General features: G+C 72.3%; 48 protein-coding genes and 1 pseudogene (2 of these 49 only partly in view). 26 read left to right on the top strand and 23 right to left on the bottom strand.

Annotated features, from left to right (window positions below; all coding sequences use genetic code 11):
* Positions 1–264, bottom strand: partial view of a YkvA family protein gene (locus tag AQJ54_RS21360; RefSeq protein ID WP_062020173.1) — the 5' portion only. Its footprint begins 54 nt before the window's first position; only the first 264 of its 318 coding nucleotides appear in the window; the start codon lies at positions 262–264; its stop codon lies off the left edge, out of view.
* 208 nt (positions 265–472) lie between these two features.
* Here AQJ54_RS21360 and AQJ54_RS21355 point away from each other — a divergent pair, with 208 nt between their 5' ends.
* Positions 473–1,501: a hypothetical protein gene (locus tag AQJ54_RS21355; protein WP_062239736.1), complete on the top strand. Its 1,029-nt coding sequence runs from the start codon at positions 473–475 to the stop codon at positions 1,499–1,501.
* Between the two features lie 277 nt (positions 1,502–1,778).
* Here the strand turns inward: AQJ54_RS21355 and AQJ54_RS21350 are convergent, their stop codons facing one another.
* Genes AQJ54_RS21350 through AQJ54_RS21340 form a run of 3 tightly spaced genes read right to left on the bottom strand, consistent with a single transcriptional unit; the run spans position 1,779 to position 5,479 of the window.
* Complete coding sequence (locus AQJ54_RS21350; RefSeq protein ID WP_062239731.1) at positions 1,779–3,938, bottom strand: xanthine dehydrogenase family protein molybdopterin-binding subunit; 2,160 nt, start codon at positions 3,936–3,938, stop codon at positions 1,779–1,781.
* A gap of 12 nt (positions 3,939–3,950) precedes the next feature.
* Entirely contained in the window at positions 3,951–4,943 is a 993-nt protein-coding gene (locus tag AQJ54_RS21345) for an FAD binding domain-containing protein (RefSeq protein ID WP_062239729.1), read from the bottom strand.
* Positions 4,940–5,479, bottom strand: a complete 540-nt coding sequence (locus tag AQJ54_RS21340) for a (2Fe-2S)-binding protein (RefSeq protein WP_062240497.1) — start codon at positions 5,477–5,479, stop codon at positions 4,940–4,942. Before AQJ54_RS21340 ends, AQJ54_RS21345 begins: the two co-directional genes overlap by 4 nt.
* A 111-nt stretch (positions 5,480–5,590) precedes the next feature.
* Between AQJ54_RS21340 and AQJ54_RS21335 the strand changes: the two genes are divergently transcribed.
* Entirely contained in the window at positions 5,591–6,250 is a 660-nt protein-coding gene (locus AQJ54_RS21335; RefSeq protein ID WP_062239725.1) for a maleylpyruvate isomerase N-terminal domain-containing protein, read from the top strand.
* 44 nt (positions 6,251–6,294) lie between these two features.
* On the opposite strand, the gene AQJ54_RS21330 is transcribed toward AQJ54_RS21335, so the two are convergent.
* Complete coding sequence (locus AQJ54_RS21330; protein WP_062239721.1) at positions 6,295–7,410, bottom strand: hypothetical protein; 1,116 nt, start codon at positions 7,408–7,410, stop codon at positions 6,295–6,297.
* 317 nt (positions 7,411–7,727) lie between these two features.
* Between AQJ54_RS21330 and AQJ54_RS21325 the strand changes: the two genes are divergently transcribed.
* Both AQJ54_RS21325 and AQJ54_RS21320 read left to right on the top strand, forming a co-directional pair.
* Positions 7,728–8,120, top strand: a complete 393-nt coding sequence (locus AQJ54_RS21325) for a PadR family transcriptional regulator (protein WP_062239718.1) — start codon at positions 7,728–7,730, stop codon at positions 8,118–8,120.
* A complete protein-coding gene (locus AQJ54_RS21320) occupies positions 8,117–9,124 on the top strand; it encodes a hypothetical protein (RefSeq protein ID WP_062020158.1) in 1,008 nt (335 codons plus the stop codon). The genes AQJ54_RS21325 and AQJ54_RS21320 overlap by 4 nt, the downstream gene beginning before the upstream one ends.
* Here AQJ54_RS21320 and AQJ54_RS21315 read toward each other — a convergent pair.
* The 3 genes from AQJ54_RS21315 to AQJ54_RS21305 all read right to left on the bottom strand — a co-directional run bounded on the left by AQJ54_RS21315 (position 9,108) and on the right by AQJ54_RS21305 (position 12,602).
* Positions 9,108–9,599 carry a lamin tail domain-containing protein gene (locus AQJ54_RS21315; protein ID WP_062020156.1) on the bottom strand — a complete coding sequence of 164 codons (492 nt, stop codon included), beginning with the start codon at positions 9,597–9,599 and terminating at the stop codon, positions 9,108–9,110. The two genes, AQJ54_RS21320 and AQJ54_RS21315, sit on opposite strands and share 17 nt — an antisense overlap.
* A gap of 83 nt (positions 9,600–9,682) precedes the next feature.
* Positions 9,683–11,059, bottom strand: a complete 1,377-nt coding sequence (locus tag AQJ54_RS21310; protein ID WP_062239715.1) for a glycoside hydrolase family 43 protein — start codon at positions 11,057–11,059, stop codon at positions 9,683–9,685.
* Between the two features lie 202 nt (positions 11,060–11,261).
* A complete protein-coding gene (locus tag AQJ54_RS21305; RefSeq protein WP_062020152.1) occupies positions 11,262–12,602 on the bottom strand; it encodes a jacalin-like lectin in 1,341 nt (446 codons plus the stop codon).
* 285 nt (positions 12,603–12,887) lie between these two features.
* Here AQJ54_RS21305 and AQJ54_RS21300 point away from each other — a divergent pair, with 285 nt between their 5' ends.
* Positions 12,888–13,778 carry a peptidoglycan-binding domain-containing protein gene (locus AQJ54_RS21300; protein ID WP_062239712.1) on the top strand — a complete coding sequence of 297 codons (891 nt, stop codon included), beginning with the start codon at positions 12,888–12,890 and terminating at the stop codon, positions 13,776–13,778.
* Between the two features lie 12 nt (positions 13,779–13,790).
* Here AQJ54_RS21300 and AQJ54_RS21295 read toward each other — a convergent pair whose 3' ends face one another.
* Entirely contained in the window at positions 13,791–15,185 is a 1,395-nt protein-coding gene (locus tag AQJ54_RS21295; RefSeq protein ID WP_062239708.1) for an alpha/beta hydrolase family protein, read from the bottom strand.
* A 152-nt stretch (positions 15,186–15,337) separates the two neighbouring features.
* Between AQJ54_RS21295 and AQJ54_RS21290 the strand changes: the two genes are divergently transcribed.
* Positions 15,338–16,315 (top strand): ABC transporter substrate-binding protein, encoded by a 978-nt coding sequence (locus AQJ54_RS21290; RefSeq protein ID WP_062239702.1) that lies wholly within the window; start codon positions 15,338–15,340, stop codon positions 16,313–16,315.
* An 8-nt stretch (positions 16,316–16,323) separates the two neighbouring features.
* On the opposite strand, the gene AQJ54_RS21285 is transcribed toward AQJ54_RS21290, so the two are convergent.
* The 5 genes from AQJ54_RS21285 to AQJ54_RS21265 all read right to left on the bottom strand — a co-directional run bounded on the left by AQJ54_RS21285 (position 16,324) and on the right by AQJ54_RS21265 (position 25,703).
* Positions 16,324–16,896 carry a MarR family winged helix-turn-helix transcriptional regulator gene (locus AQJ54_RS21285; protein ID WP_062020146.1) on the bottom strand — a complete coding sequence of 191 codons (573 nt, stop codon included), beginning with the start codon at positions 16,894–16,896 and terminating at the stop codon, positions 16,324–16,326.
* A gap of 87 nt (positions 16,897–16,983) precedes the next feature.
* Positions 16,984–18,153, bottom strand: coding sequence for an FAD-dependent oxidoreductase (locus tag AQJ54_RS21280; RefSeq protein WP_062240495.1), 1,170 nt, complete (start codon positions 18,151–18,153; stop codon positions 16,984–16,986).
* Between the two features lie 304 nt (positions 18,154–18,457).
* Positions 18,458–19,822: an FAD-dependent oxidoreductase gene (locus AQJ54_RS21275; protein WP_062020144.1), complete on the bottom strand. Its 1,365-nt coding sequence runs from the start codon at positions 19,820–19,822 to the stop codon at positions 18,458–18,460.
* 133 nt (positions 19,823–19,955) lie between these two features.
* A complete protein-coding gene (locus AQJ54_RS21270; protein ID WP_079069958.1) occupies positions 19,956–22,742 on the bottom strand; it encodes a SpoIIE family protein phosphatase in 2,787 nt (928 codons plus the stop codon).
* A 177-nt stretch (positions 22,743–22,919) separates the two neighbouring features.
* Complete coding sequence (locus AQJ54_RS21265) at positions 22,920–25,703, bottom strand: SpoIIE family protein phosphatase (protein ID WP_062239696.1); 2,784 nt, start codon at positions 25,701–25,703, stop codon at positions 22,920–22,922.
* A 337-nt stretch (positions 25,704–26,040) separates the two neighbouring features.
* Between AQJ54_RS21265 and AQJ54_RS21260 the strand changes: the two genes are divergently transcribed.
* The 5 genes from AQJ54_RS21260 to AQJ54_RS21240 all read left to right on the top strand — a co-directional run bounded on the left by AQJ54_RS21260 (position 26,041) and on the right by AQJ54_RS21240 (position 29,851).
* Positions 26,041–27,219 carry a DSD1 family PLP-dependent enzyme gene (locus AQJ54_RS21260; RefSeq protein ID WP_062239693.1) on the top strand — a complete coding sequence of 393 codons (1,179 nt, stop codon included), beginning with the start codon at positions 26,041–26,043 and terminating at the stop codon, positions 27,217–27,219.
* An 84-nt stretch (positions 27,220–27,303) separates the two neighbouring features.
* Complete coding sequence (locus tag AQJ54_RS21255) at positions 27,304–27,666, top strand: ArsR/SmtB family transcription factor (protein WP_062020136.1); 363 nt, start codon at positions 27,304–27,306, stop codon at positions 27,664–27,666.
* A complete protein-coding gene (locus AQJ54_RS21250) occupies positions 27,659–28,297 on the top strand; it encodes an SRPBCC family protein (protein ID WP_062239690.1) in 639 nt (212 codons plus the stop codon). Before AQJ54_RS21255 ends, AQJ54_RS21250 begins: the two co-directional genes overlap by 8 nt.
* Before the next feature lie 28 nt (positions 28,298–28,325).
* Entirely contained in the window at positions 28,326–29,114 is a 789-nt protein-coding gene (locus tag AQJ54_RS21245; RefSeq protein ID WP_381004529.1) for a maleylpyruvate isomerase family mycothiol-dependent enzyme, read from the top strand.
* Positions 29,115–29,320: 206 nt separating this feature from the next.
* The gene (locus tag AQJ54_RS21240) at positions 29,321–29,851 is read left to right on the top strand and encodes a hypothetical protein (RefSeq protein WP_062239685.1); all 531 of its coding nucleotides are present in this window, start codon (positions 29,321–29,323) and stop codon (positions 29,849–29,851) included.
* An 84-nt stretch (positions 29,852–29,935) separates the two neighbouring features.
* Here AQJ54_RS21240 and AQJ54_RS21235 read toward each other — a convergent pair whose 3' ends face one another.
* The 3 genes from AQJ54_RS21235 to AQJ54_RS21225 form a co-directional block, all read right to left on the bottom strand.
* A complete protein-coding gene (locus AQJ54_RS21235) occupies positions 29,936–30,499 on the bottom strand; it encodes a hemerythrin domain-containing protein (RefSeq protein WP_062240493.1) in 564 nt (187 codons plus the stop codon).
* 63 nt (positions 30,500–30,562) lie between these two features.
* Entirely contained in the window at positions 30,563–31,012 is a 450-nt protein-coding gene (locus tag AQJ54_RS21230) for an ATP-binding protein (protein WP_062239682.1), read from the bottom strand.
* Between the two features lie 51 nt (positions 31,013–31,063).
* On the bottom strand, positions 31,064–33,556 hold the full coding sequence (locus tag AQJ54_RS21225) for a molybdopterin oxidoreductase family protein (protein ID WP_062239679.1): 2,493 nt from the start codon (positions 33,554–33,556) through the stop codon (positions 31,064–31,066).
* A 164-nt stretch (positions 33,557–33,720) separates the two neighbouring features.
* On the opposite strand from AQJ54_RS21225, the gene AQJ54_RS21220 reads away from it, so the two are divergent.
* A complete protein-coding gene (locus AQJ54_RS21220) occupies positions 33,721–34,911 on the top strand; it encodes an amidohydrolase (protein WP_079069957.1) in 1,191 nt (396 codons plus the stop codon).
* Positions 34,912–35,066: 155 nt separating this feature from the next.
* On the opposite strand, the gene AQJ54_RS21215 is transcribed toward AQJ54_RS21220, so the two are convergent.
* From AQJ54_RS21215 to AQJ54_RS21205, 3 genes are read right to left on the bottom strand one after another with little or no spacing between them, the layout of a single operon-like run.
* Positions 35,067–35,792 (bottom strand): metallophosphoesterase family protein, encoded by a 726-nt coding sequence (locus AQJ54_RS21215; protein WP_062239676.1) that lies wholly within the window; start codon positions 35,790–35,792, stop codon positions 35,067–35,069.
* The gene (locus tag AQJ54_RS21210; RefSeq protein ID WP_062239673.1) at positions 35,789–36,061 is read right to left on the bottom strand and encodes a BON domain-containing protein; all 273 of its coding nucleotides are present in this window, start codon (positions 36,059–36,061) and stop codon (positions 35,789–35,791) included. The genes AQJ54_RS21215 and AQJ54_RS21210 overlap by 4 nt, the downstream gene beginning before the upstream one ends.
* Positions 36,058–36,750 carry a nucleotidyltransferase domain-containing protein gene (locus AQJ54_RS21205; protein WP_062239669.1) on the bottom strand — a complete coding sequence of 231 codons (693 nt, stop codon included), beginning with the start codon at positions 36,748–36,750 and terminating at the stop codon, positions 36,058–36,060. The genes AQJ54_RS21210 and AQJ54_RS21205 overlap by 4 nt, the downstream gene beginning before the upstream one ends.
* A gap of 711 nt (positions 36,751–37,461) precedes the next feature.
* Here AQJ54_RS21205 and AQJ54_RS21200 point away from each other — a divergent pair.
* Positions 37,462–39,522: a DUF1996 domain-containing protein gene (locus AQJ54_RS21200; RefSeq protein ID WP_062240489.1), complete on the top strand. Its 2,061-nt coding sequence runs from the start codon at positions 37,462–37,464 to the stop codon at positions 39,520–39,522.
* 288 nt (positions 39,523–39,810) lie between these two features.
* Complete coding sequence (locus AQJ54_RS21195; RefSeq protein WP_062239664.1) at positions 39,811–40,974, top strand: serine hydrolase domain-containing protein; 1,164 nt, start codon at positions 39,811–39,813, stop codon at positions 40,972–40,974.
* A gap of 56 nt (positions 40,975–41,030) precedes the next feature.
* On the opposite strand, the gene AQJ54_RS21190 is transcribed toward AQJ54_RS21195, so the two are convergent.
* Positions 41,031–41,957 (bottom strand): GNAT family N-acetyltransferase, encoded by a 927-nt coding sequence (locus tag AQJ54_RS21190; protein WP_062239659.1) that lies wholly within the window; start codon positions 41,955–41,957, stop codon positions 41,031–41,033.
* 207 nt (positions 41,958–42,164) lie between these two features.
* On the opposite strand from AQJ54_RS21190, the gene AQJ54_RS21185 reads away from it, so the two are divergent.
* From AQJ54_RS21185 to AQJ54_RS21135, 11 genes and pseudogenes are all read left to right on the top strand, one after another.
* Positions 42,165–42,356: a hypothetical protein gene (locus tag AQJ54_RS21185; RefSeq protein WP_107121114.1), complete on the top strand. Its 192-nt coding sequence runs from the start codon at positions 42,165–42,167 to the stop codon at positions 42,354–42,356.
* Positions 42,353–42,797, top strand: a pseudogene (locus AQJ54_RS21180) (DUF742 domain-containing protein). Before AQJ54_RS21185 ends, AQJ54_RS21180 begins: the two are co-directional and overlap by 4 nt.
* Positions 42,769–43,377 (top strand): GTP-binding protein, encoded by a 609-nt coding sequence (locus tag AQJ54_RS21175; protein ID WP_062239653.1) that lies wholly within the window; start codon positions 42,769–42,771, stop codon positions 43,375–43,377. Before AQJ54_RS21180 ends, AQJ54_RS21175 begins: the two are co-directional and overlap by 29 nt.
* A 525-nt stretch (positions 43,378–43,902) precedes the next feature.
* Entirely contained in the window at positions 43,903–45,561 is a 1,659-nt protein-coding gene (locus AQJ54_RS21170; protein WP_062240487.1) for a hypothetical protein, read from the top strand.
* A 187-nt stretch (positions 45,562–45,748) separates the two neighbouring features.
* Positions 45,749–46,177 carry an OsmC family protein gene (locus tag AQJ54_RS21165; RefSeq protein ID WP_062239651.1) on the top strand — a complete coding sequence of 143 codons (429 nt, stop codon included), beginning with the start codon at positions 45,749–45,751 and terminating at the stop codon, positions 46,175–46,177.
* A 20-nt stretch (positions 46,178–46,197) separates the two neighbouring features.
* Positions 46,198–47,154, top strand: a complete 957-nt coding sequence (locus AQJ54_RS21160) for a GlxA family transcriptional regulator (protein WP_062020102.1) — start codon at positions 46,198–46,200, stop codon at positions 47,152–47,154.
* Positions 47,155–47,261: 107 nt separating this feature from the next.
* Positions 47,262–48,260 (top strand): type I glyceraldehyde-3-phosphate dehydrogenase, encoded by a 999-nt coding sequence (gene gap / locus AQJ54_RS21155; protein ID WP_062020101.1) that lies wholly within the window; start codon positions 47,262–47,264, stop codon positions 48,258–48,260.
* 250 nt (positions 48,261–48,510) lie between these two features.
* Positions 48,511–50,844 carry a glycosyl hydrolase family 95 catalytic domain-containing protein gene (locus tag AQJ54_RS21150; protein WP_211278569.1) on the top strand — a complete coding sequence of 778 codons (2,334 nt, stop codon included), beginning with the start codon at positions 48,511–48,513 and terminating at the stop codon, positions 50,842–50,844.
* 25 nt (positions 50,845–50,869) lie between these two features.
* Positions 50,870–52,759: a glycoside hydrolase family 97 protein gene (locus AQJ54_RS21145; protein WP_062239648.1), complete on the top strand. Its 1,890-nt coding sequence runs from the start codon at positions 50,870–50,872 to the stop codon at positions 52,757–52,759.
* A gap of 102 nt (positions 52,760–52,861) precedes the next feature.
* The gene (locus AQJ54_RS21140) at positions 52,862–54,133 is read left to right on the top strand and encodes a 4-hydroxybenzoate 3-monooxygenase (RefSeq protein WP_062239644.1); all 1,272 of its coding nucleotides are present in this window, start codon (positions 52,862–52,864) and stop codon (positions 54,131–54,133) included.
* Positions 54,134–54,258: 125 nt separating this feature from the next.
* A complete protein-coding gene (locus tag AQJ54_RS21135; protein WP_062239641.1) occupies positions 54,259–54,546 on the top strand; it encodes a hypothetical protein in 288 nt (95 codons plus the stop codon).
* Positions 54,547–54,559: 13 nt separating this feature from the next.
* Here AQJ54_RS21135 and AQJ54_RS21130 read toward each other — a convergent pair whose 3' ends face one another.
* A complete protein-coding gene (locus AQJ54_RS21130; RefSeq protein WP_062239638.1) occupies positions 54,560–56,386 on the bottom strand; it encodes a HAMP domain-containing sensor histidine kinase in 1,827 nt (608 codons plus the stop codon).
* Positions 56,376–57,077 carry a response regulator transcription factor gene (locus tag AQJ54_RS21125; protein ID WP_062239636.1) on the bottom strand — a complete coding sequence of 234 codons (702 nt, stop codon included), beginning with the start codon at positions 57,075–57,077 and terminating at the stop codon, positions 56,376–56,378. Before AQJ54_RS21125 ends, AQJ54_RS21130 begins: the two co-directional genes overlap by 11 nt.
* A 92-nt stretch (positions 57,078–57,169) precedes the next feature.
* Here AQJ54_RS21125 and AQJ54_RS21120 point away from each other — a divergent pair, with 92 nt between their 5' ends.
* Positions 57,170–57,375 carry the 5' portion of a hypothetical protein gene (locus AQJ54_RS21120; protein ID WP_062239633.1) on the top strand. It continues 343 nt past the right edge of the window, so the window shows 206 of its 549 coding nt (coding positions 1–206); it begins with the start codon at positions 57,170–57,172; its stop codon lies off the right edge, out of view.

Raw genomic sequence — 57,375 nt, 5'->3', positions numbered from 1 at the left:
GTCGGCGGCGGAACCACGCATCGTGCGCAACGCGAGCAGCAGGACCCCGATGTCGTCGAGATACACCGGGTCCGGCACCAGATCGGTGGGCAGCACGAGGTAGAGCAGCGCGCCCCAGAACACCCAGCGGGGGCCGGTGGGCAGCCCCGCCCGGCGCAGCCCGCGCCGGGTCCTGACGAGCCGTACCAGCAGTCCCACGGCCACCGCCAGCGCCAGCGCCGCGAGCACCGCGACGACGACGATCAGTGCTGTGGTCGAATCCACGGGCCGACCTCCTCCTCGGGGCGCTCGACGCAGCGCTGTCCGACGGATTCCCCCGTCCGGCCGCAATAGGCCTGCCGAGGGCGGCACTCACACCCGTGGCTCATCCGAGTGGCACGCCGTCGTGGACCCGCTTACGAATGGGAGACCTCAAGCGGTCGCACGACGGGGGCGCGTAGCAGCGACCGCACCCTGTGTCTGGAGCAGAAGCATGACCACCGGCCCGTCAGCACCCCGCCCGAACGACCCCGCCATACCGATCGAGCCGTCGTACGGCGACACCGTCGGCGACCTGGTGCGTGCCGCCGTGGCCGACCGTCCCCTGGAGGACGTCGTCCACCTCATCACCCTGCTGGAACAGTCGCCCCAGTACGCGCAGGCCACGGCCGCGGCCCTCCGTGCCGTCGGTATGGACCGGTCCGTGGAGGACGTCACCCGGCTCGTCTCCCTGCTCACCCGGCCGCCCCGCGACCCGGACAGCGCCGACGAGGCGATCCGCGCCGCCGCCGAGTCCCGCCCCGTGGCGGAGGTGACCCGCCTGGTGTCCCTGCTTAACCGCGCCGAGCTGGAACCCCACTGCGGTCAGGAGGCGGTGCGGGCGGCCGCGACCGGACGGCCCGTCGAGGAACTCGTCGAGCTGATCGGCAGACTGGCCGAGGAACGGCCCGCACGGCCGGCGCACGAGCCGTCCGAGCCGCTCCTGGCAGCGGAGTCGCCGCCGGAGTACGAGCTGCCGGTCGCGAACGTGTTCCCGGCGCCGCCGCCGCACCCCCCGGCACTCCGTCGGCCCGCGCGGACTCCGGCCTGGCCCGGCCGCCTCGCCGCCCTGGCACTGCTGGTGTGCGCCGTCCTCTGCTTCCCGGCGCACCGGGACGGGGCCTCGCTGCCGGTGTACGGGTTCGCCCTGGGCGTCTCGGCGCTCTGCGCCGCCCTGGCCCTCCTGCTGGCGATCCGGCCCGCCGTGCCGCTCCTCGCCCTCGCGGTGGTCCTGCCGGCCGGAGTGGCCGCGGGCCAGCTCCTCGACGGCCGCTTCCGCTCGGCGGGGTTGTCCCAAGCCCTGGAGCTGCCGTTCGCCCCGGCGTGGATCGCCGGTACGGCGGCGGTGTGCGCGTCCCTGGCGGCGCTGACCGCACTCGTGGTGCAACTGGCGGTGCCGGCCCGGCCGGAGCGGGTCCCGGCGGACCGGCGGCTCGTGGAGAGACCGTCCCGGGAGCGGCCGGACGCGCAGCTGACGCCGTAGCCGAGGCCCCCTGGCGGTTGCGGCCGCCGTATGCCGCGGCTGCCGGCCGCCGCTGGAAACGCGGTTGCCGATCGCCGCGAGCCGCTGGAAACGCGGTTGCCGACCGCCGCAAGCCGCTGGAAACCCGGTTCCCGACCGCCGCAAGCCGCTGGAAACGCGGTTGCCGACCGCCCCAAGCCGCTGGAAACCCGGTTCCCGACCGCCGCAAGCTGCTGGAAACCCTGTTGCTGACCGCCGTAAGCCGCTGGAAAGCGCGGTCGCTAGCCTCGGCAAGCCGCTAGAAACCGCGGGGAGCTGCCCCTCGCCCGATGCCGCCGAGCACGCGGTCCGGTGTGAGGGGCAGTTCGCGCACGCGGGTACCCGTGGCGTGGAAGACGGCGTTGCCGATCGCGGCCGCCGTCCCCACGATGCCGATCTCGCCGATGCCCTTGCTGCCCATGGGGTTGAGGTGGGGATCGTCCTCGTCGATCCAGTGCGCCTCGATGTCGGGCACGTCGGCGTGGGCGGGCACGTGGTACGAGGCCAGGTCCGACTCGGTGAAGTCGCCGAACGCGGCGTCCATCGTGCTGCCCTCGGTGAGCGCCATCCCGAGGCCCATGGTCATCCCGCCGACGAACTGGGAGCGCGCGGTACGGGAGTTGAGGATGCGCCCCGCCGCGTACACGCCCAGCAGTCGGCGGACCCGGGTCTCACCCGTGACGGTGTCCACGGCGACCTCCGCGAAGTGCGCGCCGAAGGCGTGCCGGGCGTAGGGGCTGTCGGCGTCGGCCTGGCCCGCGGTGTCGGCACGCACCTCCAGTCCCTCCGCGGGCACCGGCCCCCCGGCCAGCCGCTCCGCGAGCCGGGCGCACGCCTCGTGCACCGCCCAGCCCCAGGACGCCGTGCCCGAGGAGCCCCCGGCCAGCGACGCGGCGGGCAGATCCGTGCTGCCCACCTCGATCCGCACCCGGTCCACGGGCACCGCGAGCCGGTCCGCGGCGATCTGTGCCAGCACGGTCCGGGCGCCGGTGCCGATGTCGGTGGCGTTGATCCGCACCAGGAAGTTCCCGTCGGACAGCGCCCGTACCGCGGCCGTGGACGGCTGTGCCATGACGGGGTACATGGCGGCGGCCACTCCCGACCCCACCAGCAGCGGACCCTCCGCGCGGGAGCCCGGCCGCGGGTCCCGTCGGTCCCAGCCGAAGCGCCGGGCACCCTCGCGCAGACACTCCACCAGGTGCCGGCTGCTGAAGGGCTTGCCGCTGTCCGGCTCGGTGTCCGGTTCGTTGACGATCCGCAACTCCACCGGATCCATGCCGAGTTCGCCGGCCAGCTCGTCCATGGCCGACTCCAGGGCGTACATGCCGGGAGCCTCACCGGGGGCCCGCATCCAGGACGGCGTGGGCACGTCGAGGGGCGTCACCCGGTGTGCCGTACGGGAGTCGGGGGCGGCGTACATCACGCGGGTCGGTACGGCGGCCTGCTCCACGAACTCCTTGACGCGCGAGGTGTGGGTGGTGACCTCGTGGATCAGGGAGACGAGCCGTCCGTCGGGGCGGGCACCGAGCCGCAGCCGGTGCAGGGTCGGGGCGCGGTGTCCGACGACGGCGGGCAGGAAGCGGCGGGGCAGCGCCAGGGTGACCGGCCTGCCGGTGTGCCGGGCCGCCATGGCGGCGAGCACCACGTCCGGACGCGGCGTGCCCTTGGACCCGAAACCGCCGCCCACATGTTCCGCGTGGACGGTGACGTGATCCTCCGGGACGCCGAACAGGCCGGCCAGGACGGCACGCACGGTCGTGGCGCCCTGGGTGGAGGTGTGCACCGTGAGCCGGCCGTCCTGCCACTCGGCCGTCGTCGCGTGCGGTTCCATCGGGTGGTTGTGCAGCGGCGGCACGCTGTAGCCGACGTCGACCCGGACGGGGGCGGACGCGAACGCGCCCTCGGGATCGCCGTGTTCACGGGTCCCGGGGTATCCGCCGTTCGCCTCCTCGGGGGCGTAGGCCGCCGGATGGTCGCGGGTGAGGGTGACGTCGTGGTCCTCCACCGCGTAGTCGACGCGGACGGCGGCGGCACCCGCGCGGGCGGCCTCCAGGGTCTCGCCCACCACCAGCGCGACGAACCAACCCCGGTGCGGGACACGGGAGTCGCGCAGGACGGCGAGCATGGCGTCGTCCGGCTCGGAGAGCCGCGGCGCGTTCTCGTGACTGAGCACGGCCAGGACCCCCGGCAGGGCCAGCGCCGCCGCGGTGTCGATGCCGGTGACCCGGCCGCGGGCGACCGAGGCGGGCACGGGCCAGGCGTGTGCCCGGCCGGGGCGGGGCTGCTCGGCGGCGTAGCGGGCGGTGCCGGTGACCTTCTGACGGCCTTCGCGGCGCTCCACGGGAGCGCCCAGGGCGGACTCCCCGTTCTCGCGGCGCTCGACAGGAACTCCCGGTGTGCTCGGCGCGGTGGCGTCCATGCGTTCTCCTCCTCAGGCCCCGGCGGCCCGGGCGAGCCGGGTCAGCACGTCCACGGCGAGCGAACGCGCCAGCGGCACCTTGTAGGCGTTGTCCCGCAGCGGCTCCGCGGCGGAGAGCTCCAGGTCGACCGCGTGCTCGAACGCGGCCTGTGTGGGCGCGGCGCCCAGCAGCGCCTGCTCGGCCCGCCGCGCCCGCCACGGCCGGTGGGCCAGCGCGCCGAACGCGATCCCGGCCTGGTCGACCACCCCGTCCGTCACGCGCAGCACCACCGCCACCGAGGCGAGCGCGAAGGCGTACGACGCCCGGTCCCTGGCCTTGCGGTAGGCGGACGGCAGCCCGGCACCGGCCGCGGGCAGCAGCACCCCGGTGACGAGCTCGCCCGGCGCGATCTCGGTGTCCCGCTCCGGATGTTCCCCGGGCAGCCGGACGAAGTCGGCCACGGGCACGCTCCGGGCGCCCTCCGTGCCGTACAGCTCGACACGCGCGTCCAGCGCGGCGAGGGCGACGGCCATGTCGGAGGGGTGGGTGGCGATGCAGTGCGGGGAGTGCCCGAGCACCGCGTGGTCCCGGTGCACGCCCTCGCGGGCCCCGCAACCACTGCCCGGTGCACGCTTGTTGCAGGGTTTGGAGATGTCCTGGAAGTAGGGGCAGCGGGTGCGCTGGAGCAGGTTGCCGCCGGTGGTGGCCGCGTTGCGCAACTGCCCCGAGGCGCCAGCGAGCAGGGCCTGGGAGAGGACCGGGTACCGCTCGCGCACGGCCGGATGGGCCGCCAGGTCGCTGTTGCGGACCGTGGCGCCGACGCGCAGCGAGCCGTCCGGCAGTTCCTCGACCTCGTCCAGGGGCAGCCGGCTGACGTCGACCAGCGCGTCGGGCTGTTCGACGCCGAGTTTCATCAGGTCGACGAGGTTGGTGCCGCCGCCGAGGTAGCGGGCGCCCGGGCGGGCGGCGAAGAGCTCGGCCGCCTCTTCGGGGGAGGCGGCCCGTACGTAGTCGAAGGTCTTCACGGGATCACGTCCTCGACCGCGTCGACGATGCGTGGATAGGCGCCGCAGCGGCACAGGTTGCCGCTGAGCCGCTCGCGGATCTCGTCGCGGTCCAGCGGTACGGGACGGCCTGCCGGGACATCGGTGGTGACGCGCGAGGGATGACCGGCGGCGGCCTCGTCGAGCATGCCGAGCGCCGAGCAGAGCTGGCCGGGCGTGCAGTAGCCGCACTGGAAGGCGTCGCGGTCCAGGAAGGCCTGTTGCAGAGGGTGCAGGTCCTCGCCGTCGCCGGCCAGGCCCTCGACGGTCCTGACCTCGCTGCCGTCCAGGGCCACGGCGAGCAGCAGGCAGCTGTTGACGCGGCGTCCGTCCACCAGGACCGTACAGGCGCCGCACTGGCCGTGGTCGCAGCCCTTCCGGGCACCCCACAGCTCCAGGTCCTCGCGCAGCACGTCGAGCAGGACGCGCCGGTGGTCGACGAGGAGGGTGTGGGGTTTGCCGTTGACCGTGAGTGTCGTCTCGGAGCAGGTGGAGCCGGGGTCGTTCGAGCCGCTCATGATGAGGGTGACCTTCCGGACGGGCGGAGGTGCTGTCCCCACCGCGTATCCACAGTCGGCGCTCTGACACCTCTCGCCTCCGGGCGGTACACCCCGCCTAGGCTGACCCGCATGAACGCCGACGTACTGCGTGCCGCCTACGGGGCCTTCGCGGCCGTCGTGCGGCCCCTGGGGGACGAGGAGTCCTGGCGGCCCACCGGCTGTACCGGCTGGGCCGTGCGGGACCTGGTCTTCCACTGCACGGGGGACGCCCAGCGCGCCCTGGTCGCCCTGCACACACCCGCGCCCGGAGCGCCCGACCGGGACGCCGTGACCTACTGGCGGGACTGGGCTCCGGACCCCGTCGGCGCGGCGAACGGGCGGCGCTGGAGCCGGGTGAGCGCCGGCATGTTCCTCGACTTCCGCCAGCTGCGCGATTTGTACCTGGAGACCGCCGCGGCCACCGTGCGGGCCGCCGCCGACACCCCTGCGGAGCTGCGGGTCCGCACGCAGGGGCATGTCCTGACCGCCGCCGACCTGGTGACCACCCTCGCCGTCGAGGCCACGATCCACCATCTGGACCTGGTCACCGACCTGCCGGACGCGCCCGGTCCGGCACCCGAAGGGCTGGCCGCGGTCCGGGCCACCCTCGACGGACTCCTCGGCCGCCCCCTGCCTCTCGACTGGAGCGACGAGCACTACGCCCGTGCCGCCACCGGACGCGCACCGCTCACGGACGCCGACCGGCGCACGCTCGGCGCGGACGCGGACCGTTTCCCGCTCTTCAGCTGACCCACCGACGTGGACTGCTTACCGCTGTTCAGCTGTTCAGCTGTTCAGCCGATCCGCTGGTCCGGGTCCTCCTCGCGGGCGGTCGGCCGCAGGGTGCCCTTCCAGCGCTCGAAGGTCTTCGAGAGCTGCTGCAAGGGCGAGCCGGCCTGCGGATCGGCCGGGGTCTCGGGTGACGCCGGGGCGTTCTCGCGGTAGATGGCCAGCGCCTCGTTGGCGCGCTCGGCGGCCTCCCGGTACAGGTCCCGGGACTTGGTCATGGCCTCCAGCGCCTCGGCGTACATCGCCACCAGCGCGCGCTCGCGTTCGAGTTCCTCCTGAAGGGTCAGCAGCTGCCACTGCTCCCGCAGCGCGGTCACGGCCGCCTCGCCGCCCTCGGGCAGCGGCTTCGGCATCGAGGCGTAGCGCGTCACGGCCGCGAGCAGTTCGGTGGGCTCCGAGCCGTCGAGGAACACCGTGCGTACGGCGTAGTCCTGGCCGTCGTAGCCGGGCGGCACCGGCGTCCCGGGCAGCACCACGGCACCGCCGCGCGGCACCTCCACGCCGAACTCCTTCACGGCCCAGTTCAGCACCCGCAGCTGGTGCGGCTGCGCCCGGTGCTCGACGACCCGGTGGCGCAGGCCGGGCGGCAGCATGTCGGCCAGGGGCCGGCGGCCGCCCTGGCCGGGGGTCATGGCCTCGTGCACGACGACCTGCACGGCCCAACTGCCGCGCACGGCCTGCCGCAGCACCCGCCGTACCTCCTTGTCGTCCTCGGGCAGCACGCTCAGGTCCCGCAGGCGCAGGCCCGTGGCCGCGTCCCGGTCCCAGAACACGTCGTCGTTCTCGGGCCAGAACATGGTCGCGGGGGAGGGCCAGCGCAGATCCCAGGGCTGTTCCGCCTCGGCCACCAGCACCCACTCCTGGCTGCCGCTGGAGAGGGCGGACAGCGAGAGGCGGGCCCGGACGGTCACCTCGTCCCCGACCCGCCAGCGGGCCTCGAAGATCCGCTCCGGGGCGTCGTCGGGCCCGGACGGCTCCTTGAAGTCGTCGATGACCGCGCTCTCCTTGAGCCGCGCGAGACTTCGGCGCAGGACGTCCGCCGCGTCGGATCCGAGATGGCGGCCGCGGGCCAGCCACACGGTGGAAGGTGCTGTGGAGTCTGCCGTGGGAGTGCTTGACATGGGTCCATCTGTGAGAGGGGGTGGTGCGTGCCACGGCCAAGTATCGTCGCCGCCGGCCCGCCCGGGCCAGGCGGGGTCCGGCAGCCGGACAGCGCACGCGCACACGGGGCGCACAAGGTCCACACCGAGCAACCTCCTTTCACCTGTGCCCTGTTCACGCTCCGCACGCCAGAATGACCTCACGAACAGGGCCGGCCCACCATCCGCATTGGGGCCGGCCCTGTTCGTCGTGTCCACCCGATGTCCACCGGATCGCGCGATTCGGCTCGCTGAATATATCGGGAGCCGATATATTCGTGTTCATGGCACCGAGGAACATGACACAGGCGGCGTTCTTCGTACTGACCGCGCTCGCCGACCAGCCGCGGCACGGCTACGGCATCCTGCGCGAGGTCGAGGAACTGTCCGGGGGAGCCGTCCAGATGCGCGTCGGCACCCTCTACGGCGTACTGGACCGGCTCACCGCCGACGGGCTCATCGTGCTGGACCGCGAGGAGGTCCAGCAGGGCCGGCTGAGGCGCTACTACCGTCTCACCGACGAGGGCACCGTGGCCCTGGCCGCGGAGGCGGAGCGGCTGGCCGCGGGGGCGAGCGCCGCGAAGAAGCGGATCGCCGAGGGACGGCGCAGCCCTCGACCTGCCCCGGGGCGCACGTCAGGAACGACCGACGGGCCCCTCGCCGGTCCCGGACTCGCCGGAGGTCTGGCATGACGACCCTGCTGGAGACCCGCTACCGCGCCGTCCTGCGCCTGCTTCCCGCCTACTACCGGCGCGAGCGCGAGGAGGAGATGGTCGAGACCTACCTCTGGGACGTCGACCAGGAGACCCAGGACCAGAGCCGGCCCACCCTCGGCGAGGTGGCGAGCATCGTCGCGCTGGCCGTCCGCAGCAGGCTCGGCGCCGGGAGCGCGCCCCGCCGCTACGCCGTACTGGGCTCGGCCGTCCGTCTCTTCGCGCTCTTCGCCGTCCTGCTCCAGGCGGCCTCCGCCGTGGTCGACCGGGTGCTCGGGCTGACCTGGGCGTCCACCCGCGGCGGCAGCCAGTGGGCGCTGTTCACGGACGGCTTCACCGGCCACGGCGTGTGGGCCGGTGCCGGCGCGATCGCCCAGTGGTTCCTGCCGTTGCTGTGGACGGTCGCCTGGTTCGCCCTGCTGCGCGACCACCGCCGGCTCGCCCAGGTCTCCGCGCTGGTCGCGGCGCTGCCCACGCTCTGGCCGCTGACCGACCTGTGGACGCTCGACTTCGCGCCCTCCGATTCCGGCTATGTCGTCGCGGCGACCTTCCTGGCGTGGTCCTCGGCCCTGGCGTTGTGCGCCGCGCACCACCGCGACGCGCCCCCGGCCCGCCTTCCCGTGGGCACGCCCGGCCTGGTCTTCGCCGCCTGCTGCGTGCTGATGGGCGGCTCGGTGGTGGCCCTGCCCGACGGGGTCGACACCGCCTGGGCGCTCGTCACCTGCTACCTAGTGATGGCCCTCGCCTGGCTGCTGTACCGAGCCCGGACCGGGAGCAGCGGCTCCGCCGCGGGGGAGGGCGCGGCCCTGGCGGCACTGGGTCTGCTCCTCCTGGCGGTCCGGATCACCGCGGTCTACCCGTGGCTCGACGAGCTGCCCGGCACGCTGCGGGTGGGTGTCCTCACCCAGGCGGCGGCCCTGGTCGCGCTGACCGCCGCGCTGGCCGTCGTGAGCGGACGCGACCTGCTCAGCCGTGGTACGTGATGTACCCGTTGCCGTCCGGGTCGTTGGCGCTCTTGGTGTACTTGTGGGTGTCGGCGTGCGCTCCGGAAGGCTTGTAGAGGTAGATCGTGTCCCCGGGGTTGTTCCACATGAAGTTGCAGTTGTTGCGGTAGACGACGTTCTTCGCGTCCGAGTCGGTGCCGTGGCCGCCGCGCAGCTTCACGTAGTCGCCGGGCTGGAGCGAGTGGCTCCTGGTGAACGTGAACGTGTTGCCGGTCGCGTCCTTCACGACATAGCCCTTGAGGTTCACGGTCGCGGTCGACGAGTAGTTCTTGATCGTCAGGTACTCCTCGTCGGTGTTGCCGGTGGTGCAGTTGTTGGAGTCCCGGCCGGGGGCGTCGTACTGGATGCCCTTGACCTTGAGCGCCGACGAGTACTCGGTGGCGTGAGCCGGGACCGCGCTCAGCGCGGTCAGCACGCCCGCGGCCGCGACGGCGGCTATGTGTCCTCTGCGCATGGAAAAGCCCCCCTGTGAAGGTCTCGTGAAGAAGAGCTGGAGCGTATACAACGCGGACCGTCAGGGGGGCTTTTTCGGAGAAATCAGTAACCGACTCGGAATGTCGCGTCCTGCTTGTCGGTCGTGGTGGAGACCGGGTCGATGCGCAGGACGTAGTCGGCGTGACGGAGGTAGCGGGTCGGGTTGTTGTACGACCTGAAGGACGTCCAGCTCGCGTCCGCGAGGCCCGCCGTGCGGGAGAAGGTCGCGTCACCGGCGAAGGTCGACGTGCCGTCGTTGACGTCGAGCCGGAGGGCGTAGTTGTAGTGCCGCAGGTAGCGGTCGGGGTAGTTGTCCGAGCGGAAGGAGACCCCGGAGCTGTCGGCGAGCCCCGGGACCAGGGTCCACAGGGAGTCCTTGTACGGCTCGATCGGGTACTCGTCGATCCGGCCCACGTAGTCGGCGTGGCGGATGTAACGGGCCGGGAAGTTGTAGGACTTGAGCCGGTTCCAGGCCGGGGCGCCCCACTTGGCGAGCAGGTTGGTGTACTCGGACGTGGTGATCGTCGCGATGCCGCAGTGCTTGGAGTTGACCGGCTGGGTGTAGGTCTTCTGGTCGAGGGCGGTCCAGGAGCCCGTGGCCGGACTGCTCGACTGCCATGCGTAGAACACGCCGTTGGGTGTGTACGTGTCGCCCCAGAGCCACCAGTTCCCCGTGGTCAGAGACTTCACGACCGTCGGCGCCTCGGTGCCGCCGTGCGCCACGCCCGCGCTGTACTCGGTGAAACTGCCCGGGTTCAGGGAGGTGGAGCGCGCGGAGACCAGGGTCTGGTTCTTCTTGTAGAACAGGTAGTTGTAGCCGCTCACGCCCACGGCCATGTCGCCGTCGATGACGTCGTAGCCGGGGTCGAAGAAGACCTGCGGGGCCGACGCGGTGACGAAGTCGCTGGTGTAGTTCACCATGATCACGTTGTGGCCGCTGGAGTTGACCGACGAGTAGATGACCGCGTACTGGCCCCGGCCCGCGTCCCAGAACGCCTCCGGCGCCCAGCTGTGGGTGGTCATGTCGTGGAGTTTCAGGCGCCGGTAGCCGGTGAAGGTGCGCAGGTCGGCGGAGTCCCAGACGTGGATGTACTGGCTGTTGTAGTTCCAGTCGGTGCCCTTGAGGTCGGTGGCGAGCACCACGAACGTGCCGTCCTGCTTGCGCATCAGGAAGGGGTCGCGCAGACCCAGGGCGCCGGCGGTGGGGGTGACCAGCGGGTTGTTCTGGTTGAGCGGGGTCCAGTTGAGCCCGTCGGGGCTGACGGCGAGGTGCAGGCCGTAGTCGGTGCCGTCGCCGAGGTTGGTGGACTCGGTGAAGTAGACCATCGCGTACGCCGAGTCGGCGGCCCGCGCGGTGCCCGCGCCGAGGGTCAGGGCGAGCGGGACGGCGGCGGTCATGCCCAGGAGGCCGCGGCGGGACAGGTGGGGGTTCGCGCTCATCGTGTCTCTCCAAGGTGCGTGCGGGGGACCTGGAGGTGGCGTGGGGGGCACCTCAATGACCGGTATTTCGAACGGAGTTCGGCAAATCGATCAGAAGCTAGGGCCTGGCCATGAGCGCGTCAATCATTCGGTCGCACTTTTGTGATTCCTGTGCGTGCTGGGGGCGGCGCGGGGAGGGCGCGCCGCCCCCAGCACGGTCGGGTCAGCGCTGGGTGTAGATGAAGCCGATCTTGTCGACCTCGTCGCCCGTGCGGCCGTGGAAGCCGGCGATCTGCCAGCCGCTCGGTGCCGTGCGGGTCACGCAGTCCGAGGTGGTCGAGCCGCCGGCGAGCGTGCGGCCGAGGTTGGTCGTGAACTTGGCGTAGAAGATCCGGGTGTTGCCGTCCTTGGCGGCCTGGCAGAGCTGGGCGGTGGTGACGTACTCACCGCTGCCGAGGGTGAGCGAGGAGGCGGTGCCGCCGGTCCCGCCGTGGGTCAGCGTGGTGCCGTTCGCCAGGGTGATGCTCATCTGGTCGACCCGGGTGCCGGCCCGCAGCCCGATGGTCGTGGCACGGGCGCCCGCGGGGACGCCGGCGATGTCGTTGAAGTAGTCGCCGTGCGGGCCGCCGTACTGGTCGCTGAACTGGTAGGCGGCGTTGCGCTGCCAGGTGAAGCCGACCGTGATCGGGTCGTGGTCGGAGAGCATCTTGTTGTCGCTGGTGAGGAACTTGGCGTGCTCGTTGTTGTACGACGTGGCGTTCAGCGAGACCAGCTTGCTGCCGCGGTAGAGGACCTTGTCGACGACCTCGCAGGTGTTGGGGACGGTCGTCCCCGTCTGGTCGCAGACCAGGGCGTCGCTGCCCTTGGCCGGCGGGGTGCCGCCGCGGATCAGCTGGACCCAGGCGTCGGTGAGGCCGTTGGCCGCGGCGAACTCGCCGATGGTGTCGCCGGTGCGGGTGTAGCGCGTGTTGGTGTCGCCCATGACGACCACCGCGTTGCCCTTGGAGTGGCTGTTGATGAACGCGGTGAGCTGGTTGAGGTTGTCCGCGCGCGAGGCGAGGTCGCCGTCGTTGGTGCCCGCGTTGGTGTGCAGGTTGTAGAAGTCGACGTAGACGCCCTCGGCGAGGCGCTCCCGCATGAAGGTGAAGCCCTTCGGGGTCAGGCAGTCACCCGAGTCGTACTGGCAGGAGTTCCACCGCACGCGCTCGAAGTCGTCCACGTCGTAGGGGATCTTCGAGAGCGTGTTGAGGCCGCTGCCGATGCCGGCGCCGCCGCTGGTGGGCGTGCGGTAGGCGTGGTTGGTGTCGCCCGCGTAGAGGTAGGCGTGGTAGTTGAAGTCCTCCTCCACGTGCACGATGTCGTACGGCGCGATCCGCTGGCCGATCGCCGTGGTGCTCGACTCGCGCGGGGTCGGTGCGCTGGAGAGGGCCTCGGGCAGGCCGGCCACGTTGTAGGTGAGGACGTTGAAGCTGCCCGAGTCGGCGGCTGAGGCGGCCGGGGCGGCCGCGGTGAGCCCGCCGAGAACGGCGGTGGCCGCCGCCAGGCAGGCGAGGAGTCTGCGCATGGGGAGTTTCTCCTGGAGGAGTGGCGCGGGTGAGTGGAGCGGGTGGGACAGAAGTTACCGCTGGTTACCCCATGTTGTCGCGGTCTCGGAAGACCATCTTCCGTCAAGTCGCCTGATGTCGGGGGGCTGTTGAGGGCTCGCGCCGGCCTTCGTTCATCTCTGCTTCACGCGCGGTGGCTGAATCTCGGTGCTGTGGATGCCCCGGTTCCAGACCGAGAAGAGTTGTGGAATTTTCGCGCGGCATATCTGTCTACGATATGGAGGTCGTACGGAGAGGGAACGCGCGTGAGTGAACCACCAGTCCTCGTCTGCCCTGAGTGCGGGGCGCCCAGGGCGGCGGACGGTACCCCCTCCTGCGCCTGCGCCCACCGCGCGGCCGAGGCCCACCTGGAGTCCCGTACGGCCGAGGCAGCGGCCGCCGAGGACTTCGACCCCGTGCGGATCCGGCCGTTCGTGGCGGTCGGCGAGGAGCCCGTGGATCCCGCCGACGACCTCGAACGGCCAAGCCTCACAGGGGACTTGGCGACCGTGGACGAAACGGTGCGGACGCCCGTCGTGGAGCCGGCCGTGGAGTCCCCGGCCGTCGCCGGACCCGGCCGCCGCAACCGGCGGCCGGTGATCGTCGCCGGGACCGGCGCAGCCGTCGCGGTTCTGGTCACCGGTGGATTCGTCGGCGGACTCTTCTCGTACAACAGCCCCGCCCGCGACGGCTCGGTGGCCGGCGGCGTGCGGGCGGGCGTACCGGAGGAGCAGCCTTCGTCGAGCGGCCCCTCCGCTGTCTCCCCTTCCCCTACGGCGACTTCGGCCTCGTCCCCGCCGCCCACCTCCTCGCCGAGCGCGACCGCCGACGCCGGCGCGAGCCCGTCGGACACGCCCACTCCGGTCGGCGCTCCCTCCAGCGTCGCCGCCTCCGTGACGGCGGCCCCCGGACCGACCTCGTCGAACGGACAGCCCCCGGTGCTCCGTTACGGCGACCACGGCCCCGAGGTCGTCGAACTCCAGCTCCGCCTGAAGCAGGTCGGGCTCTACAGCGGGGAGGCGGACGGCGACTTCGACGGCACGGTCGAGAGCGCGGTACGCACCTACCAGGTCACCCGGGTCGTCTTCCAGGACGAGTCGGGTGTCTACGGCGAGGCGACGCGGGCCTCCCTCGAATCCGAGACGACGGAGCCGTGAGCCGATCGCCGGTCAGAGCCGTGGCCGGTGCGCGTCGGACGGGTGGGACCTGTCGTAGGGGCGGGGGTAACTCGCGGGCACGTACGGGACATAGCGAGCCGCGGACGACGGATCGGCTTGCACGGCACGGGAGTTGAGGTCCGCGGGATCGCTGTCGCGCCAGTGCCCGTGGGTGATCCGGTCCTCCAGGGTGTGCAGGGCGGCGATCTGCTCGCCCGGGCTGAACGTGCAGTGGCCCGCGTTGTCGACGTAGCGCTGGCGCAGCAGGGGCGTCGAGCCCGCGGCCGTGGCGGCCCGGCGGTAGGCGCTCTCGGACTGCACCGGGATCAGTGCGTCCCCGGTGGTGTGGATGTTCAGCTGGGGCTTGGTGAGACGGCCGGTGAAGGTGCTGGTCCGGCTCATCCACCGGACGGCCTTCGCGTCGGCGCGGACGCGTGGGGCCTTGTCGAGGGCGTTGAGGTCGGACCTCAGGGACAGGCCCGCCTTCGCGTACAGCTCCTCGACCTCCTTGAGGTAGGGCGAGCGCTGGAGCAGGGCGCGGTAGTCGACGCCGGTGTTCCACGCCATGCTGCCGCCCGCCCGCGACTCGGCCTCCTGTCGCCAGACGAAGGCGGGGAACCGCACCAGCCCCACGACGGCCTGGTACTGCCCGCTCTGCTGTGCGTCCCAGTCGGTGGGGGCGGGCCGGGGCTGTGAAGGGTCGTTCCAGCCGGGGATGTTGTGCAGGGCCGCGGCGAGCGCGATGCGGGCCCGGCCCTCGGGGGTCCGCTGCGCCCCGGTGACCACGCCGGTCATCGCGTCGGACGCCTCGGTCGCGGCGGCCTGGCTCGGCAGCCGGGTCAGGGGGATGTCCGAACCGGGGGCGAGGAGTGTCCTGAGCGCGAAGACGGGGTCCAGCGTGCTGTTCCAGTTGGCGACCCCGCCCTGCACCAGCCCGCACATCGACAACGAGCCGGCGAGGCGCGACGCGTGACGCTCCGCCAGGGCGGTGGTGACCAGGCCGCCGTAGGAGGTGCCCCAGGCCAGGGTGCGTCCGGCGCGGCCGAAGCGGGCCGTGAACGCGTCGAGGGTGGCCAGCTGGTCGGGCACGGCCTCGGTGACCGCCCAGCCGCTGGTGGCGTAGGAGGACCCGATCAGGGCGTAACCCTGGTGCAGCAGAAGGGACTTGGTGGTGTCGTCGGGCGCGTTGCGGGCCGGGTTGGGGGCGCCTGCCGGGGTGTAGCCGTGGCTGTAGAGGAGGACCGTGCCGTTCCAGTCGGCCGGTACGTCCATGAGGTAGGTCGCTCCGGAGGGCAGCCGGCCCTCGACATGCACGTCCTCGGTGGCGGCGTGGGCGGCCGGGGCGACGGGGGCGGCGAGCAGCAGTGCCGCGACGGCGACGAGCGTACGGGTGCGGATGCGGTGCATCACGAGACGTGGGCTCCTTGGCGCAGTCCGTTTTTCCTGCGGTCGGGGGGACTGACACCGCGAAACTAGGCGTGTACATTGCGGGCGTCAATGATGTGCACAACATCAATGGGCGGGTCGTGAGGTGTCTGACCCCTCGTCAGGAGGGCTCCATGCGAAGGCGCATGCTCGGACTTGCCGTGGCGGTGATGACCCTCGCGGGTGCCGCCGGATGCGGATCGTCGGACTCCGGCAGCGGGGGCTCGTCGTCCGACGGCGGCGGGAAGAAGATCCAAGTGACCGTCGGGGTCATCCCCATCGTCGACGTGGCACCGCTCTATCTGGGGCAGAAGAAGGGGTTCTTCGCCGACCGCGGGATCGAGCTGAAGACGGTCACCGCGCAGGGCGGGGCGGCCATCATTCCCGGGGTGGTGAGCGGCCAGTTCCAGTTCGGCTTCAGCAACACCACCTCCCTGATGCTCGCGCAGACCAAGGGCGTTCCGGTGAAGTCGGTGGTGAACGGGGCCGCGTCCAACGGCAAGGTGGGGGCCGACGTCACCGCGGTCCTCGTGAAGAAGGACAGCCCCGTCAAGTCGGCGAAGGACCTGGCCGGGCGCACGGTCGCGGTCAACACCCTCCAGAACATCGGGGACACCACGGTCCGCGAGTCGGTGCGCAAGGACGGCGGTGACCCGGCGAAGGTCAAGTTCGTCGAGATCCCCTTCGACCAGATGCCGGCCGCGCTGGACGGCGGACGCGTGGACGCCGCCTGGATGGGCGAGCCGGCCCAGACCGTCGCCAAGGCGCAGGGCGCCCGGGTCATCGCCTCGCCGTTCGCCGAGACCGACCCGAAGCTGACGGTCGCGACCTGGTTCACCTCCGCGAAGGTCACCCAGCAGAACCCGGCGCTGGTGAAGAACTTCACCGAGGCGATGACGGAGTCACTCCAGTACGCCACCGGCCACCCGGACGAGGCCCGGCAGATCCTCACGACCTACACCAAGATCAGCGGCGATGTGCTGAGCGGGCTCATCCTCCCCAGCTGGCCTGCCCAGGTCGACACGGCCTCCCTGGAGAAGCTCGCCGCCCTCGGTGAACAGGACGGCATCTTCGGCGGCAGGAAGCCGGACATCCCGGCCCTGTTCTCCTGACCGGCCGGTCAGGCCTTCGGGCGTCGGCCGCTGCGGCGGGGGGCGGGCTCGGCGCCGTCGAGCAGGGTGCGGCGGCGCTCCTCGCCGTGCTCCTCCACCTGGAGGACGACCTGCCGCAGCCCCTCCGCGAGACCCCGGCACTCCGCGTCGCTGAGGCCGGCCGTCACGAAGGCCTCCTCCTCGTTGAACGCCGGGAACACCCGCTGCATCAGCTCCTCGCCCTGGCCGGTGAGGCGCAGCAGCACCAGACGTCCGTCGGTCGGGTGCCCGGAGCGGCTCAGCAGTCCGCGCGACTCCAGGGTGCGGGCCACGCCGGTCAGGGTGCCCTTGGAGATCCCGGCCTCCTCGGCGACATGCCGGGTCTCCGACTCGCCCCACACCCACACCACCCAGAGCACGACGAACGCGGTCCACGTCAGGTCGGAGCCGCGCAGCACCGAGTTCTCCAGGTGCTGGCGCACCGCGGAGGCGGCCCGGTAGATGTTCGCCACGGCCGCCATCTGCTCCCGGCGGATCGGGAACCCGCCGAGCTTCTCGGCCGCGAGCTTCTCGGCTTGGGTGATGGATCGCTGGCCGGGCACGGGCGGCTCCTTCGTCGGGCGCAGGTCGTTCGGGCTCAAATTCTAGTCGGGGCCACGGCAGGGGGACCGGGCGTGAGAGCTGTCGCCCTATGAGCCCTGCCCGTGGTGGGCCGGTCGCGCGGCCCAGAGGTCCGTGTCCCAGTCCAGGAGCCGGGCGAGTTCCTCGTCCGGGGCGGGCCGGGGGGCGGTCGACGGGGTGTGGGTGCCCCGGGAGATGTTGCCGCTGACCGTGATGTTGTGCTCCACCCGGGGACGGCGGAGTTCCTCGTACAGGGCCAGGGCGCTGTCCGTGTCCGGCGCGTCCCGCAGGGACTTCGCGAGGACGACGGCGTCCTCCAGGGCCATCGAGGCACCCTGGCCGGTCGCGGGGGAGGCCGCGTGCGCGGCGTCGCCGATGAGCAGGGTCCGGCCGGAGCGCCAGGGCGTGCCGGTGGGGATCTCGGTGGCGTTGGTGACCATGAGGTCCTCATCCGTGGCCGCGACCAGGTCCGCGGCCGGGCCGGCGTCCGCACGGAGCAGGGGCAGCAGCAGCTCGCGCCAGTGGGCGGGGGTGCCCTGGGCCAACTCCTCGGCGGTCAGCGGATCTCCGTTCACTCTGGCGAACCAGTACGTCTCGCCGTCGGGCGACACGGCGTAGCCGAAGGCGGCCCCGCTGCCGCGGACCATGGTGATGCACGCCTCCGGGCCGGAGGGAGCCGCGGCGCGTGTGTAGCCGTAGAAGACGTACTGGCCGGAGGGGAACGGCCGCGTCGTGGGCGAGATCGACCGGCGCACGACGGAGTGCAGGCCGTCGGCGCCGATCAGCAGGTCGCCGCTCGCGGTGCCGCCGTCGGTGAAGCGCGCGGTGACGCCGTCCGGGCCGTCCTCGACCGACGTGAGGCGGGCGCCGTGCCGCACGGGGATGCCCCGGCGGGCGGCCTCTGTCTGGAGCGCGGTGTTGAGCTCCCCGCGACGCAGGCACCGGTAGGTGAGCAGGGGGTCCGAGACCTCGCCCATGGGCGCGTGCGCCAGTTCGGTGGCCCGGTCGTCCAGGAGCCGCAGCGAGGTCAGCGGGAAGCCGACCGCCGTGACCGCCGCCGAGGCGTCCAACTGGGCCAGCGCGCGCATGCCGTTGCTCGCCAGGGTGAGGAACGCGCCGATGTCCTCGGCCGAGTCCGGATGAGCCTCGTGCACCTCGGCCTCGAAGCCCGCCTTGTGCAGCGCCAGGGCCGTCGCCGTACCGGCGACACCGCCGCCGATGACCAGTACGCGTGCCACACCCACCCCGTTCGTCCCGCGTCCGCCCGCACGGCCGTACGGGCATGAGAGGAACGACCGGCCGGGCGCGCGGGTTCCGTGCACAGCGCAATGCCGGTCGGGCCGAGCGGGTTGCGCTCACGGCCCGATGCCGGTCGTGCCGAGCGGCATTGGGTGCACAGCACGACGCCGGTCGTACCGCCCCTGAGAGGGGTCACGGCACGACCGGCGTGCGGTCGGCTCCTGCGGGTGGGCTCACGCCCAGCCCGGTCGGATCGCTGCGGGTGGGCTCACTCGCCGCCCGGTCGGTTCCCCGCGCGTCGGCTCACGCGCCGCTCTCCCGCAGCATGTCCTCGCGCTCGACGAGCTTGACGCGCTCACGGCCCTGCGGCTCGCCCAGCGCCTTCTCGGCGGCGTCGAGCTTGTACCAGCCCTCCCAGGTGGTGAAGCGGACGTTGCGCTCGGCGAGGAACGCGTCCACGGCCTCCGGCTCGGGCGAACCCGGCGTCTGGAGACGGTCGTTCGCGAAGTCGTCCAGGAGGTTCGACACCGTCTCGTTGGCGTCGCCCTTGGTGTGGCCGATCAGGCCCACCGGGCCGCGCCGGATCCAGCCGGTGACGTACGTCGACTGGAGGTGCTCGCCGCTCTCCTGCATGACCCGGCCACCCTCGTCCGGGACCGTGCCCGAGTCGATGTCCCAGGGCAGCTTGGGCAGCTTGTCGGAGAGGTAGCCGACCGCGCGGTAGACCGCGGAGACGTCCCAGTCCTTGAACTCGCCGGTGCCCTTGACGTTGCCGGTGCCGTCCAGGGCGGTGCGCTCGGTGCGCAGGCCGACGACCTTGCCGTCCTCGCCGAGGATCTCGGTGGGCGACTCGAAGAAGTGCAGGAACAGCTTGTGCGGACGGTCGCCCACATCGCGGATCGCCCAGTTCTCCAGGGTCTTGGCGACCATGTCGGCCTGCTTGTTGCCACGCCGGGTCTCGATCGAGCCCTCGTCGTAGTCGATGTCCTCGGGGTCGACGATGACCTCGATGTTGGGGGAGTGGTCCAGCTCCCGCAGCTCCATCGGGGAGAACTTCGCCTGCGCCGGGCCGCGGCGGCCGAAGACGTGGACCTCCAGCGCCTTGTTGGCCTTCAGGCCCTCGTGGACGTTCGGCGGGATCTCCGTCGGCAGCAGCTCCTCGGCCGTCTTGGCGAGGATGCGGGCCACGTCGAGCGCCACGTTGCCGACGCCCAGCACGGCGACCTTCTCGGCCTCCAGGGGCCAGGTGCGCGGCACGTCCGGGTGGCCGTCGTACCAGGAGACGAAGTCGGCGGCGCCGTAGGAGCCGTCGAGCTCGATGCCCGGTATGCGCAGCTCGCGGTCCGCGGTCGCGCCGGTGGAGAAGATCACCGCGTCGTAGAAGGCGCGCAGGTCGTCCAGGCTGATGTCGGTGGGGTAGTCGACGTTGCCGAAGAGGCGGATCTGCGGCTTGTCGAGCACCTGGTGCAGGGCCGTGATGATGCCCTTGATCCGGGGGTGGTCAGGGGCCACGCCGTAACGGATCAGCCCGAACGGAGCCGGCATCCGCTCGAAGAGGTCGATGGAGACACCGGGTTCGGCGGCCACGTCGGACTTGAGCAGCGCGTCGGCCGCGTAGATCCCGGCGGGGCCGGCTCCGACGATGGCTACCCGCAGGGGGCGCGGCATGATCAGGTTCCCTTCGAGCGGTGACAGATCGACTCGGGGGAAGCCTAAGCTAAGGCAAGCCTAAGTGGGTACGCGGGTCCGGTCTATGGGCTCATAAGGTCCGTTTATGGGCGAGGCCGGCGATCGACGAGGGCTACGGCAGCGGCTGTTCCGTCCAGATCACCTTGCCCGCAGGGGTGTACCGGGTGCCCCAGCGCTCGCTGAGCTGGGCCACCAGGAAGAGCCCGCGGCCGCCCTCGTCGGTCATCGCCGCGTACCGCAGATGCGGTGAGGTGCTGCTGCTGTCGAAGACCTCGCAGATCAGGGAGCGGTCGAGGAGCACCCGGACCCGGATGGGATCGCCGCCGTAGCGGATCGCGTTGGTGACGAGCTCGCTCAGGATCAGCTCCGTGGTGAACTGAAGTTCGTCCAGCCCCCACAGGGACAGCTGACGTGACACGGACGCCCGGAGATCCGACACGGCCGCGGGGTCGCCGGGGACCTGCCACTCGGCGATCCGCTCCGCCGCCAGCGCCCGGGTGCGCGCCACGATCAGGGCGATGTCGTCGATGGCCCGGGACGGCGGCCGCGCGTCCAGCACGGCCCGGCAGGTGTCCTCGGGGGACGGCCCGGACCGCTCCAGCGCCGCGCGCAGCAGCTCCAGACCCACGTCGATGTCGCGCTCCCGGTCCTCCACGAGCCCGTCCGTGTAGAGCACCAGACGGCTGCCCTCGGCGAGTTCCAGGTCGGCCGTCTCGAACGGCAGGCCGCCGAGGCCCAGCGGCGGACCGGCGGGCACGTCGGGGTACTCGACGCTCCCGTCCGGGTGGACGAGGGCGGGCGGCGGATGGCCCGCGCGGGCGATCGTGCACCGCCGGGCGACCGGGTCGTACACGGCGTACAGGCAGGTCGCGCCGGTCACCGGGGAGTTGCCGCTCTCCTCCGCCTCGTCCTGGTCGATCCGGGCCACCAACTCGTCCAGCAGGGACAGCAGTTCGTCGGGCGGCAGATCCAGGGCGGAGAAGTTGTGCACCGCGGTGCGCAGCCGGCCCATGGTGGCCGCCGCGTGCAGCCCGTGCCCCACCACGTCACCGACCACCAGCGCGACCCGGGCACCGGACAGCGGCAGTACGTCGAACCAGTCGCCGCCCACCCCCGCCTGCGCGGGCAGGTACTTGTAGGCGATGTCCAGGGCGTCCTGCTCGGGCAGCCGGCGCGGCAGCAGACTGCGCTGGAGCGTCACCGCCATGGTGTGCTCGCGGGTGTAGCGGCGGGCGTTGTCGATGGAGACCGCGGCCCGCGTGACGAGCTCCTCGGCGAGGGCGACCTCCTCGGTGTCGAAGGGCTCCGGCTTCTCCGAGCGCCAGAAGCTGACCGTGCCGAGCACGAGGTTGCCGGCCCGCAGGGGGACGGCGATCAGCGAGTGGATGCCGTACTCCATGACCTGGGCGGAGCGCTCCGGGTCCTGCGCGTGCCAGCCGGTGGCCTCGGCGAGCCGCGGCTCCAGGACGGCCTTGCCGCTGCTGATGCCCCGGGCCTGCGGAGCGGAGTCGACCAGGGGAATGCGCTCGCCGACCTTGTACAGCGGGGCGTCCTCGCGGATCCCGCTGAGCGCGGCGCGGCGCAGGGTGGTCGCCTCCTCCGGCTCGCCGCCGCTGAGCACCGGGTCGAACAGGTCCACGGTGACGAAGTCCGCGAACCGCGGCACGGCCAGCTCGGCCAGCTCCTCGGCGGTACGGGTCACGTCCAGGCTGGTGCCGATGCCCACCGTGGCGTCGTACAGCATGTCCAGGCGCTCACGGGCGACCTCGGCACGCCCGGACAGGGCACGCAGCTCGGTGGAGTCGCGCAGGGTGGCGACGCTGCCGGGCGGGCCGCCCTGGATGTCGGTGGGCCGCTGGTTGACCGCGAGGAGCCGGTCCCTGACCCGGTGCACCTCGTCGGTGGCGACCCGTCCGGAGGCCAGCAGGCCCGCGATGTCGGCGGGCAGGTCGAGGTCGAGGACGTGCCGTCCCTCGGCGTCGGCCGGCAGGTCGAGGAGCCGGTGCGCCTCGTCGTTGGCGAGCAGCAGCCGGCCCTCGCCGCCGACGATCAGCACGCCCTCCCGTACGGCGTGCAGGACCGCGTCGTGGTGCTCGTACATGCGGGTCATCTCGTGCGGGCCCAGACCGTGCGTCTGGCGCAGCAGACGTCTGCTGACGAGGTAGGTGCCGCCCGTGGCGAGGGCGAGTCCCACGGCGGCGGCCATCAGGAGCAGCGGCAGCTGCTGGTTGGCGGTGCCGCCCACCTTGGCGGTGGTGATGCCCGCGGAGACCAGGCCCACGACCTTGCCGTCGGCGTCCTTGATCGGGACGACGGCCTGGACGAGCGGGCCGATGGTGCCGGTGATGTCCTCGGTGGTCACGCGCCCGGCCAGCGCGGGGCCGATGTCCCCGACGAACTTCTTGCCGATCCGGTCCGGCTTGGGGTGGGTGTAGCGGACCCCGTCGGTGTCCATGACGACGATGAAGTCCACGTCCGTCGCCCGGCGGGCCGCCTCGGCGCGCGGCTGGAGCACCGCCGACGGGTCGGGGCTCTGCAGGGCCTCCAGGGTGCCCGGCGCGTTGGCGAAGGCCTGTGCCACGGCGACGGAGCGGTTGCGGGCCTCCACGGTGCTGTCGTGCCGTACCTGGAGCACCAGTGCCACCACCGCGGCTACGACGAGCAGCAGGACGATCACCACTTGCAGGACGAACACCTGTCCGGCCACGCTGCGCCCGCCGACCGCTGCCCGCAGCGGCCCCCGCCGGTTCCGGGCCCCGTCGCGCTCCACCCGGGTCGGTGAACTGCCCCGCGCCGGGCCCTCGTCCCGGTCGTGAGTCCGGTCGGGTGTCTGCGGTGGGCGGCGACCGTCGGGGCGACGGGCCGACCCGCCCCCGGAACGGCCCGGGAGTCGGACCATGTGCCCATGTCTACACTGCCGCGCCGCAGGAGGCGAGGGGCGTCACAAGGTGTGACAGAACAGCGACAGAGCCTTCGACATGTGCACGCAGAGCGACGTCGGGCGGGCGCGACGTGGGTGAGGGGCCGGGCCCCAAGGGGGACCTGAGTGGGCTCCGGTCGGGGGTGTCCCGCGTACTCAGTGCGACCCGGCCGCGGGCGCCCCGCGTCGCGTCGCGAGGAGGAGGGCGATGTCGTCGGGGCGGTCGGTGGCGTGCCGGGCGGTCGCCGTCAGCCGGTCCGCGACGCCCGCCAGGAACCGCTGGCCCGGACGGGCGGGCGCCCCGGCCTTCGCCAGTGCCACCCGCAGCGCGGTGATCCCCTCGTCGATGTCGTGGCCGGGCCGCTCCACCAGCCCGTCCGTGTAGAGCGCGAGGACCGCGCCGGGGTCCACCTGGAACTCGGAGACCGGATAGCGGGCCCGCGGGTCCACCCCGAGCACCACCCCGCCGGGCAGGTCCAGGACCCGGGTACGGCCGTCGGCCTGGCGCAGCAGCGGGGGCGGGTGTCCGGCGCGGGCCGCGCGGGCCAGCCCGGTGGCGGGATCGAGGCGGATGTAGCAGCAGCTGGCGAAGAGCCCGGGGTCGAGGTCGATCAGGAGGTGGTTGGTGCTGCTCATGACCTCGTCCGGGGACCGGTCGCCCAGCGCGAAGGCCCGGACCGCGCTGCGCAGTTGGCCCATGGTGGCCGCCGCCTGCACACCGTGCCCCTGGACGTCCCCGATGACCAGCGCCAGCCCGCCGCCGGACTCGACCACGTCGTACCAGTCCCCGCCGACGTCCATCCCCGCGGTGCCGGGCAGATAGCGGCCCGTGGTCTCCAGCTGCGGGTGCGCCGACAGCCGGCGGGGCAGCAGGACCTGCTGGAGGCCCCGGGCGAGCGCGGTCTCCGACTCGTAGCGCTGTGCCTTCTCCATGGCGTGGGCGATGAGTCCGGCCAGCGCGGTGAGCACCGTGCGTTCCTCGGTGGAGAAGCTGCGGGGCCGGTCGAAGCCGAGGATGCAGGAACCGACGGACCGGCCGGAGGCGATCAGCGGCAGGAAGGCCCGCGCACCCTCGGCCGCGTCCAGGGCGATCCCGGGGTACGCGGCCGTCAGCTGCTCCATCGAGTCGAAGAACAGCGGCCGGCCGCTGGTGAGGGTCTCCACACCGGGGAGCCTGGTCTCCAGGCCCACGCCGTCGAAGGGCGAGAGGAAGCCCTTGGGGAAGCCGGTCTCCCACTCCAGGTACAGATGGCGGTCCTGGAGCAGGTAGATCGCGAGCCTGCGGCCACCGAACGCCGGGAGCAGCTCCCGCATCACCACGGCGGACACCTGTCGGACGGTGACGGCCTCGTTCAGCGCGATGGCGAGGGCGATCGGCCGGTACAGGGGTGCCAGGGGGCTCCCGCCGGCCTCGGCCGACTCACCGTCCCCCCGCGCGGCAGGACTGTCCGCCACCCCGCTCGCGGGCCGCACGGTGCAGGTCAGCCGGTCGGGCCCCGGGTACACGGACACCGCCAGCCAGTCGCCCTCGTACGGCTGGGGGGCGGGCTCGGTGTGCTGCGGTGACGGCACGGACGGCGGCGGTTCGCTGTGCGGGGCGGGGGCGGGCTGATCGTGGTTCTGGGTGGGGGCGGGTTGATCGTGGTTCTGTGCGGGGGCGGGTTGCTCGTGGTTCTGCGCGGAGGCGGGCTGATCGTGGTTCTGGGCGGGGGCGGGCTGATCGGTGTCCCGGGGCCGTGGCTCGGAGTCGCCGCCCGTGGTGGCCGGCTGCCCTTCCTCGTCCCCCGCGCTGGGCCCGGCTTCCTGCGTCGGCCGGTTCGGCCCGGGTTCCGGCGTCGGAGGCCGTTCGAGATGGAAGTGGACCGGGTCCGGGGCCAGCAGGGCCGCACGCAGGTGGTCCTCGAAGTCGGGGCGGCCCAGCCAGGGCACGGCCTCCCACAGGTCACGGCCGACCAGCTCGGCGCGGGGGCGGCCGAGGAGCTCCGCGGCGCGCGGATTGGCGTAGACGACCAGGCCCAGCCGGTCGAGGCAGAACACTCCGTCGGGAAGCAGGTCCGCGGCGGAGTCGGCGGTGGGGGCGGGCCCCGGCGCCACGACGACGCCCCGGACCTCGGGGGCGGCGGGCGGCTCGTAGGCGTTCCACAGGTCCAGCAGCCGCAGTTCGCCGTCCGCGTCCCGCAGGTAGAGCGGCAGCGCGGGCGGGCGACCGGCGGCGGTGTCGCGCAAGGTCCCCAGGATGCGGTGGGCGTCGCTGGGGGCCACGGCGTCGGCGAAGGCCTCGGCGGTGCCGGGGAACTCGCTCGGCGGCACGCCGAGGAGGGTGTGCAGATCCTCGTCGAGAGTGATGGCGGTGGTCGAGGGGTCCCAGGCGAAGCGGCCGACGCGCCCCACGGAGGTGGACGCGGTCGGCGGCCGCAGATACATCGGCTCACCGTCCCAGGCGACCTGGTCGGGGTCCTGCTCCTCCAGGACACGCAGCGCCGCACCCAGCTCCTGGGCGAGCCGCACCACGCGGTCGCGCCCGGAGAGCACCTCGGCCGCGTCGGCGACGGCCGGGCGCAGCACGGTCAGCACGCCGTACGTCGTGGAACCGCTGACGACCGGTACGTAGAGCGAGCCGAAATGGAAGGGCAGGCCGGCCGCGAACTGCGGATAGCGGCGCATGGTCTCGGTGGCGTTCGGCAGGATCACCTGGACGCCCAGCCGGTAGGCGTCCGCGACGGGGAAGGGGCGGTCGACGTGCATCCGCCACCAGGGGCGGAACAGGGGACCGGGCAGGCCGGACAGGACGGCGAGCCTGAGCAGTCCGGGCGTGCGGGAGCGCAGATAGACCCCTCCGGCGTGGCCGCCGGCCGCACTGATCGCCTCGGTCGAACTGTCGATCAGCAGCGCCGCCAGCCGCCCGGCCGTGGGCTGTGCCTCCTTGACGCTCCCAGTCATCCGGCCCTACCTCGTCCGTGCGCCGTCCCGCGGGCGACACAGCAAGAATGCGCCACCAGGCCACCGACCCGCACCCGGGCGGCCCATATGTATACCTCGATCACCCCGCTGGACAACTGTCGGTCAGACTCTTAGATTGACTGTCCAGATCTGGACAGCTAGTCCAATCGAGTGGCGGCGGGGCGGTGGGCGGACATGCGAGGCGCGTCGTCGAGGGTGCGGACCGGCACCGCGTCGCCGCGGCCGATGATCGTCCTGGCCCTCGGTCGTATGTTCCTGGGGTGGCAGGTGGACCGCCGGGGCCACATCGCCCCTTTCCCGAGGACGGACCCTCCGCGTGACTCCCGACAACCACCCCGTGGCCGCCGACCGGCTCACCCTGGCCGACCCCGACACCCCGTTCGCGGTCGTCGACGTGCGCCGGACCCGGCGCAACATCGGGCGACTGGCCGCCAGGGCCGACCGGCTCGGCGTCGCCCTGCGCCCGCATGTGAAGACGGCCAAGAGCCTCGACGTCGCCGCCCTGCTGCACGAGGGCGCGAAGCCCTGCCCGGTGACCGTCTCCACCCTGGCCGAGGCGGAGGCGTTCGCCGAGGGCGGGTACAACGACATCACCTACGCCGTGGGCATCGACCCCCACAAACTGCCGCGTGTCCTCGCCCTGTCGCGGCGCGGGGTGACCTTGCGCGTGCTGCTGGACAGCACGGAACAGGCGGAGTTCGTCGCCGACGCGTCCCGCCGGGCGGCGATCCCGGTGCCGGCCCAGATCGAGATCGACTGCGACGGCCACCGCGGCGGTCTCAGGCCTGACGCCCCCGAGCTTCCCGGGATCGGCCGCGTCCTGCACGAAGCGGGCTGCCTGGACGGGGTGCTGACGCACGCCGGGGAGTCGTACTTCGCCCCCACCGCCGAGGACCAGCGGCTGGCCGCGCTGAACGAACGGGACAGCGCCGTCGCCGCGGCCGGACGACTGCGCTCGGCCGGCCTGCCCGTGGCCACCGTCAGCGTCGGCTCCACCCCGACCGCCCACGCCGCCGAGGACCTCACCGGCGTCACCGAACTGCGCGCCGGCAACTACGTGTTCTTCGACCTGGTGATGGCCGGCCTCGGCGTCTGCGACCTCGACGACCTCGCCCTGTCGGTCGTCGTCACGGTCATCGGTCACCGCCCCGAGTACGGCTGGATCGTGACCGACGGCGGCTGGATGGCCATGTCCCGCGACCGCGGCACCGCCGCCCAGGCGCAGGACCAGGGATACGGCCTCGTCGCCGACCTCTCCGGCGCACTCCTGCCGGGCCTGGTCATGACGGCCGCGAGCCAGGAGCACGGCACCCTCACCGCCCGCGAGGGCGTCCCCCTCCCTGACCTGCCCATCGGCACCCGCCTGCGCATCCTGCCCAACCACGCCTGCGCCACGGCGGCTCAGCACCGCGGCTACCACGTCGTCGACGGCTCCCGGCCGACCGGCGAGGCGCCCGCTGTGGCGGGGTTCTGGAACCGGGTCAGCGGCTGGTGACCCACCGGCGGAACCGGACGGGCCAGTCGTCCGGACGGGCGAGGTGTCCATAAGCCTTGGCTTATATAAGCGCCGGGTGGCATAGTGGGTCGCGTGCACGCGTTCGACGTACTAGGAGATCCGGTCAGGCGCCGGATACTGGAACTGCTCGCCTCGGGGGAGCAGGCGTCGGGCGAGGTCAGTGCCGTGATCCGGGACGAGTTCGGGATCTCCCAGCCGGCCGTCTCACAGCACCTCAAGGTGCTGCGGGACAGCGGCTTCGCCTCCGTCCGCGCCGACGGCAACCGGCGGCTCTACGCCGTCGACGCCGCACCGCTGAGGGAAGTGGACGCCTGGCTGGAGCGCTTCCGCGGTTTCTGGGACCAGCGGCTCGACGCGCTCGGCACGGAACTCGCGCGCGGTAAGCGGGAGCGCAGACGGCAAGGAGAGATGAGCCGAGATGAGTGAGATCGCCGACGAGATCAACCGACTGCACCGACGGGTCGGCACCCGGCAGGTCGAGACCGGCGAGGCCCGGACCGTCCTGCTGCGCCGCACCTACGACGCGGAGATCGCCGACGTGTGGGACGCGGTGACCTCCCCCGAACGCATCGCGCGCTGGTTCATGCCGGTCACCGGCGAGTTCAAGGTCGGCGGCCGCTACCAGCTGGAGGGCAACGCCGGTGGCGAGATCCTCGAGTGCGTGGAACCCGAGCGGCTGAGGGTGAGCTGGCTGTTCGGCCCCGACCCGGGGTTCAGCGAGGTCGAGGTGCGTCTCACGCCCGAGGACGGGGAGCGGACCGTCCTCGAACTCGAGCACGTGTCGGTCGTACCGGAGGGGTTCTGGGACCAGTTCGGCCCCGGTGCCGTCGGCGTCGGCTGGGACCTCGGGCTGTACGGACTGCGGCTGCACCTCGCGGGCCGCGGGCTCAGCAAGGAGAAGGCCGCGACCTGGCACACCACACCCGACGGCCGTGCTTTCATCACCGGCTCCGGCGAGAGCTGGGGCGAGGCCTACGCCGCCTCCGGCGCTGACGCCGGGACAGCCGCCAGGACGACGGCCGCGACGATCGCGTTCTACACCGGAACCGAGGCCTGACGGGCGCGTGGCGGCGATGGGGGAAGCCGTGTCGACCTTCGACTTCGAGGAGCACTGCCAGGCGATCGTCGCCCAGACCCGCCTCCTCGCCGACCACGCCGAGGGCGCCGACCTCACCGCGCCGGTGCCCACCTGCCCCGGCTGGCACCTCGGCCGGCTGCTGCGGCACGTGGGCGGCGACCACCGCTGGGCGGAGGAGATCGTACGGACCCGGGCCACACGGCCGATCGACGACGAGCAGGTCAACGACCCGGCCGCCCATGCCCACCTCGACGACCGGAGCCTCGGCGACTGGCTGGTGGAGGGCGCCGACAGGCTGGCCGGGAGCCTCCGGGCGGTGGGCCCCGACGTGCGGGTGTGGACGCCCGCCGACGAGGAACTGGTCGAGCAGTCCACTGGGTTCTGGGCCCGCCGCATGGCCTACGAGACCCTGCTGCACCGCGCCGACGCGGCCCTGGTGACCGGCGCGGAGTTCGTGGTCGACGAGCGGCTCGCGGCGGACGCCGTGGAGGAATGGCTCCTGTTCTCGACCGTCCCCGAGGCCTACGAGCCCCAGCCCGGCGTACCCGACCTGCTCGGAACCGGGCGGGCCCTGCGCTTCGACGCGGGAACGGCGGGGGAGTGGCTGCTCGACCTCGGCGGAGAGCGACCGCGATGGCGGCGAGGCGGCGGGGTGGCCACGGCGAGCGTCCGCGGACCCGTGACCGACCTGCTCCTCTTCCTCTACGACCGCCCCGCGCCCGGTGTCAGGACGCGAGGCGACTCACGGCTGCTGGATCTGTGGCTCGAACGCACCCGGTTCTGGCTGGAGGCCTAGCGGGAGATGTTCCGGCTGAGGGCCCGGCGTGAGAAGTCCTGGCTGGGGGGCGGCGCGAGAAGTCCTGGCTGAGGGCCTGGCGGGAGAGGCGCCGGTGTGGCCGAGACCACGTGCCCTACGAGGTCGGAGCCATGTCGTCCTCCCCGGCCCGCGGGCTACCGTTTCGGCCAGACCCCCCTTCCACCGGCAATTCGGGCGGCCCGGCAGTGCATGCAGATCTCTCCCCGGTCATCGCGGCGACCGCCCACTGGCTGAACCGCGCCTATCCGCCCTCGGGCGGCGCGCTGGCCGCCGCGCTGTGCGAGGTGCAGGCCCGGCAGGCCGTGACGGTCGCCGCGTGGCTGCGCTATCCGACGGCGATGGACGCCGCACTGCTCGGCACGGCGGGCCCGGGCGGCGCCGCCCGCCTCGACTGGGTCACCGGCGCGGACGCCCACGACGACCGGGACGGCGAGGAGCACGCCTGGCGGACCTGGGTCGACGAGGTCGTGGCCAGCTGGGCGGCCTGTCTGCTCACCGATCCCGAACTGGCCCGACTGGCGGTGACCGAGGTCGCCGCCGGGGGCGAGCACACGACGGCCACACCGGCCGCGTTCCGCCGCCTGCTCACCCCCGACGCCACGGACCGCCGCGCGGCGGCCCTGCTCAGGCACCCGGACCTGCTCGCGCCGGTCGCCGGACTGCACCGAACCCAGCTGCTGGCGCGGCTGGGTTCGGACGAGGCACTCATCGCCTGAGGACCCACGCCCCTCAGTGGAGGAACGCCTGAGGGGCCCGTGCCGCTGAGTGAGGGAACGCCTGAGGGGCCTGAGCCGTGGACGTCAGTCCTCCTTGCCGCGGCCCGAGAGCGCGTCCCGCAGCCGGTCGACCAGCCCGGCGCCGGGAGCCAGCAGCTTGTTCGCCGGAGGAGTGTCCGGGGCCGACGGATGCGGGCGGGTCGGCGCCATCTTCTTGGCACGGCGCACCTTGTCGCCCAGGTCGTCCAGCTCCTTCTCCGAACAGGCGACCCGCAACTGCGGGAAGAGGGTCTGCTCCTCCTCGGCGATGTGCGAGCGGACCTCGCTCATCAGCTCCCCCACGAGCCGGTCGAACTCGGGGTCGTCCGCAGCGCAGCCCTCCAGGTCCTTCATGAGCTGCTCGGCCGTGGAGTGGTCCTCGATCTCCCGGTCCGCCATGGTGTTGCCGTTGACCAGATGTTCCCGTACCGCCGGGTACAGGTACTCCTCCTCGGCCACCGAATGCCGGATCAGCTCCATGGTGGCCTGGTCGGCGTACACCTTCCGCTTCTTGTCGCCGGGCGGCAGCGCCTCGATCTTCCCGAACAGTTCCTCCACCTCACGGTGATCGGTCACCAGCTCGTCGATGACGTTTCCTCCGTGTCCCATGTTCATCACCTCCGGCCCCCGAGTGCCCGGGGTCGCACCCCTTATTCCTGGTCTTGTTCCTGGTCACAGGCTCGTCAGCAGCTGCGGGGACAGTTGTTTGACCATGGTGTCGCTCCAGCGCAGCTGCCGCAGCGTCTGCGGATGGCACGCCGACACCAGGCTGAGCAGCCGCTCGTCCCGGCTCGCCTGAGCGGCCTGCGCGAGCATCTCCCAGTGCAGCGAGTTCTCTGTTGCGGCCAGATGCAGGGCGCGCAGGTCGTGCAGGAGGAGAAGAGCGCCCGGTCCGTCCGCGGGGAGGGGCTCGGGGATGTCGTCGTCGAGGCGCAGTCCGTCACCCGCGGCGAGTTCCGCGAGCCGTTCGGCGTGCTCGCGCGACCACGCCGCGAGGTCGGTGGCGACATGGTGGATCTCGTGCTCCTCGGCGTGCCGCTCGGCCGCGGTCGAGAGATCCCGGGCCAGCCGCCGCTCCCCGCGGTGCAGGGCGCGCAGGATGTGGGCGATGCCGTCCTTCATGAGCCGTCCTTCACGAGGCGTTTTTCTGAGCCGTCCTTCATGAGGCTTCCTTCATGACGTGCCCCCCGGCTCCGCCCGCCCCGGGGCCTCGCCGTAGCCGGGGTTCTGGGTCGCGTACGCCTGCCGGCCGCCCGCCGTGACCGGCGCCGCGTCGGGGTGTGCCGGGGCCGACGCCGTGGTGGTGGGGGCGGGTGCGTGCCGGCCGTCGGCGCGGGCGACGAGGGTGAGGTCCGCGGCCGCCGTCTTGAACAGGGGCTGCTTGGACGCGGGGTCCCAGTCGGTGATCGTCGTCTCGTTCGCGGCCCGCCCCGGGCCGCCCCTGTCCGGGCCGTCCCCTTCCTTGGTGTCCCAGTAGCCGTAGTGGAAGGGCACGAACAGCAGCCCCGGCCGGATGCCGGTGACCCGCAGCCGCCCCTCCAGGCCACCGCGCGGGGTGGTGACCTTCACCAGGTCGCCCTCGCCGAGCCCGAGCCGCTCCGCGTCCGCCGTGCTGATCTCCACCCATACGTCGGGCGCGGCCTCGTCGAGCTGTGCCACCCGCCCGGTCTTGGTGCGGGTGTGGAAGTGGTAGAGGGTCCGGCCCGTCGAGAGCTGGAAGGGGTACCGCTCGTCGGGCATCTCGTGCGGCTCGATGTAGGCGGCGGCCTTGAGCACGGCCTTGCCTTCCGGGTTGAGGGAGCGGTACTCCACCGGGTCCACGGCCGCGCCGGTCTCCAGGTCCTTGCCGTAGCTCTCGCAGTCGTCCGGGTGGGCCCAGGTGATGCCGTCCGTGTAGAGACGCGGGGTGCCGTCGGGCCGTGCCCCGGTGCAGGGCCACTGGATGCCACCGGCCTGGCGCAGGCGGTCGTAGGACAGGCCCGTGTAGTCGCAGGGCCGGCCCGCGCTGCACCGCTTCCAGGCCTCGAACGCCTCCTCGGGCTCCCGCCAGCCGATCAGCGGTCCGCCGTCCTTGTCGCGGAAGTCCATGCGCCGCGCGAAGTCGAGGAAGATCTCCAGGTCCGGCCGCGCCTCGCCGGGCGGCTCCACCGCCTGCTCGCAGAGGTGGACCGTCCGGTCGGCGTTGGTGATCGTGCCGGTCTTCTCGCCCCAGGTCGCGGCGGGCAGCACGACGTCGGCGAGCCGGGCGGTCTCCGTCAGGAACAGGTCCTGGACGACCGTGAAGAGCCGGTCCTGCGCCAACAGGGCGCGGATACGGGCCAGTTCGGGCAGGGACACCGCCGGGTTGGTGCCGCTGATCCACAGCATCCCGATCGAGCCCTGCTCGGCGTACCGGAACATCTGCATCGCGTGCGTGGGCGGCGCGAAGTGCGGGATCCGGTCCGGCTCCACGTTCCACACCCTCGCCAGGTCGGCGATGTGCTCGTCGTTCTGCCAGTTGCGGAAGCCCGGCAGGTCGCCGTCGGCGCCGCACTCGCGGGTGTTCTCCGCGCTGGGCTGTCCGTTCATCTGGAGCACGCCCGCGCCCGGGCGGCCCAGCATGCCGCGGATCAGGTGCAGGTTGTTGACCTGCACGGCCGCGGCGGTGGCCTGGTGCGCCTGGTAGACGCCCTGGAGGACCGTCGACAGCAGGGCCTCGGCCGTACCGACGAGTTCGGCCGCCTCGCTGATCCGCGCGGCCGGCACGTCACAGATGTCCGCGGCCCACTCGGGTGTGCAGGAGGAGACCCGCTCGGACAGTTCCTCGAAGCCGACGGTGTGGGCGTCGACGAAGTCGTGGTCGACCCGGTCGTGCCGGATCGTCTCGTGCAGCAGGGCGTTCAGGAGCGGCACGTTGGTGCCCACCCGCGGTGCCAGGTGCACGGCCGCGTGCCGGGCCGGCTGGGTCGGGCGGGGGTCCACGCACAGCAGGCGCGGCGGGTCGACGCTCGCCAGCCGGTCCAGGATCCGCGCCCACTGCGCGGTCTGGGTCTCGGCCATGTTGTGGCCGAACAGCGCGATCACGTCCGCGTGGTCGAGGTCGTCGAAGCTGCCCGGCTGGCCGTCGCAGCCGAACGACTCCTTCAGCGCCTCGGCCGCGGTCGCCGTGCACAACCGGGTGTTGCCGTCGAGGTGGTTGGTGCCGATGCCCGCCCGGGCCAGCACCGCGAGCGTGTAGTAGTCCTCCAGGAACAGCTGACCGCTGGTGTAGAACCCGATCGCGCCTGGTCCGCGCTCGTCGAGCAGTTCCCGGGTACGGCCCACCACCCGCTCCATCGCGGTGTCCCAGTCCGTCTCCACCAGGTGCCCGTCCCGCCGGACGAGCGGCCTGGTCAGCCGGTCCTGCGAGGCGTTCGCCTGCCAGCCGAACAGGTCCTTGGGCCCCAGCCTGCCGCGGTTGACCCGGTCCACCGCCCGTCCGCGCACCCCCGCCATCCGGCCGTCGACCACGGCGATGTCCATGGCGTCACCGCCGGAGTGCAGCAGCGAGGCCGCAGGCACCCACCGCTCGACCGCCCCCGGTTCCACGCCTTCCGCCAGGAAGGTGTCCACCCTCGCCGGCCAGGACCCGTGGCGTCGGTACGGCGTCCGGGCACCCCAGGGATCGGCGATCCGGTCCGCCTGCATAGCGGCCTCCTCGACGAGTCGCGCTGACCGCTCCTGAGTACCCCCGCCCCCGGGCCGGTAACGGTTGCCCTGGTGTAAGCCGCCCCGCTCGATGGAACCCGGACGGGTACGCGGAACGTGACCGGACCGCGACGCGGACGGACGAGACCGAACGGGAGGACGATGTGACCGACGCCGTGGACGAGGTGCTCGCGCGGGTGCACGGGGAGGTGGCGGCGCGGGCCGAACGGCTCTGGGACATGGCGCGCATGCTGCACTCCGACCCGGAGTACGCCTTCGAGGAGCACCGGGCGGCGGCGCTGCTGTGCGGAGAGCTCGAATGGGCGGGATTCCAGGTCCGGCGGGACGTGGCCGGCCTGCCCACCGCGTTCACCGCCCGCTCCGGCACCAGGACCCGCCCGGCCGTCGCCCTGATGCTGGAGTACGACGCCCTCCCCGGCCTCGGTCACGCCTGCGGCCACAACCTGATCGCCGCGGCCGGCCTCGGCGCCGCCCTCGCCGCGCGGGCGGTGCTCGACCGGGACGCCGGCACCGTGTGGGCCATCGGCACCCCGGCCGAGGAGGGCGGCGGAGGGAAGGTCGCCGAGACCGAGGCCGGGGTGTTCGACGACCTCGACGCGGCCCTGATGTTCCATCCCGGTGTGCACAGCTGGCAGTGGGCGCCGCTGACCGCGCAGGCCCAGTACCGGGTCGGCTTCCACGGCCGGGCCGCCCACCCGACCGGCAACCCCACCGAGGGCGTCGACGCCCTCGCCGCGCTCGTCCAGCTCTTCAACACCCTGGCCGTGGTGGGGCGCAGGCAGCCCGAGGGCTCACACGTCCAGGGCATCGTCACCGACGGCGGCCGGGCCACCAACATCGTCCCCGAGTACGCGGAGGGACTGTTCGGGCTGCGCGCGCTGACCACCGGCGCCCTGGAGGACCTGGCGGGCGAGCTGCTCACCTGCGCCCAGGGCGTCGCCCGGGCGACGGGGACCACGGTCACGGTGGAGCGCGCCACGCCCCGCTACGAGCACTTCCGGGACAGCTCGGTGCTCTCCGCCCGGTTCGCCCGGCATCTGGCGGGCGCGGGCATCGAGATGACCCCGCCCGCACCCGGCGTCTACCTGGGCTCCTCCGACGTCGGCAACGTCAGCGGACGGGTGCCCGCCATCCACCCCTTCGTGGCGATCATGGGGGAGGACGGCTCCGACCACACCCCCGAGTTCGCCGTCGCGGCCGGCTCCGAGCGCGCCCGTCAGGTGATGCTGGCCGCCGCCGAGGCGCTGGCCCGCACGGCGGTGGAGGTGCTGCTGCGACCGGAACTGCGGGACGCGGCGTGGGAGGACCACGACCGGGCGAAGGCGCGCAGCTGACGTCCCTGTCCTAAAAGGAACACGACAGGGCGACGGCGCCCAACTGACGTCCACGTCCCGGGAGGACCACGACAGGGCGACGACACGGAGCTGACGTCGTCCTGTCGGTTCGCGTCAGGGGGCGGCCGTCGCGTGCGGGAGTGGCGGCCGGCCGGTCAGTTCTCGTGCAGGTGGTAGACGTTGAAGGCCCGTCGGATCACCGGCTGGGCCACGTTCCGCACCCGCACCCCGCCGGCCGTCATCCCGTGCTCGGAGCCCGCGTGGGCATGTCCGTGCACGCTCAGGTCGGCTCCCGCGGTGTCGATCGCCTCGGCCAGCAGGTAGCTGCCGAGGAACGGATAGATCTCCAGCGGCTCACCGGCGAGCGTGTCCGCCACGGGGGAGAAGTGGGTGAGCGCCACCCTGGCCGCGCAGTCCTGCCGGCCCAGTTCCTCCAGTGCGGAGCGCAGCCCGTCCGCGCAGCGCCGTGAGTACCGTACGAACTCCTTCATCAGCGGCTCGCCGAACTCACCCGCGCTCCGGCCCACGAACCCGCCGCCGAACCCCTTGGTCCCGGCGACGCCGACCCGGGTGCCGCCGCACTCCACGACGGTCCCCTCGCCCTCCAGCACCCGCACCCCCGCGTCCTCCAGCAGGGCGGCGACCTTCTCGGGCTGCTCGTCGTGATGGTCGTGGTTGCCGAGAACCGCGACGACCGGCACCGGCAGGTCCCGCACCTCCTGCGCCACCACGCGCGCCTCCTCGGGCGTGCCGTGCCGGGTGAGGTCGCCGGCCAGGAGCAGCAGATCGGCACAGTCGGACAGGGTGTCGAAGGCCGGGCGCAGCACGCCCTGGCTCTCCGGGCCCATGTGGATGTCCCCCACGGCGGCGACACGGATCACGGCAGTTCCTCCGCATGATCGGGCGTGGCGGTCTCGGCCACCAGCACGTCGGTGTGCACGGCGAGCCCGGCGAGTTCCTCGCGGACGGTCCGCAGCACGGTCTCCCGGCACTCCGCGGACGGCACGGTCCCGCTGACCACGACCGCCCCCGGCCGCACTTCGGCCCGGACCCCCAGCTCGCCCAGTTCCTCCGCGGCCAGCCGGTCACGGAAGTGGGCGACGCGGTACTCGACGTTCTCGCCGGCGCCCTCCGGCGCGGACCCGCTCATGACCGACCCTCCTCGCTCATCGCTGTCCTGTCCTGCGATTCGATGACCCCGAGCCGCTCCAGGAAGTAGAAGAACGCGTCCGGCATCGGCGCGTCCCCGCAGCCCCGGCGTACGGCGTCCCAGTCGACCTTCTCCCGCAGGGTGCGGGCGATCGGCAGGACGGCCCCGAAGTCGCAGTGGTGCTCGGAGAACGCGGACAGCAGACTGTGCAGCAGGTCGGTGGGGGACAGCACCGGCATGAACACCGAGTCGACCGAGAGTTCGTCGGCCCGTGCCAGCAGCTCCCGGGTGACCGGCTGGTGGGCCAGCTCGAAGATCAGGTCGACCTGCTGGCCCAGGCAGTCGGCCTTCAGCAGCCAGTCCTCCGGAGGCGTGCGTACCTGGAGACCGGCCTCGCGGAGGGTGTCGGCCACGGACTGGGCGTCCTCGGGGAGGATGGCGAAGTCGACGTCGTGCTGGAGGTTCTGGGAGCCGCCGTGCGCGTACACGGCGACACTGCCCGCGAGCGCGAAGGCGTGCCCCTCCCGTTTCAGGATCGCGCCGACCTGCTTGGCCGCCTCAAGGATCGCCTGGTTGCGGTCCACGGGCAGACTCCGGGCGAGCGCCTCACCCGCGGCCTCCCCGGTCGCCAGCCGCAGTCCGGTGACGCCCCCGTGGTGGGCGACGTCGTCGTCGGCGTGCTGCGTCATCAGTGCCCCCTTCCTGGCCGGCCCGCACCCGGGGCCGGGACGGGCGGACCGGGTACCCGGGAGGGCGGGTTCGACACGGTGGAGCACGACGCGAGCGCGCCGACTCGTCACCCGGCGGCCCGGCTGGACGCCGACACGTCCCGCGAGGCCGTGTCCTGGCTGTTCACAGCGGTGGCCGCCGGACGGTGGAGCGGCCAGGTGGTGGAGCCGCCGGGCCGTGGAGCGAGCGGGCCACCCCCTCCCGGGCCGGTGCTCGCCTGGGCATGGCCGGCATGGCCGGCATGGCCGGCATGGGCCACATCGGCCGCGAACCGCCCTGGACGGCGCACGCCGCCTCTGGCACGGAACGGCTACTACCCCGAGCCCACCCCGGCCCCCGCCGACGACCGGCACGGCCTTAGCGCTACGGGGAGAACCCGCCGTATGCCGTGGGCGGGTGACGGAGTGACGGACCGTCACGGAGGGGACTCGGCGGGGGAGTCGATGCTGTGGCGGCCTCAGAAGGTCCACGGCAGTTGGTGGAACCCGGTGTTCCGTATGAGAGTGCTGTGAATTTCCGATGCGGTTGAACACGCGGGGCTCGGCGTCCGTATGGGGCCGGGGGATTTGCATGCCCGGAGAGCCGAGACGCGCAGGAGTACATCCGTGGGACGCAGCAATCGCAGACGACCGACAGGCGCACGACGTGCGACCTTCGCCGCAGTGGCCCTGATGCTCGGGGGTGGTGGGCTGGTCGCGGCGAACGTGTACGCCTCCGCCACGGAGAGCGGCACACCGCAGCAGACGTCGTGGGGAGCCGTCACGATCGACTGCCCGGACGTCGGGGACACGCTCACCAACGTGCCCGACGGCTCGCGGGCGGAGGTCGACCAGGAACTCGCCCGGCTGGACCAGCAGATAGCGGAGGCGTACCAGCAACTCCAGGACCCGTCGATCCAGGACCGCGACGCCGCGCAGAGCCGTATCGTCGATCCGCTCCAGCAGAACCGCGCCGCCACCATCGAGCGCATCGGCGCCGCGTTGCAGCGCTCGGGTGAACAGCCCCAGGGACTCGGCGACATGGCCGGCTGCACCCTGCGCCAGACCGACAACCAGAACGGTGGCGGTCAGGGCGACCAGCAGGGGGAGGGCCAGGACCAGCAGGGCCAGGGCGACCAGCAGAACGGCGGTCAGGACCAAGGCGGTCAGGGCCAGGACGGTCAGCAGCAGGGCGGCCAGCAGGGCGGTCAGCAGCAGGGCAACGGCGGTCAGGCCGGCAACGGTCCCGTGGCCGCTGACTACGCCGACATCAACAGCGCACCACCCGCCGCACAGGCGCCGCCGGCTCAGGGCGACGCCTCCCGCGGCACCTTCGTCACCAGCTGCGGTGTCAACGCGAACGGCCTGTTCAACTCGGACAACGTCATCGTCGCCCCGGGTGTCTCCAACGGCGCCCACCACTTCCACGACTACATCGGCAACCAGTCGAACACCGCCTTCGCCAGCGACCAGGACCTGGCCAATGCCCAGACGAGCTGCGTCGACCAGGGCGACAAGTCGACCTACTACTGGCCCGTGATCCGGCTCCAGAACGGCACGCAGGAACAGGACGCCGCCAAGCCCGGCGGTGGCATCGAGGGCAACGCCGGCAAGATCGTCACGCCCAAGGAAGTCACGCTGACGTTCGTCGGCAACCCCCGCAGCAAGGTCACTGCCATGCCGCGGCTGCTGCGCATCATCACCGGTGACGCCAAGGCCTTCGTCAACGGCCCCGCCAACGCCAACGCGTCCTGGAGCTGCACCGGGTTCGAGGACCGGCAGCTGAAGGACAAGTACCCGCTGTGCCCGCAGGGCAGCGACGTGGTGCGCACCTTCAAGTTCCAGAGCTGCTGGGACGGCCGCAACATCGACAGCGCCAACCACCGCACCCACGTGGCGTTCGCCCAGAACGACGGCACCTGCCCGAACGGCTTCAAGGCCATTCCCCAGCTGGTCCAGCGGATCGTCTACGACGTCGACGCGCCGAGCCTGAACGACGGCGGCCGCACGACCCCGCTGTTCGCGGTCGACTCGTTCCCCGAGCAGCTGCACAAGCCTGTCACCGACCACGGCGACTTCATCAACGTCTTCGACGAGAACCTGATGAACGAGATGGTCGGCTGCATCAACGACGGCCGCCAGTGCGGCGTGGGCACGGGTCAGGACGACCCGGGCAACGGCGACAACGGCAACAACAACGGCGGTGGCGACGGCAACAACAACGGCGGCGACAACGGCCAGAACGGCGGCGGTCAGAACGGCGGAGACACCGGCAACGGCACCGACCCGACCCCCGGCAACGGCAACGACGGCAGCAACGGCAACGACGGCGGCAACGGCAACGGTGCCGAGGAGAACCCCGGAAACGGCGGCGACCCCCAGCAGCAGCCCGCCCCGGCCACCGAGGCCCCGGCCGGTGACCAGACCACCGCTCCCGCCGACAACCAACCGAAGACCTACAGCTCACCCACCGCCCACAGCACGTCGGCACCCGACACCACGAACGCCGACGGCTCCGGCGACGAGCCGACGAACCAACCGGCCGAGTCGAGCCGGCCCGACCCCCAGGACGACACCGCGACCACCGAGCCCGCAGCCGTCGCACAGCCCCCCGTGGCCGCGCAGCCGGCGCCGCAGGGCGACCAGGGCAGTCTCGCCGAGACCGGCACCCAGCTGTGGCCGGGCGCGATCGGCGCGATCCTGCTGATCGCCGGATTCGTCCTCCTGCGACGCACCAGCCGCCGCTCGATGTGACACCGGGGTGGGTCCCCGCCACGCGTTCCCGTGGCGGGGACCCACTCGTGCGATGGCACGAAAAGAACAGGAGCGGTCCTCCCGCAGGCTCCCGACGAGACGTCGGTGTACATGCAAACTAAGCTGAGGAACAAGCGACCGCTGAAGACCGCAGACCCCCGCGGGGCGAATTCACGGCACCCCTTGGTGCCCCAGCCCATGGTCCGTATGCAGCAGTACCGGAAGCACGGGAACGCCACTCCCGGTGAGGCTTGACGGGCCATGCCGTCCCCTCCCCAGGGAGCCCCCATGTCTGCACGCCGAACCCGTCTGCGAGCGGGGTCCGTCCTCGCGGTCTGCCTCGCCGCACTCACCTCGACGACGGCTGGTGCCGCCACCGACCCGCCCGACCGGCACGAGCTTCAGCGTCAGCTCGACGAGTTCGTGCGGAGCCCGGGCGGCCCACCCGGAGCCATCGCCGTCCTGCGGACCGAGAACGGCACGCGTGTCGTACGCGCCGGAGTCGCCGACATCCGCACCGGGCGCGCGCCCCGGCCCGACGACCACATGCGCATCGCGAGCACGGCCAAGGCCTTCAGCGGGGCGGTGGCCCTCACACTCGTCGACCACCGCGTCCTGCGGCTCGACGACACCCTGCACAAGTGGCTTCCCCAACTCCCCGACGCCTGGGGCAAGGTGACTCTTCGTCAACTCCTCAACCACACCAGCGGTCTGCCCGACTACTCCCGCAGCGACGGCTTCGTCGCCGCACTACGGGCGGATCCGCGCCATCAGTTCGACTCCCGGCGCCTGCTCGACTACGTCGCCGACCAGCCCCTGCTCTTCACGCCGGGCAGCGAGTACCGCTACTCGAACTCGGACAACATCGCCGTGGCGCTCATGGCGGAGGCGGCGACCCGGACGACGTACGAAGAACTCCTGCGCAGACTGGTCTACCGGCCCCTCGGCCTGCAGTCGACCAGCCTCCCGCAGGGCTACCGGATGCCGAGTCCCTATCTGCACGGCTATGACGTGGACCCGCCCGCGGCTCCGCAGGACGTCAGCGAGGTCATCGGGATGTCGGGTGTCTGGGCCTCCGGAGGGATCGTCTCCACACCGGCCGACATGACCCGCTTCATCCGTGGCTACGCGAGCGGACGGCTCTACGGCGGCAGGGTCGTCGAGCAGCAGCGGCAGTGGATCGAGGGCTCCTCCGAGCCCGCCGGGCCCGGCCGCAACTCCGCGGGTCTGGCCGTCTTCCGCTACCAGACGCGGTGCGGTGTCGTCCTGGGCCACACCGGCAACACGCTGGGCTACACCCAGTTGATCGCGGCCACCCCCGACGGCCGCCGTTCCCTGACGTTCTCGGTCACGTCACAGGTCATTCGGTCCACCGACGCCGCGCGGCTGAAGAAGATGCGTGCCCTTGAGGAGAATTTCGTCTGCGCGTTGCTGCGCGGCGGGGGTGCATGACTGTTCCGTGGGAATGCGCCTGGCCTGACCGGGAATTCAGCGCGCGTCGACGGGAATCACTCCACCACCGTTTCCCAGGTGTCGACGGCGTAGTGGACCGACATTCCGTTGCGTGCGTACAGCTCGGGCGCGCCGGTGGCGTTCTCGGTGTCCACGCCGAGGCCCACGGTGTCGCGCCCCCGGGCCGCGAACGCGGCGAATGCCTGGCGCAGCAGCAGACCGCCGAGGCCCCGGCCGCGGGCCTCGCGGCTGACGGCGAGCGTGCGGATCCAGCCCATGGCCTCACGGTCGTCGCGGGCGATCAGGAAGCCGACGTCCCCGAGGTCTTCGGTGGAGACCAGCCACACCAGGGACCAGTCGATGCGGTCGGCGTGGATGTCGTGCAGCCACTGCTCGTAGGAGCGGGGCTGGAAGTCGAAGTGCTCGGCGAAGCCGACCTGGTGCAGGGCGTGGACCTGCCGCCGGTCCGCCTCGTCGGCACACGGCCGTACCCGCACGCCGGCCGGCGGCTCGGGCGGCAGGTCCGCGTCGGCCCGCAGCGGCCGCTCCAGCACGTGATAGCGCCGTACGGCCTTCCAGCCCCGGTCCCGTATCAGTGCGAGGTCGGTCGTGGGCGCCGAGTTGAGGTGCAGGTGGATCACGGCCCGTGCGGCCCCGTTGGCCCGCGCCTTCTCCAGCGCTCTGGTCTCCAGCGCCTCCAGGAGCAGCTCACCGGCCTTCTGGTGGTCGGGAAGGACGTAGTGGTCGGCGTCGATGCGCTCGCCCTTGGAGTCGTCCCACACCAGGGCGTACGCCACCAGCCGTGAGCCGTCGAAGGCCAGCCAGGAGTCGCGGTCGAGGTCGATCTCGGGGTGCCCGAGGTCGCTCTCCACCGTGGGCAGGTCGGTCTCGGGCCGCCCGATCTCGATGCGGTCGATCTCGTTGAGCAGCTCGGTGACGGCCGGCGCGTCGGTGAGCGCGGCAGCGCGCAGGAGGTAGGACATGGGCCCAAGCGTCCGGAACAGGGCCCGCCGCCGCAAACGAGTTTCGCCGGGGGACCTGCGTGGAGACGGGACAAGTGTGACGGCTGCTACGCCTGTTGACACCGAGGTCAACTGATAAGATCATCGCACTTTTCAGTGGGCTGATGACGCGTCATACGCGCGGTGCGCGGTCAGTCTCCCGACGCGAGGCGACTTGAAAAGAGTCTCATGACGTCATTGTTCGAAGATCCACTCCTGTGGATCCTGCTCGTGGCAGTCGTCGCCGCGGTCTTCGCGGGGATGCGCGTGCCAGGCCGGCCCGCCGAGCCGGTCGACCACACCGGCAGCCGGTTCCGCCGTCCTGTCGAAAGCATCTCGGTGCTCTGCGGCGGCCGGCGCAACCGGGGCGTGGGCGCATGACACGGCAGGACGAGGACGCTCCGGTGACCAGCGACTTCGTCCGCTCCTACGTCGTCACGGGCGGCCGTATCACGGGGAGCCGTATCGCGGGGGGCCGTATCACGGCGGCCCTTATCACGGGGGGCCGGCGTCTCCCCTCCGAGGATGCCGTGGCTCTGCGCTCGCTGGTGTGCACCGCGCCCGAGCGGACCCTGCCGCTGGGTGCCTGCCCTGAGGCGCGGGCGATCTGGGAGCTCTGTTCGGGCGGCTGTCTGTCGGTCGCCGAGGTCGCCGGGGTCGCCGGGCACCTGGGACTGCCCGTCGGCGTGGCCCGACCGCTGCTGACCGAGTTATGCGAGCAGGGGCACCTCCTGCCGCGCTGATCCGGCCCCCGCCCAGCACCTCCCCCGAGCGACACTCGAAAAGGTTCTGCATGGACTCGAAACCCTCACCATCGGCTGACCCCGGGGCGAACGGCTCCATCTACGTGTCCGCCGACGTGATCACCGCTGCGAAGATCCTGGTGGTCGGGCATTTCGCCGTGGGCAAGACGACCTTCATCGGGTCGCTGTCGGAGATCACCCCGCTGCGCACCGAGGAGAAGATGACCCAGGCGTCCCTGCACATCGACGACCTGCGCGGGGCCCCGGACAAGGCGACCACCACCGTGGCCCTGGACTTCGGCCGGCTGACCCTGAGCGACGAGCTGGTGCTGTATCTGTTCGGCACCCCGGGGCAGCAGCGCTTCATCGAGCTGTGGGAGGAGATGGCCCGCGGCGCGCTCGGTGCCCTGCTTCTGGTCGACCCCTCGCGGCTCGAGGAGACGTTCCCGGTCATCGACCTGATCGACGAGTACGGCCTCGAGTACGCGGTCGCCGTCAACACGTTCTCGCAGGCCGGCCACTTCGAGGAGGAGGAGATCCGCGAGGCTCTCGACCTGCTCCCGGACACCCCCGTCACCTACTGCGACGCCCGCGACCAGCGGTCCTCCGCCCGGGCCCTGATCGCCCTCGTACGCCATCTACTCGACCGCGCCGCCTGAACCACCGCCCCCGGACCGTACCGTCCGGACCTCACAGGGAGACGGACAGGGAGACGGACAGGGAGACGGACGGGAGACGGACAGGGATGCTCACGGCGCGGCCGCGACGGGTGCGGCCGGATGCCCCATGCGCGAGCCTCTTCCGCCACCGCTGACCCGGCACCCTCTTCGCCCCGCGACCGCCACCGCTGGGCCCCGGGGCTGCCCTCGACGACGGCCGAGTCCCGCTCGACAGCGTGTTCCTCGCCCCCCCGTGGCGCCGGAGCCGGCCAGGAAGGGGTTCTGGAGCAGCTTGCTGAGGATCTTCCGTGTGTAAAGGCTCAGCCCTCCCCGGCTCAGCCTTCTCCCGGTCAGTCAGCCCTCCGCCCGGCTCAGCCGACCCGCCTCGACCCGTCCCGGCGCCTGCGTTCGTTCGGGGGACAGATCCGCTCCCACGGGTCCGAAAGCCCCTTCCTCGGGCAGAATCGACTCCCGTACGGCCCGGTCAGTGGTGCGAGGTCAGCGGTGCGAGGAGCGGCAGTGGCGATGGAGTACTACGACCTCGGCTCCCACGGCCGACCCGTCACCACCGAATCCGCCGAGGCCCAACTCTGGTTCGACCGGGGCCTGGTGTGGACGTACGCCTTCCACCACGAGGAGGCCGTGGCCTGCTTCGAGAAGGCGGCCGCCGCCGATCCGGACTGCGCGATGGCCCACTGGGGCATCGCCTACGCGCTGGGCCCGAACTACAACAAGCCCTGGGAGTTCTTCGACGCCCGCGACCTGGCCCGGACCGTCGAACGCACCCACCTGGCCGTCGAATCGGCGCACGAGAAGGCGGCCGCCAGGGCCACCCCGGTGGAGCGGGCCCTGATCGGCGCCCTGCGCGCCCGCTACCCACAGGCCAGGCCCGCCGAGGACTGCACGGTGTGGAACCCGCCGTACGCCGACGCCATGCGTGCCGTCCACGAGCTCGCCCCGGACGACGCGGACGTGGCCGCCCTGTACGCGGACGCGCTGATGAACCTCACGCCCTGGCAGCTGTGGGACCTGCGCACCGGCGAACCCGCCCTCGGCGCGCGCACCCGCGAGGCCCGGGCCGTCCTGGAACGGGCGCTCGCGAGCGCCACCGGACGCGACCACCCCGGCGTCCTGCATCTGTACGTCCACCTGATGGAGATGTCGCCCACGCCCGAACTGGCGCTGACCGCGGCGGACCGGCTGCGCGGCCTGGTGCCCGACGCGGGACACCTCCTGCACATGCCCTCCCATCTGGAGGTGCTCTGCGGCGACTACCGGCGGGTGGTGTCCGACAACAGCGCGGCGATCGCCGCCGACGAGAAGGTGCGGGCCCGGGCGGGCGCGCTGAACTTCTACACGCTCTACCGCTCGCACAACTACCACTTCAAGATCTACGGCGCGATGTTCCTCGGGCAGTCGCAGGTGGCCTTGGAGACGGCGGCGCAGCTGGAGGCCTCGATCCCGGAGGAACTGCTGCGGGTCGAGAGCCCGCCCATGGCCGACTGGCTGGAGGGCTTCCTCGCGATGCGCGTCCACGTCCTGGTCCGCTTCGGCCGCTGGACCGACATCCTGGACCTGCCGCTGCCTAAAGACCCGCGGCTGTACTGCGTGACCACGGCGATGCTCCACTACGCCCGCGGAGTCGCCCTGTCCGCCCTCGGGCGCGTCACCGAGGCGGAGGCCGAACGGACCCTGTTCCGGGCGGCGGTCGCCCGGGTCCCCGAGACCCGGATGCTCTTCAACAACACCTGCGCCGACATCCTCGCCATCGCCTCGGCCATGCTGGACGGCGAACTCGCCTACCGCAAGGGTGAGTTCGACACCGCCTTCGCGGCCCTCGCCCGGTCGATCGACCTGGACGACAACCTCCCCTACGACGAACCCTGGGGCTGGATGCAGCCCACCCGGCACGCCTACGGCGCCCTCCTGCTGGAACAGGGCCGGGTGGCCGAGGCGGAAGCCGTCTACCGTGCCGACCTCGGCCTCGACGACACCCTCCCGCGGCCACTCCAACACCCGGGCAACGTCTGGGCGTTGCGCGGCCTCCACGAGTGCCTGACCCGTGCCGGAAAGAACGCGGAGGCACAACTCGTGGCCCACCAACTACGCACTACCACCGCCCTGGCCGACGTCCCCATCGAGGCATCCTGCTTCTGCCGGACGGAGAGGGACTGCTGCGGCTAAGCCTCCCAATGATCTCCCGACCCGCGAGGCACCCGACCCGCGAGGCACCCGACCCGTGAGCCCCCCGCCCCCTCCAGACCTCCGAGGCGCCCAGCACCCCGGGACCCGCGACGCACCCGGCGCCCCGGGCCCCGCGACGCACCCGCCGCCCCGGGTCCGCGATGCACCCGGCGCTAATGTCCTCGGTATGAGCGAAAACTCTCTGCGGTCCGTCAGCGTCGAGCGCACCGGGGCCGGGCACTACGTCGCCACCAACGCACGCGGCGGCACGATCGTCTTCGGTACCGGTTCCGACGACGAGTTCACCCCGGTCGAACTGCTGCTCGCCGCGCTCGGTGGCTGCACGGCCGTGGACGTCGACCTCGCCACCAGCCGTCACGCCGAACCCGCCACCTTCACCGTCCAGGTGGCGGGCAACAAGGTCGACGACGAGCTCGGCAACCGGCTGACCGACCTCACGGTCACCTTCACCGTCGCCTTCCCGGACGGCGAGGGCGCCGAGCGGGCCCGGACGATCCTGCCCCGCGCGGTGAAGACCTCCCACGACCGGCTCTGCACGGTCAGCCGCACGGTCGAGATCGGCACGCCCGTCACCGCCACGGTCCAGGACGCCTGACCGCTGCGTACCCTGTCCCCGTGCCCGCCTCCCGCCTCCGTCGTGTCGCCGTGCTCGTCCTCGAAGGCGCGAAGCCCCTGGACGTAGGGATTCCCGCACAGGTGTTCACCACCCGGGCGAGCATGCCGTACGAGGTACGGCTGTGCGGAGCGGCCCCCGGCCTGGTGAGCGGCGGGGACGGGCTGTCGTACCACGTCGCCCACGGGCTGGACACGCTCGGCTGGGCGGACATCGTGTTCATCCCCGGCTACCGGTTCCCGGACCGCGAGGACCCGCCACCGGCCGTCGTCGAGGCCCTGGTCGCCGCCCACGGCCGCGGCGCACGGCTGGCCGCGATCTCCACGGGCGCCTTCGCGCTGGCCGCGACCGGACTCCTCGACGGCAGGCGGGCCACGACCCACTGGCACTACACCAGGGCGCTCGCGGCGAAACACCCCCACGTGCGGGTCGACGAGAACGTCCTCTTCGTCGACGAGGGCAGCGTCCTGACCTCGGCCGGCGCCGCCTCCGGCATCGACCTGTGCCTGCACATCCTGCGCGGCGACCTCGGCGTGGCCGCCTCCAACCACGCGGCCCGGCGCCTGGTCGCGGCCCCCTACCGCAGCGGCGGCCAGGCCCAGTACGTGCCGCGCAGCGTGCCCGAGCCGCTCGGCGAGCGCTTCGCCGCCACCCGGGAGTGGGCCCTGCGCCGGCTCGACGAACCCCTCACCCTCGACCTCATGGCCCGGCAGGCCGCCGTCTCGCCGCGCACCTTCTCCCGTCGCTTCGTCGAGGAGACCGGATACACGCCGATGCAGTGGGTCATGCGGGCCCGTATCGACCGGGCCCGTGAGCTGCTGGAGCGCTCGGAGCGCGGGGTCGAGCAGATCGCGGCCGATGTCGGACTCGGGACCGGCGCGAACCTGCGGATGCACTTCCAGCGGATCCTGGGCACCACCCCGAGCGAGTACCGGCGCACCTTCACCCGGGGTGAATAGCTCTCCCCGCGGGCCTGGCGCGATCCTTTTGAACCATGGCGATCCCGCCACTGTCAGCGGCGCACGCCGCGCGCGAGCCTGGTGGCCATAGGGAAGGGACACCATTCATGACTCGCATCGCCATCAACGGATTCGGCCGCATCGGACGCAATGTGCTGCGCGCGCTCCTCGAACGCGACACCGCCCTGGAGATCGTCGCCGTCAACGACCTCACCGAGCCCGCCACCCTCGCGAGGCTGCTCGCCTTCGACAGCACGGCCGGCCGGCTCGGCCGTCCGGTCACCGTCGACGGGAACACCCTGGTCGTCGACGGCCGCCGGATCACCGTCCTCGCCGAGCGTGAGCCGGCGCAGCTGCCGTGGGCCGAACTCGGCGTCGACATCGTGCTGGAGGCCACCGGGCGCTTCACCTCGGCCAAGGCCGCCCGCGCCCACCTCGACGCGGGCGCGCGCAAGGTCCTCGTCAGCGCGCCCTCGGACGGCGCCGACGTCACCCTCGCCTACGGCGTCAACACCGACGCCTACGACCCGGACCTGCACACGATCGTCTCCAACGCCTCCTGCACGACCAACGCGCTCGCCCCGCTGGCCTCGGTGCTCGACGAACTGGCCGGGATCGAGCACGGCTTCATGACGACGGTGCACGCCTACACCCAGGAGCAGAACCTCCAGGACGGCCCGCACCGCGATGCCCGCCGCGCCCGGGCCGCCGGTGTCAACATCGTGCCGACCACCACGGGTGCCGCCAAGGCGATCGGCCTGGTGCTGCCCAACCTGGACGGCAAGCTGTCCGGCGACGCGATCCGGGTCCCGGTGCCGGTCGGCTCGATCGTCGAGCTCAACACCACCGTTGCCCGCGACGTGACCCGCGAGGACGTGCTCGCGGCCTACCGCGCCGCCGCCGAGGGGCCCCTCGCGGGCGTCCTCGAGTACTCGGAGGACCCGCTGGTGTCCTCCGACATCACGGGCAACCCCGCCTCGTCGATCTTCGACTCGGCGCTCACCCGCGTCGACGGCCGCCACGTGAAGGTGGTCGCCTGGTACGACAACGAGTGGGGATTCTCCAACCGCGTGATCGACACCCTCCAGCTGCTCGCTCAGAGCTGAGCCGCACGCGGACCGCGGGGCAGGGGCGGCGCTGGATGGTCGAGTTCTCGCCGCCCCGGAGATACATCGGAGGAGTGGAGTGGGATTGGTCTGGGCCTACTGATGTCCAGGTCGGGGCCCGATTGCCGACCCGTGGCGCAACTGCCCTGCGATCCCCATGGTGTTGAAGTCATTGACAGGTGCATAGGTCCCTCCTAGGTTCCTCGATACACCCGATGTATCGACGATCCGTCAGGTATGGAGGACGACGATGACCTCACCCTCGGAGAGACACCCGCACCCGGCCCGCAGGGCCGTGCTCGGCACCGCGTTGGGCGGAGCGGCCGCGACCGCGTTACCCGGCACGCCGGCCGCCGCGTCACCCGGCACGGCCCACCCCGGAGATCCGACGCCCGCCCAGGCCGCCGCCGGGCGCCCCTGGACACTCCGCGACACCATGAGCACCGACGACGCATGGGCCCGCTTCCTGCGCGACCAGGACCTGTTGTGGAGACGGCTGCCCACCCTCTGGTACGAGGGCCCCTTCCTCGGCGACGGCCAACTGGGCAGCATGGTCTACCAGGAACCCGGCGCCAACAAGATCCGCTTCACCGTCCAGCACGGCCGGGTCCAGGACCACCGCCCCGAGTTCGGCAGCGGCTGGGGCACCTGCCGACTCCCCGTCGGCCGTCTCACCCTCGAACCGGCCGGCACCATCACCGCCGTCGACTGGCGCCTCAGCCTCTGGAACGCCGAACTCACCGGAACCGTCACCACCACCGCCGGCACCCTCACCCTCGCCGCCCTCGTCCATGACGAGGTCCTCGCCGTCCGTGTCACGGCCCGCGGCGACGAGCGGGCCACCTGGACCTTCCACCCCGAGGAGGCCGTCAGCCCCCGGAAGATCAGTGAGGCCCCGCCCGCCGACTACACCGCCAACCCGCCGTGGACCACCCGCATCGCCCCCGACGGCACCGAGCTGGTCCTCCAGCCCCTCACCGGCGGCGGACAGACCGCCACCGCCCACCGCCGCACCGGCGACGACCTGCTGCTCAGTGTCGGCCACAGCCACCCCTCCGACACGGCAGCCGAGGCCGACTCCCTGCGCAACCTCCGCCGCGCGAAGTCGTACAGCGCGCTCCGGAAGCGGCACACCAGCTGGTGGCACGCCTTCTACCGCAAGAGCTTCGTGTCGTTCCCCGACCAGCGCCTCCAGAGCTTCCACTGGATCCAGCTGTACAAGGTCGCCTCCGCCAGCCGCGCCGGCGGACCCGTCATGGCGACCTCAGGGCCCTGGCTGGAGCCCACGCCCTGGCCCGCGGTCTGGTGGAACCTCAACGTCCAGCTGGAGTACTGGCTCATCAACGGCTTCAACCACCCGGAGCTGGACTCCCTCGCCACCACCCTGCGCCAGAACCAGGAACAACTGACCACCAACGTGCCCGCCGCCTACCGCGCCGACAGCTCGGGCGTGGGCCGCAGCTCCGACATGTTCGCCAACCGCAGCGTGGGCCGGCCCGGCACCGGCGCCGAAGTCGGCGACCTCACCTGGGCGTTGCACAACGTGTGGCTGTCCTACCGCCACTCCATGGACACCGCCCTGCTGCGCGACACGATCTACCCGGTGCTGCGCCGGGCGATCAACTACTACCTGCACTTCCTCACCCCGGGCAGCGACGGCAAGCTGCACCTGCCCAGCACCCTGTCGCCCGAATACCCGGTCGTACCGCCCCAGGACACCAACTACGACCTCTCCCTGATCCGCTGGGGCTGCCGGACCCTCCTCGAATCCGCCGAACTCCTCGGCATCGAGGACGAGTTGGCCCCGCGCTGGCAGGAGGTCCTCGCCAGGCTCACGCCCTACCCGGTCGACGACAACGGCTTCATGATCGGTGCGGACACCCCGTACGCCCAGTCCCACCGGCACTACTCCCACCTGCTGATGGTCTACCCGCTCTACCTCGTCAACTGGGACCAGCCCGAGAGCCGCGACCTCATCACCAGGTCGATCGTCCACTGGCACGCGCTCACCGGCGCGCACCGCGGCTACAGCTACACCGGTGCCGCCTCCATGTACGCCATGACCGGCGACGGCGACACCGCGATCACCTATCTGCGGAAGTTCTTCGACCCCACCACCCGCTATCCCTGCCGCGCCAACACCCACTACACCGAGGCCGGTCCGGTCATCGAGACCCCGCTGTCCGCCTCGCAGTCCCTGCACGACATGTTCTGCCAGAGCTGGGGAGGGGTGATCCGGGTCTTCCCGGCGGTCCCGACCGCCTGGGCGGACCTCACCCTGCACAACTTCCGCACCGAGGGCGCCTTCCTGGTCAGCGCCGTCCGCAAGGCGGGAACCACCCGTTTCATCCGCGTCCGCAGCCTGGCCGGCGAACCCCTCGAGCTCAAGCACGGCCTCACGGGACGGGTCACCGCCGTCCTCGACGACGGCACCCCGGCCCGCACCCACGACCTCGGCGGCGGCACCCTCGCCATCGACCTTCCCCGCGGCCGCGAGGTGCTCGTGCACACCGGTACCCGCCCCGACCTCACCCTCGCGCCCGTCGCCGTCAGCGAGCCCGGACCGGCCTGGGGACTGCCGTAAGGACCACACGACTCGGAGGACATCGATGTCAGTTCCGATCAGAACGGCGGTCACCGCAGTCTGTGCCTCGCTGGCGGCCGCACTCCTGGGCGCCGCACCCGCCCAGGCCGAACAGCACGACCAGGCATGGTCGTTGTCGGCGGGAGCACACGCGCCGCGCGCCGAGGTCGGCCTCGACGACACCACCGGCCGGCTGACGCTCGCCGTGTCCCGCGACGGCCGTACGGTCATCGAGCCGTCACCCGTCGGCCTCGTCACCGAACAGGCCGACCTCTCCAAGGACTTGCGCTTCCTGCACCGCAAGAGCCGTAAGGTCGAGGAGCGTTACCGCACCAGGTCCGGCAAGCGCCTGGACCGGCGGGTCCGGATGAACGAGACCCGGCTGTCCTTCGTCGGCGCACAGGGCGCCCGGCTCGACCTCGTGGTCCGCGCCGCCGCGGACGGCATCGCCTACCGGTACGTCCTGCCCACCGGGTCCGGTGACGTGCTCGGGGAGGCGTCCGCCTTCACCCTCCCGGCGGACGCGAAGGCGTGGCTCGGCGCCTACCGGGCGGACAACGAGGGCCAGTTCGCCCAGTACACCGCCGCGACCGCGCCCACCGGCGCGTACTCCGACCAGGCCCTGTTCTCGACCGACGGCGGGTACACCCTGCTCGTCGAGTCCGACCTCACGGGCGACTACTCCGGTGCCCGGCTCGCCCACGACCAGGGCACCGGTACCTATCGCGTCGAGCTCGCCGACGAACGGGTCGCCGCCACCGGCCCGTTGGCCACCCCGTGGCGCGCGATGGTCACCGGCGACCTCGCCACCGTCACCCGCTCCACCTTCACCGACGACCTCGCCCCCGCCTCCAAGGTGCGCGACACCTCCTGGATCAGGCCAGGCACCGTCCTGTGGACGTGGCTCGCGGGCGGCAGGGAGGCGGGACAGAGTCTCGCCGCGCAGAAGGCGTACGTCGACCATGCGGCCCAACGCCACTGGCCCTACGAGGCAGTCGACGCCGGCTGGTACTACCGGCCGGGGGAGTGGGACGTCACCGACCCCGACTGGCAGACCGACAGCTGGATGCCGGAACTCGTCCGGTACGCCCGCGCCAAAGGTGTCGGCATCATCGTCTGGATCCACCAGCGCGACCTCGACACCCCCGAGGAACGCGCCCAGTGGCTGCCCACCCTGGAGCAGTGGGGCGTGCGGGGCGTCAAGATCGACTTCATGAACTCCGAGGCGCAGCCCATGCTCCGCTGGTACGACACCATCCTCGCGGAGACGGCCGCCCACCACCTCATGGTCGACTTCCACGGCTCCACGATCCCCAAGGGCATCCAGCGCACCTGGCCGCAGGTCATGACCCTGGAAGGAGTCGCGGGCGAGGAGAAACGCACCAACACCGCCGCCCACCTCACCACCCTGCCCTTCACCCGCAACGTCATCGGCTCCATGGACTTCACCCCCGGCGCCTTCCAGCGGGTCGGACTGCGCCCCAACTCCGACGCGGCCGAGGTCGGCCTCACCGTCGCCTACGAGTCGGGCCTCCAGATGTTCGCGGGCACCCCCGAGTCGTACGAGGCAAGGCCGCTCGCCCGGGCCTACTTCGACCAGGTCCCGGCCGCCTGGGACGACACCCGGCTGCTCGCCGGCACACCCGGCCAGGAGGCCGTGCTGGCCCGCCGCAGCGGTGACCGATGGTTCCTCGGCGGCCTCTACGCGGGAGCCGCCCGCACGGCCCGGGTGCCGCTGGCGCTCGGTCCGGGCCGGTGGCTGGTGGAGACGATCCGGGACGGCGCCGAGGGCCTCGTCCAGGACCGCCGGGTCCTGCGCGGCGGCGACACCCTCACCGTCGACGTCGTCGCGAACGGCGGCTTCGCCGCGCTCGCCTGCCCGTGGCGGCCGGGCCTCACCACCTGCCACCGCTGAGCGCGAGGTCGTTCCGGGAGCCGTGTCCGATCGGCGAGAGGTCGATCGGATACGGCTCGGACGGCCGGCATCCTCGCTAGGCTGGCCGCCGGAGGTGCCCAAGTGGCGGAAGAGGCAAGCCAGTTGCAGGTCGATCCCGCATCGGCGGCGGTGTCGACGACGGTCGTGGTGATCGGCGCGGGTCCGGCCGGGATGACCCTCGCCACCCTGCTCCAGCACAGCGGCGTCCCCTGCGTCGTGCTGGAGCGCCGCTCCCGCGAGCACGTGGCACAGCGCCAGCGGGCCGGCATCGTCGAGACCCGCGCGGTCCGCATGTTCGACTCCTGGGGGCTGGCCGACCGCGTCCTCGGCGGCATCCCGTACGACGGCATCCTGGAGATCCGCGTCGACGGCTGCAGCCACCTGGTCTCCGACCGCGACGGCTCGGACGGCCCGGTGGCCCGGCTGTGCCCCCAGCAGGTCCTCGTGCAGAAACTCACCGAGACCTTCCTGGAGGGCGGCGGCGACCTGCGCTTCGAGGCCGCCGACGTCTCCCTGCACGACCTGACCGGCGACCGCGCGACCGTCAGCTACCGCACACCCGACGGCACCCCACACGCCCTGGCCTGCGACTTCGTCGCCGGCTGCGACGGCGACCGGGGAGTCAGCCGTACGGCCGTCCCCGACGGTGTCCTCACCGCGCACGCCTTCGACCACGGCATCGGCTGGCTCACCGTCCTCGCCGACGCACCGCCACCCGCACACCCCCTCCTGGCCACCGGCCCCCACGGCTTCGCCGCCCACTTCCCCCGGGGCCCGCACGCGAGCCGCTACTACCTCCAGTGCCCGCCCGACGACACCCCGGACGACTGGCCCGAGCAGCGCGTCTGGGACACCCTGCGCACCAGGCTCGGCGACCCCGCCCTCGGTTCCGGCCCGATCACCGACCGCGAGGTCTTCCGGCTCCGCAGCCTCGTCCACGACCCCATGCGCCACGGCCGTCTCTTCCTGGTCGGCGACGCGGCGCACATCGTGTCGCCGATGGGCGGCAAGGGCATGAACCTCGCCCTGTACGACGCCGACCTGCTCGCGCGGGCCGTGCGGGACTTCGTCCGGGACGGCGACGACACCGCGCTGGACACCTACTCGGCACGCTGTCTGCGCCGCGTCTGGAACGACCAGGAGTTCTCCCACTGGCTCACCAGGACCCTGCACGACGCCGGTGACGCCGATCCCTTCCTGCGCCACCTCGCCCTGGCCCGTCTCGACCGGCTCTTCCACTCCCCGGCGGCGGCCCGCGCCTTCGCCGAACTCATGACCGGGCTGGACCCGAGCGGCGGCGCGGTGCCTGTCCTGGAACCGTTCGGCGACCTTTCCGCGCGCGGCGGCGACTGACGGATCGCACCCGGCACCGCGCGGGCCTGCACGGCGAGGGGGCGCGGGTGGCCCTCGCGATCAACCTGCCTGCCGCACAAGCCGGTTGCCGCGGCCTGCCTCGGCTCGCGTGAGATCATCCGGCCATGAGCAGTGATCTGGAAGTAAGTGCTCTGGCGATCAATGTCGTGATCCCGGAGGCGCTCCGCTGGACGGACACTCGGCGCGGTGAGGCGTTCGCGCTGACCACGCTCAACGTCAGGCTTCTCCCGGACGGTCATCTCGCCGTCAAGGCTTACGGCAGGCCGGTCGGTGGTGGCCGTGGCGCGTACGTCTCGTTCCCTGTGCCCGACAAGCCCGAACTGACGGCCCTGGTCTCCGAAGCCGCCAGCCGCGCCGGGGTGCTGTGGGCCGGCCATCGTGGTCTCGGGTGAGGGCGTTCAAGTCCTAGCGGGGCAGCAGCGCTTCGTCCGGTGTGGCGGGCAGGCGGAGGGTGAAGACCGTTTCCGTGCCGGGGGTGCTGGTGACCGTGACCGTGCCGCCGTGCGCCTCGGTGAGCTGGCGGACGATCGCCAGGCCCAGGCCGCTGCCACCGGTCTGCCGGCCGCGGGCCCGGTCGGCACGCCAGAAACGGTCGAAGACGCGGGGCAGGTCGGCGGCCGCGATACCGGTGCCGGTGTCGGCGACCTCGATCACGATCTCCTCGCCGTCGCCGCGGCAGCCGAGCGTGACGGTGCCCCCGGCCGGCGTGTGCCGGATCGCGTTGGACAGCAGGTTGCCGACCGTCTGGCGCAGGCGCGCGGGGTCGGCGTACAGGGTCGGGGCGTTCTCGATACGGGTGGTGAGCGTGACCCCGGCGGTCTCGGCCCGGCCCCGGTGGGCCGCGGCCACCTGGTCGAGGAGATCCCGTGGGCTCAAGGGTTCCGCGTGCAGCCGGAGGCGGCCCGCGTCGGCCTGCGCAAGATGCTGGAGGTCGTCGACGATGTGCTGGAGCAGCAGGGCCTCCTCCAGGAGCGAGGCGACGAACGCCTCGTCGGAGGCGGCCAGTCCGTCCTGGGCCGCCTCCAGCCAGCCGCGGATCGTGGTGAGCGGAGTACGCAGTTCGTGGGCGACGTCGCTGACCATCGCCTTGCGCTGCTCCTCCAGCCGTTCGCGGCGCTCGGACAGGTCGTTGAAGGCGGCGGCCAGATGACCGATCTCGTCATGGGTCGTCACCGGTACCCGCAGGTGCTCCTGTGTCGGGTGGCGGGCCGCGTCGGTCAGGGCACGCAGGGGCCTGACCAGCCGGGTGCCGACGGTGACGGTGACCGCCAGGGTGAGGACGAGGACCAGCGCGGCGACGCCGGCGACCTTCGCCGTGTTCGCGGAGGAGAGGTCGAAGCCGGGAGCGGCGGGCGATCCCGCCGCGCTCGCGACGAACAGCAGCACGGGCGGCGCGACATAGGGCGCGAGCTGCTCACGACGGGCGGTGTCGACGCATCGTCGTACGGGCTCGCTGACGCTCTCGGCGGGAGCGAAGCCGAGACCGACCACGACCGGATCCAGCCCCTGCCGCTTCAGGCAGCCGCCGACCAGGGCGTTGAGCCGGTCGAGCGCCCGCTTCTCGGTCCTGGTGGGTTCGTCGAGTGCGAACACGCCGCACACCTCGCCCACTTTCCGCTGGATGCCGGTGTCGCCGGTCATGACGAGGGACGGCCTGCCGCTCGCCCCTTCGGTGACCCCGGCGGAGAAACCGGTCCCGCGCAGACAGGTCCGCAACGTCCGTGCCAGGTGGCTCAGTTGCTTGCGTTCGGCGGCGGGCAGCCGGTACGGACCGACCGCGCGCGGGTCGATGCCGTCCGCCTGGACGCCGGGCAGCAGCGCCGGGTCGGCCCGCAGCGGGTCGACGAGCGCCGAGGCCCTGGTGGGCAGGTCCTGGGAAGCCGGGCCGGACACGGCGACGGGCCGCCGGTCCTGGGTGGTCAGGGTGATGTGCCGGCCCGTCCGCTCCGCCAGCCGTGCCAGTGCGGGCTTCACCGCTGACCAGTCGGTGTGAGCGGCCGCGTAGCCCATCAGGGTGTCGTAGATCCGTGCGTCGTCGGCGAGGACCTGTCCCTGTTCCCGCTGGAGGGCACTGGTGGTGGTGCGCGCGGCGAGCCAGGCGGTGGCGGCGACCGAGCACACGGCGATGGTGATCGACGCCGCCAGCAGCCGGACCAGCAGACTGCGGTGCCAGGGCAGCCGACCGGGCCGGGCCGCCCGCCCTCCGGTACGCGCCCGCCGCTCAGCGGCCACGGGTGCCGTCGGTGAGGCGGTAGCCGACGCCGAACACCGTCTGGAGATAGACCGGTCGGCGGGGGACGGGCTCGATCTTCTTGCGGAGGTTCAGGACGTGGACGTCGATGGTGCGCTCGGTGATGTACCGGTCGTCCCCACGGGTGCTCGCCAGCAACTGGCGCCGGGTGAAGACCCGTTCCGGTTCCGCGGCCATCGTGGCGAGGACGTCGAACTCGCCCGGTGTGCAGACCACGTGCCGTCCCTCCACCTCGACCGCCCGGCGGACCGGGTCCACCGCGAGGGCGCCCACCCGCAGCACCGGGTCCGCCGACGGGGTGCCGGACGCCCGGGTCCGCCGTAGCAGCGTACGGATGCGGGCCATCAACTCACGTGGACTGTAGGGCTTGGTGAGGTAGTCGTCCGCGCCGAGGTCCAGGCCGAGCAGCAGGTCCTCCTCGGTGCTGCGGGCGGTCAGCATCAGCACCGGAAGATCGCTCTCGCGGCGCAGGATGCGGCACACGTCGAGACCGTCGACGACCGGCATCATCACATCGAGGACCAGCAGGTCGGGCCGGTGGCGGCGCACCTCGTCCAGGGCGGCGCGCCCGTCACGGACGAGCAGGGCGGTGTGGCCCTCGCTCTCCAGATAACGGCGGATCACCTCGGCCTGTCTGGTGTCGTCCTCGGCCACGAGCACACGGGCGTTCATGGGGCCAGAGTAGGGGCGACCGGATCGGACGAGACGGCTTTCTGACCGCGTCCTGACAGGATGCTCATAACTTCGGGCCAGGGTCTGCCCCCATGTCGAACCTCTTCCATCGAACCGCGGCCCGCACCGCCGCCGGCCTGGCCTGCCTGCTCCTGCTGACCGCCTGCGGAGGCGTCGGCGGAGACGACGACGCGGTCAAGGACGGCGACGGCGAGGTCGCCTCGCTCACCACACCGGCGACAAACGGCGGTTCGGCGAGCGCGAGCGCCGACCCCGACGCGGGCCGTCCACGGATCCG

The sequence above is a fragment of the Streptomyces griseorubiginosus genome (assembly GCF_001514195.1).
GTDB classification, from domain to species: domain Bacteria; phylum Actinomycetota; class Actinomycetes; order Streptomycetales; family Streptomycetaceae; genus Streptomyces; species Streptomyces griseorubiginosus.
The sequence above is the reverse complement of the archived record's forward strand: the minus strand, read 5'-3'. Positions and strand labels throughout refer to the sequence as shown.

Coding starts and splice junctions, on each gene's coding strand:
- AQJ54_RS21295 (WP_062239708.1), bottom strand. CDS start 15,185: ATGCACCGCATCCGCACCCGTACGCTCGTCGCCGTCGCGGCACTGCTG.
- AQJ54_RS21200 (WP_062240489.1), top strand. CDS start 37,462: ATGCTCGGGGGTGGTGGGCTGGTCGCGGCGAACGTGTACGCCTCCGCC.
- AQJ54_RS21270 (WP_079069958.1), bottom strand. CDS start 22,742: ATGGTCCGACTCCCGGGCCGTTCCGGGGGCGGGTCGGCCCGTCGCCCC.
- AQJ54_RS21250 (WP_062239690.1), top strand. CDS start 27,659: ATGAGTGAGATCGCCGACGAGATCAACCGACTGCACCGACGGGTCGGC.
- AQJ54_RS21225 (WP_062239679.1), bottom strand. CDS start 33,556: ATGCAGGCGGACCGGATCGCCGATCCCTGGGGTGCCCGGACGCCGTAC.
- AQJ54_RS21210 (WP_062239673.1), bottom strand. CDS start 36,061: ATGAGCGGGTCCGCGCCGGAGGGCGCCGGCGAGAACGTCGAGTACCGC.
- AQJ54_RS21135 (WP_062239641.1), top strand. CDS start 54,259: ATGAGCAGTGATCTGGAAGTAAGTGCTCTGGCGATCAATGTCGTGATC.
- AQJ54_RS21340 (WP_062240497.1), bottom strand. CDS start 5,479: ATGAGCGGCTCGAACGACCCCGGCTCCACCTGCTCCGAGACGACACTC.
- gap (WP_062020101.1), top strand. CDS start 47,262: ATGACTCGCATCGCCATCAACGGATTCGGCCGCATCGGACGCAATGTG.
- AQJ54_RS21305 (WP_062020152.1), bottom strand. CDS start 12,602: ATGCGCAGACTCCTCGCCTGCCTGGCGGCGGCCACCGCCGTTCTCGGC.
- AQJ54_RS21185 (WP_107121114.1), top strand. CDS start 42,165: ATGACGTCATTGTTCGAAGATCCACTCCTGTGGATCCTGCTCGTGGCA.
- AQJ54_RS21315 (WP_062020156.1), bottom strand. CDS start 9,599: ATGCGCAGAGGACACATAGCCGCCGTCGCGGCCGCGGGCGTGCTGACC.
- AQJ54_RS21145 (WP_062239648.1), top strand. CDS start 50,870: ATGTCAGTTCCGATCAGAACGGCGGTCACCGCAGTCTGTGCCTCGCTG.
- AQJ54_RS21350 (WP_062239731.1), bottom strand. CDS start 3,938: ATGGACGCCACCGCGCCGAGCACACCGGGAGTTCCTGTCGAGCGCCGC.
- AQJ54_RS21165 (WP_062239651.1), top strand. CDS start 45,749: ATGAGCGAAAACTCTCTGCGGTCCGTCAGCGTCGAGCGCACCGGGGCC.
- AQJ54_RS21265 (WP_062239696.1), bottom strand. CDS start 25,703: ATGACTGGGAGCGTCAAGGAGGCACAGCCCACGGCCGGGCGGCTGGCG.
- AQJ54_RS21275 (WP_062020144.1), bottom strand. CDS start 19,822: ATGCCGCGCCCCCTGCGGGTAGCCATCGTCGGAGCCGGCCCCGCCGGG.
- AQJ54_RS21355 (WP_062239736.1), top strand. CDS start 473: ATGACCACCGGCCCGTCAGCACCCCGCCCGAACGACCCCGCCATACCG.
- AQJ54_RS21310 (WP_062239715.1), bottom strand. CDS start 11,059: ATGAGCGCGAACCCCCACCTGTCCCGCCGCGGCCTCCTGGGCATGACC.
- AQJ54_RS21320 (WP_062020158.1), top strand. CDS start 8,117: ATGACGACCCTGCTGGAGACCCGCTACCGCGCCGTCCTGCGCCTGCTT.
- AQJ54_RS21150 (WP_211278569.1), top strand. CDS start 48,511: ATGACCTCACCCTCGGAGAGACACCCGCACCCGGCCCGCAGGGCCGTG.
- AQJ54_RS21325 (WP_062239718.1), top strand. CDS start 7,728: ATGACACAGGCGGCGTTCTTCGTACTGACCGCGCTCGCCGACCAGCCG.
- AQJ54_RS21190 (WP_062239659.1), bottom strand. CDS start 41,957: ATGTCCTACCTCCTGCGCGCTGCCGCGCTCACCGACGCGCCGGCCGTC.
- AQJ54_RS21170 (WP_062240487.1), top strand. CDS start 43,903: ATGGAGTACTACGACCTCGGCTCCCACGGCCGACCCGTCACCACCGAA.
- AQJ54_RS21235 (WP_062240493.1), bottom strand. CDS start 30,499: ATGGGACACGGAGGAAACGTCATCGACGAGCTGGTGACCGATCACCGT.
- AQJ54_RS21335 (WP_062239725.1), top strand. CDS start 5,591: ATGAACGCCGACGTACTGCGTGCCGCCTACGGGGCCTTCGCGGCCGTC.
- AQJ54_RS21330 (WP_062239721.1), bottom strand. CDS start 7,410: ATGTCAAGCACTCCCACGGCAGACTCCACAGCACCTTCCACCGTGTGG.
- AQJ54_RS21205 (WP_062239669.1), bottom strand. CDS start 36,750: ATGACGCAGCACGCCGACGACGACGTCGCCCACCACGGGGGCGTCACC.
- AQJ54_RS21290 (WP_062239702.1), top strand. CDS start 15,338: ATGCGAAGGCGCATGCTCGGACTTGCCGTGGCGGTGATGACCCTCGCG.
- AQJ54_RS21175 (WP_062239653.1), top strand. CDS start 42,769: ATGGACTCGAAACCCTCACCATCGGCTGACCCCGGGGCGAACGGCTCC.
- AQJ54_RS21195 (WP_062239664.1), top strand. CDS start 39,811: ATGTCTGCACGCCGAACCCGTCTGCGAGCGGGGTCCGTCCTCGCGGTC.
- AQJ54_RS21125 (WP_062239636.1), bottom strand. CDS start 57,077: ATGAACGCCCGTGTGCTCGTGGCCGAGGACGACACCAGACAGGCCGAG.
- AQJ54_RS21230 (WP_062239682.1), bottom strand. CDS start 31,012: ATGAAGGACGGCATCGCCCACATCCTGCGCGCCCTGCACCGCGGGGAG.